Here is a 55,569-nt window from a genome sequence, read left to right on the forward strand (position 1 = left end):
AGGGGGGGGGGGGTGGGGGGGGTGGGGGGGGGGGAGGGGGGGGGGGAGGGGGGGGGGGGAGGGGGGGGGGGGGGGGGGGGGGGGGGGGCCCCCCCCCCCCCGCCACCTTGCTAACGCACCGTCAACTTCTGGTAGTCGGCGGCGTGCGGCCGGTAGGTCGGGTTGCCGGAGTAGGCGACGTGGACCGTGTAGTTCCCGCGCCGCAGATCGGCGGTCCGCAGTGTGACGACGGCCTTGCCGTCCACCAGTGGCACGACCTGCACGGTGCCGCCGAAGGTGACGGCAACCTCGCCGGTCGGGGTCGGAGCGTTGTGCTTCGGCCCGCGCGCCGGCTTGACGGTCACGTTCAGCGTGAACGTGCCCCCGCGGACGACCGACGCCGGCGCGGCTTTCGCCTGGACCTTGACGGCGTTGGGACCGGAGGGCACCTCGAACGACGCCGTACCCTCCGACGCCTTCAGGTGGTCGAAGCCGAGGTACTCGGCCTTGACCGTCCGGGTACCCGCGGGCAGACCCGCCGGCAGCGTGACCATGGCCGCGCCGTCGTCCAGGTAGGCGAGCTTCGACCACGAGCCGATGCTGAACCGCACCTGTCCGCCGGTCTCGAAGCCGTCGGCCGCCTCGACCGTGGCGGTGGCCGTGGTCGTCTCGGCCCCGCTCGCGTACGGCTCGACGGCCACCTCGGTGGTGGTCGTGACGTCGCTGTTCGGGATGCCGCGGATGTCGTTCCACTCGCGGAGGGTGATCGGGATCACGGTGCCGTGACGCGGACGGACGACGCCCGCGTTGGTCATCGTGAGCGCCTTGGCGTTCCAGGTCGGCGCCTCGATGTTCTCGTGGCACGCGGCCTGGTATCCACCACCGTTCGTGTACCGGTCACCCCAGAGGTAGAACTGGCCGGGGCAGGAGGTGTCGCCGGGGTTGGCCTTGAAGATGACCGGCCCCTCGTACCCCTGGTTGGCGACCCACGTCGTGCGCCCCAGAGCCGGAGCGAGCAACGTCCAGTTGCCGAGGTCGCTGTCCAGGAAGTCGGTGTGCTTCTCCGAGAAGATGTCCGAGCCCTGGTTGCCGGCCTCGTTCTTGGTCACGCGGTAGTAGTGGTCACCGACCCGGATCGCGGTCGTGTCGATCCGCGACAGCGGGGCCGGGTTCTGCCACACCTTGGGACCGGAGAACGTCTGGAAGTCGCGCGTCGTGGCGTACCACATCTGCGCGTTCCCCTGACCGGTGCGGTTCACGGGGTCGTTCCACAGCGACTGCGCCCAGAACACGGCGTAGGCGCCGATCTCCTCGACCCACAGCGACTCGGGTGCGAAGGCGTTGCCCGCGTTGTCGGGCGCGACCTTCACGTGCCGCTGAGGCGTCCAGTGCACGAGGTCGTGCGACTCGAACACCTCGATGTACTGGGTGTCGTTGATGGCGTATCCGCCCTGGTCGTACCAGTTCAGGTCGGTCGCGATCATGTAGAACGTGTCGCCGTCGGGTGAGCGGACGATGTGCGGGTCGCGAAGGCCCTGGTCGCCCAACTGTGAGATGAGCGAAGGCCGGCCTCCGGTCAGCCCGGTCCAGTCCAGAGCGGTGTTCCCGTTGGACGTCGCGAACATGATCTGCTCGCCGTCGGCGATCCCCTCGCCCTTGAAGTAACCCATGAAGTACCGCTCGTACTCCTCGGACCGGGGCTTGGCGGTGACGGTCACCGGGAACGACTTCGTCTTCGAGGCCGAACCCTTGGTGATGGTGGCCGTCAGGGTGGCGGTGACATCCGGACGGCCGAAGGCCGGGCGGGTGACCTCACCCATCGGGGTGACGAGGTCGGTGGTCGACTTCCAGGTGATCGTGGATCCGAACTCGCCGCCGGCGGGAAGGTCGATGTTTCCGCGCACGTCGTGGGTGGCGTACAGGGTCAGGTCGAACGTGTCACGGTCGACCGCCTGCGCGTCGTCGAACTCGGCCTTCACCACGATGGGGATCTCCCGTGTGGTGACCTCTTGGGCGCCCTTGCGGACGGTCGCCGTGAGCGTGGCCGTAGCGTCGGGCCGCCCCTGCGCGGGCCGGGTGATCTTGCCGACCACCGCGACCTTGCGTGCGCTGGCGAGGGCCGGTGGGGTGCGGACCTCGACGACCGACGGGTCCGAACTCGTCCACGTGATGGCCGAGCCCGCCACGGAGCCCATCTTGGGCAGCACGATGTCGTGGACGATCGCGCTGGTCAGGCCGAGGTCGATGGCGGCGGCGTCGGCGCGGACGCCATCGGAGACGGTCTTCTTCGCCAGGGCGAGCGTCTCGTCAAGGCTCACCGCCCGGTCGTAGACCCGGAAGTCCCGCATCGTTCCGCGGAACGAGTAGTGGCCCGACGTCTGGGAGCGAGCGAGGAAGTTGCAGTTGGTCCCCGCGGCGTTCACCGACGGCGCCGTGGTCAGGTTCGTCGACGTCGCGTGCAGGACGCCGTCGAGGTAGAGCCTGCCGGTCCAGCTCGTACCGTTCTCGTTCAGTGACTGGGTGTAGGTGACATGCGTCCACGCTCCCTCGAGCACGCGGACCCGGTTCTGCTGGAGGTTCACCGAACCCACCGCGACGCGGAACCGCTGGGTGTTCGACGCGAAGATGGAGCCCTGGGCGCCGGTGTCGACGTCGCACGAGCCGGACTTCGCGCCGAAGCCCCACATCTGGTGCTCGCCGACGTTCGCCGGGTCGATCCACACGTCATAGTCGACGGTGAGGTTCGACATGCCGGCGGTGATGTCGTTCGGCAGCTTCACGTACGCACCATCGAGGGCGCTCTCGTAGGAAGCGGGGTTGAACCGCACTCCATCGCCGGTCAGGGTGGCCTTCTCCGGATTCACGAGCGTGGCGTTCGCCGCCGAGCCCGCGCTACCCGAGTTGATCAGCGTCGTCCCACTGGTCTCGTCGAGGGCGAAGTGGTGCACCAGACCCTCGTTGAGCTCCTCCTCGGCGGCCTGCGAGGGCGTCGCCGCCAACGAGACCGAGAGAAGCGCGCCCAGTGCCAGGCCCGCGACGCCTCTCCCCTTCCGGATCAGCATGTGGCGCGACCTTCGCCGTCGCACGTGATCCTCCTCGATCCGATCGCTGTAGACGCGCGGGGTACGGCCCCGTCCGGGGCGGGGCCGGTCAGCGTGCCGGCGAGGCCCGGCGTGATCAGGCGTGGTTGCGTGTTCCGGCAAGACGAGGGCAGCACAGACAAAGGTTCACCTCGCTGTGAGATGTGGGGGGTGGGGGTGAACTGGGAGGGCCGTGGCTATTTGTCACAGATGTCCGGGTCTTGATCCAGACACTAACCTCCGGTCCCAGCGAAAGAAAGCCTCACTTGACGCCGAACTTCTCAGTGAACCGGCGAAAGTACGCGAGACTTGGGTAAATGGCGCCCCCGTGCTGTTCCGGGCCCGCGAACAGCGGATGCCGCCGAAACACGGCAGATCAAGGCGTCCCTGTGCCCGACGCGCCCAGTGTGGCGGCGGCCCGGCACATCCGCGACGTCACCGGCCTGCCGGTCGGCGCCTCGTCGGGCACCGCACTGTGGGCGGCGCTGGAGCTGGTCGAGCGCATGCGGGGCAGAGGCGAGACCGGCACGGTGATGTCGCTGATCGGCGACGCGTCCGACCGACACCTGGCGACCTGCCACAACGACGACTGGGCCACCAGGAAAAGACTGAACGTCGGACAGCACACGGGCACTCTGCGGCAACGCACCGGCGCGTAGCCCGTACCAACGTACGTGGCGGCCGGAAGGCATGGAACGCCGAACGCACTACGACCTACGCCCCCTCGACGCCGCCACTTGACACCCCTGAGTCCCTGTCCCATCAATAGGTGAAATAGCGATCAAGCAGTGTCCCGCGTGGCGACCCGCCACCCAGGCCACCGGGACGGGCAGAGCCGACGATGGTGACAGCACGAGAGGCAACGCCAATGTCCAGCACGCCGTTGTACGACACCATCGGAGCCGCCTACACCGTGACGCGGCGCACCGAACCGCGCATCGCCGCGCAGATCTGGGCCGCCCTCGGCGATGCCCGGACCATCCTGAACGTCGGGGCGGGCACCGGGTCCTACGAGCCCTCCGACCGCCAGGTCCTCGCGGTGGAACCGTCGGCGCTCATGCGTTCGCAGCGCCCCACGGACGCGGCGCCGTGCCTGATCGGGTCCGCTGAGAGCCTGCCGTTCGACGACCGCTCCTTCGACGCCGCGATGGCCGTCGCCTCCGTTCACCACTGGCAGGACCCGATCGCCGGCCTGCGCGAGCTGCGGCGAGTCGCTCGCCGCGTGGTGGTGTTCACCCACGACACCAGCGGCGCGGCTTGGCTGCACCGGTTCTGGCTCACCCGCGACTACCTGCCCGAGGTCGCGAACCTCCTCATCGGCCGGCCTTCGGTGACCGAGCTGGCCGATGCGATCGGAGCCCGGACGGAACCGGTGCCCATTCCCTGGGACTGCGCCGACGGCTTCCTCGAGGCCTACTGGCGCCGACCCGAGGCGTACCTGGACGAGAACGTCCGCCGCGGGATCTCGGTCTGGGCCAGAGTCGGGCCCGACGCCGAACAACGCGCGGTGCGCACCCTCCGCGCCGACCTCACGTCCGGCCGCTGGGCCGAACGCAACCGGGACCTCCTCAACCGCGACACAGCAGAACTAGGCCTCCGCCTACTGATCGCCTGAACCCCCACTGCGGCCGGGCGCCAATCTCAGACGACTTCTGTCCACGGCTTGCCGAGTCCTGCCCTCCAGCAGGACCCTCGCTCACGCTGGGTCGCGTTCCCCTACCGCCGTACCCTGGCTCGTCGGCGCGAGCACTCTGGTCAAGCTTCGGCCGTCTGGCGAGCGAGCCACCGCTCTCGAGTGATCGCATACTCGACCTCACCGAGATCGCTGCCGGGGATCGGCTCGTCCCACTCCATGTGGAACGTACGGACATGCTCCATCCCGAGTGCGGTCATGGTCGCCCGGGAGGCGGTGTTGACCACCATGGTCTCGGCGAAGATGCGGAGCAGCCGGAGCTCTTCGAACCCGTGTCGGATGAGCTCGCGGGCTCCCTCGCTGGCCAATCCCCGACGCCAGTAGCGACGCAGGAGCCGGTAGCCAAGCTCGGCCTGCCCTTCGACCGGTCCTTGATCGACGCGCTCCGGCGGCTGCAGGATCCACCAGCCGACGAACTGCCCGTCGACGAACCCGGCCCAGAAACCCAGTCCCGCGACGCGGTCCGCGACCGCGAGCCGCCGCCCATGGAGAACCTCGACCTCCGCACGGCTACGAGCACGGCCGTTGCCGAGGTATCGCATGACCTCGGGGTCGGCGTCGAGCACGATCTCGTGTTCGAGGTGTTCGTCGGACAGGGGAACAAGCTCGATGCGGTCGGTGCGCAGTTTCGCCTGGGACATGCGCCGCATTCTCGCGCACGAGCCACTTGCCGGTCATCCGAGTATCGACCAGCGCCGCACAGCCTCAGACGGTCTTCCAAAGGACGACATCCTGGACGACCACCTCGCACGGACAGAGAAGATGAGAGAGGAACTCCTCGCCGATCGCCCCACAGACGAACAGCCCTGAGGCCGTCGAGGTTCGGTGTGGGCGATCAGTCCAGCAGTCCTCGCGGTGCTCAACCGGTAGGCCAGGAGATCGTGACGAGACCGTCGGTCTTGCCGAGGACGGCCGTGCCGCCGGGCACGTGACCGATGGCGATACCGGTCGGCCAGTACGCCGTGCTCATCTCGCTTGGTCACCACCGGGCCGTCGACCTGGTACGTGCTTCTTTCCCCTCGCTCAGACCGGCAGGTCCCAGCTCGGCCCGTCGGGCTCGCCCAGCCAGACGTACTGACGTTCGCCCGTGACGGTGAGCCCGTACGCGGACTGGTGTGGGGAGCCCGCGTTCTGCCAGACCAGGACGGCGTGCTCGACCGCGTCCCACAGTCGCAGCGGCCCGCGCTGGCGGACCGTCCACCCACCTGCCGGCTCGGGCCGGGTGACGGCCTGCGAACCAGTGGCCACATCCCACAGGATGACCTCCTCACCACCACCCAGCCGAATCGCCGACGGCGCGGCCAACTGTGCCACGAACAGCCCGGCCGGATCGTCCAGGACTCGCGGATCCACCCGGCTCTCCCTCATCTCCCCGCCCGCGAGGTAGGGAGAGGCCACCGGCGGCGGGCCGTGGGGGCGCGCGGTCATGAAGTAGACGTCCTCCTTGAGGAACCGCCCGCTCGCCGTACCGTCGTCGCCCAGCGTGAGATGCGCGAACGCGGCTCCGCGCATCCACCCGGTCAGCGGAGCGGTGATTGTCCCGCCATCGCGGACCTGCCACATCCACGGCATCGGAACGTAGCGCACCGAGCAGGTGGCGATCAGCCGGTCATACTCGGCGTTCTTGTCATAACCCGCGAGACCGTCACCGCTCACGAGCGTGGGCGAGCACCCGGCGGCGGTGAGCGCGTCACGAGCCCGGCCGGCCACGTCGGGGTCGTACTCGATCGAGGTGACGGCCCTGTCGCCCAGCCGGTGGCACATCAGCGCGGTGGAGTAGCCGGTGCCGGTGCCGACCTCCAGCACTTTGTCCCCGTCGCAGATCTGTGCCGCCTCCAGCATCAGCACCACCAGGCCGGGCGACGTCGAGGAGGACGTCGGCGCTCCCTGAACGGTGCCACGCGCGGTCTCGACCGAATGTCCGTCGATCTGCGTCACCCAGGTCTGGTCGCGGTACACCAGCTCCAGCCATTCGTCCTCGGTGACCTCCTCGCGGTGGACCACCTTCCACCGGTCGCCGTACTCGGTGGCCTCGGCGATCGCCGACCCGAGAAAGCGTTCCCGGGCCACGGACTCGACCGCATCCCGCCAGCCGGGGTCGTGCAGCGACCCGGCCCGGACCAGCCGGTCGGCGAGCGCACGACGAAGCCGCATCCCCTCATGAACGGTCACGTCGGCTCCTCCAAGAGCAGGTCGGCGATGGCGGCGGCGATGGGTGCCCCGGTGGCATCTTCCAGCCAGGCCCACTGGCCGTTGGGATTGCACTCCAGGAATACCGGAACACCGTCCCTGGTGAGCGCGAAATCAAAGGCACCGAAGCGCAGGCCCAGCGCGTCGAGGTAGGCGAGGCAGCCCTCGGCAAGGCCGGCCGGAGGCTCGACCACCGTATACGAGACGCGGTCGTAGTCCTGCCGCCAGTCGAGCAGATCGGAGTCGAGCCGGACGCAGAACACCCGTTCCCCCACAACGGTCACCCGAAGGTCGGCTGCCTTGTCGACCCGGGCCTGGAACAGATGCGCCGCACCACCGATGCTGTCGTCCAGGTCACCCGGCTGAACCTGAGTTGTCCAGATGGTGGCGAGCTCCCCATCGGGACCTGCGTACGGGGTGGCTCGCAGTGGCTTGTAGACGATGGGACCATGCTCGGCCGCGAACGCGCGGGCATCGTCCACTCGGTTGGTGATCAGAGTGGCAGGAACCTCGAGTCCGATCCGGCGCGCGGTCGCGAGCTGCAGGGGCTTGTGCTCGGCCGCGTTGATCGCCCAGGGGTGGCTGACGAACGGACGCGGCAGGGCCGCCAGGAGTCCACCGAGCCCGAACCGTGATTGCGTCCCGACGAACCGCTCGACCTGCGAGGGGCATTCGGACAGGTAAGGGGTGGGCCGCCGGTAGTAGACGGCCCGCACCTGCTCCAGGACGATCCTCCGTGACCGTGTGGTCAGGACACCACGTGGGAGGAGCTCTCCGCACCATGCCGACAGCTCAACGTCGGCGGGGAAGTCAGCGCCGGGGTCGAGCCGGGCAACATGCGCGTCACGCTCATTGAGGTGCTTGATGACCATGTCCGCTGTCGGATCGTCCAGGCAGGTGAGCACCAGGACCACGGGCGCGGTCATCAGTCGTTGTCGTAGTCGGTGACCGTGGTCTGGTCGGAGGGCTGAGGGTCCCGACCATCGCCACTGCCGCCTGTCTGCTGCGTCTTGCTGGTCTGCTTGTTGGTGCCGTGCTTGCCCGCCTCGACGAACCGGCCGGTCGTGGCGTCGCGATAGACCGCGGTTTGGGTGGCCGGGTCGAACTCGACCCTGTACGGCGGGGCCGTCGGGGACGCGAACGGGGTCGAGCGGGTGAGGCCCCATGGCGGCCTGGGCAGGTTGTTCATGATTGCGTCCTTTCTCCGATGCGTCGAAGTTGCGGGTTTCACATTCGCCCGAACCGCGCGCTCCACCGATCCCGTCGTCACTGAGCCCGTTGTCCTGGCGGTCGAGAGGTGCGTTACGGACAGTGAACTGCAAAACGTCCGGACAGGCAGCAGGACAGAAGGGCTTGCGCTGACGCTAGAAACGCCTTCACCTGCACATCAACGAGTTTGAGCGTCTTTGCGGGAAGAGCCTTCACGGCTGGCGGCGGCTTCGGTAGGCCGCGCAAACTCTCGCAAACTCCTTGAGGCGGTAACGCAGAGCGCACAAACTCGGTGGCGTAGTCATCCGCTCTCGATCGGAGGAGAGGTCCCCATGGCGCTACGTTTCCTCGGCAAGGACACCATCGACGGAGGTTCGCCAACGCTGTTCGACGATGGCGACAGATACGTACTCCAAGGCTGGATCGTCACCGAGCCGGCCGTGCTCAGCGACGTCACCCTCGCTGAGCACGAGACCCTCGTCGAGGTGCCGAAGAAGCTGATGACGTTCCTGCCGCAGGGCGCGGCCGTCCCGCCGGGATGGCCCCTGGTGGTCGATCGCGGCGAGACCTACGTGTTCCGAGGGCCGCGCATCACCGACCCGGGCGTGCTCGCTCAACTGGACATGCCCAGCCATGAGACAGTGATCGAGATCCCGAAGACCGCGCCGGAGGTGACCAGTGGCCTGGAGCGCCGGAGCGCCGACGTTTGACCAGTGGACCGCGCTGTTCCGCTCGTGTGAGCGGTCGGCCGTGCACCTGGAGATGCGTGACCTGTACGCCGTATCCGCCGAGGACCCGATGTTCTCGGCATGGAAGGCGGGCCGTCGCTACGACCCGGCTGACGAGCAGTCGTGGTGGCGGCCATGGCTCAGCCTGATGAGGGAGACGACCTGCAGAGGTGTGGAGGTCAGGCGGGCCCGCATCGTGTCAGAACCGGTGACCGAGTACATCCGCTTCGAGTACGACGTCTCCTTCACCAACCTGCTGGCGGGCGAACAGGGACGATGGCTTCCTCGGCGCCTCGCGTCCGGCATCGCCTTGCCCGGCAACGACTTCTGGTTGTTCGACGGAGACCGGGTGCAGTTCAACCACTTCACCGGAGAGGGCGACTGGGCTGGAGTGGAGTGGTGCGAAGATCCCGACGTGGTGAAATTGTGCACGGCGGCGTTCGACGCGGTGTGGGCGGCGGGGATCGACCACGGCGACTACACGCCCGTCTGATCCCTCGCCTCTGTCCGCGCACCAGGTAAGCAGCACCATGCCATCGCCATCACACGCCATCGCGCAGGCCAAACAGGCCCTTGGTGTCCGCCTGCGCGAAATCCGTCTCGTCGCGGGGCTCACCGGCCGAGAACTCGGCGAGCTGACAGGATGGCACTCCTCGAAGGTGTCGAGGATCGAGCACGGCCGGCAGACGCCGTCGGGCAATGACATCAGAACTTGGTGCCGGCACTGCGAAGCCGATGACCAGGCCGGCGACCTGGTCGCATCGCTACGCACGATCGACGAGATGTACGTCGAATGGCGACGAATGCAGCGCACCGGCCTGCAGCGACTCCAGCAGGCCGCGGTTCCGCTGTACGAACGGACCACGAGCTTCCGCATCTACGAACCGTCGCTGATCCCCGGGCTGTTCCAGACGGCCGAGTACGCGCTTGCTCTCATGCGCGCCGTCGTGGCGTTCCGGGAGATCCCCGACGACACCGCCCGAGCGGTCGAGGCCCGGCTACAGCGACAGAAGGTCCTTGACTCCAGTGGCCGCCGCTGTGTGGTCCTCCTGGAGGAAGCGGCGTTACGGAACCGCATAGGAGGCGCCGAGGTGATGGCCGGTCAACTCGGTCGCCTGCTCACCGTGGCGTTCCGCCCTAACATCAGCTTAGGGATCATCCCGATCGGTGACCGTGCCATGTGGCCTACCAACGGATTCTGGATCTTCGACGAGGAACGGGTCCTTGTGGAGACCCTGTCCGCAGAGCTCACCGTGACCCAGCCCCGCGAGGTCGCCCTGTACGCCAAGGCGTTCACCGAACTCGCCGACCTGGCTTCGTACGGCGCGGCCGCACGGACCCTGATCGCCTCAGCCATCACCGCCTTGGACAGGTGAGAGCTCGGGGCCGGACGCCAAGCAGCGCGCAAGCCTCCTGATGACCTCGCATCCGGCCGGGCGGAACGCGACCGATGCCGGCTTCGGGGCATGGGCAGACCTTTCTGCCCGCGATCTGCACGTCGCTGTGAGAGGGCTCTGCACGCGGCTGTGCGAGCATTCCCGGCGTGCGGAGATAAGTGATGATCGCCGTGTTGGCGGCGCTGGCGGGGGGTTGCGGCTCGGGACCGAAGACCACTCCTGAGATCGCCGGATATGTCGAGACGTATCTGCAGGGGCACCCGGACGTCAAGCGGGTGGCGAAGAAGGGGATCCAGAGCGCCACCGTGGTCATCAAGGGGCAGGACCAGGACGTCTCCGCCGACCTGGGCAAGGGCTCGCGCGGACGGCTCATTCGGACGGGCGGTACCGCATACATGCAGACGCTTGGGGAGGAGGTGGCGCCGGGCAAGCCCTGGGACAGAATCACCAAAGAGCACGGGCCGTACAACCTGTTCGGCATCGGCTTGATCACAAGCCAGGCTATGACCTTGGTGAACAGCCACCGGGTGCACGCACTGCTGGCGGCGAGAGGACGAGTGAGCGGCCCGGCATCAGATGGCGGACTCGACAACTACACGGTCGCCATCGACATGCGGAAGGCACTCGACGAATTGGATCTCGGTGCGTTCCTCACGGTGTACGACCCGCTGCCGCTGGGGCAGGACACCGAGAACGAGTACGCCAAAGTCCGGGCCGGCGACAAGGCGGCACAGACGCGGCTTCGCGAACAGTTGCTCAAGGAGTTCGGCGCGCGCGCCACGTACGAGCTCTGGCTCGATGGCCAGGGGCGGCCGGTGCGGCAACGACTGACCGCGAAGACCCCGATGGAGATCACCTTCTCCGATTGGGGTGATACGACCGTGGCCGCTCCTCCGGCCGACCAGGTCCGGGTGCTGACCTGATCGGATGGCACTCCTCGGAGGTGTCGAGGGTCGAGCACGGCCGGCAGACGTCGCCAGGCGATAACGTCAGAACTCGGTGCCAGCACTGCGGAGCCGATGACCAGGCCGGCGACCTGGTCGCATCGCTAAGCAAGCCCCTCACCGCCCGTCGGCGACACGTCCACCGGCGTCATCCTCTGGAGGCCAGATCCGGGCGTCACGCACCCTGGCGTCTCCTCGGCGTTGCTCCTCGAAGCCGAGGATCATCGCCAGCGCCGCGTGGGCGTTCATCCTGATCAGGACGCTCGCGTCTCCAGCCGGGTCGATGAACGGTGAGACGACCGGGGAAGCGGGAATCCCCCGGCGGCCGAGCCACTCCTGCATGCGCCTGCGCAGCTCGGCGGCCAGGCGCAGCGCCTGGCGGTCGCGATCGGTGAGGTGACACATCCGGCCGCCTCCGCTCAACTCTCGCCGACGAGCAGCAGGTCCACCCACGTCTCGGGCAGCTTCTCGTCCACGTCGAACCACACGGCCATACCGTCGCCACGCCTCCGGGTGATGCCCCACTGCTTGGCCAGCGCGTCCACCAGGCGCATACCCCGGCCGCTCTCAGCGCCCTGATCATCGCGCAGCAACCGCGGCAGGCCGTTGTTCCCTTCGTCCATGACCTTGATGTGCAGGTCCTCGGTGAACGTCCGGACGATGGCCAGGGTGAAGAAGGACGACCCGCTGTACCGGACGGAGTTCGAGGTCAGCTCGGACACCAGCAGGACTGCGATCTCCGCGGCCGGGTGGTCGAGCAGCGTCTGCTGCGTGACCTGCCGAGCGCAGGACACCTGGTCCCCGGTGGCCCGGAACGTCTCCCGCCGAAAGGTACGCACCCGCAGCGCCTCACCCGCCACAGCCGGATTCGGCACCAGACTCCACCCACTCGGCGCCCCGCTCAACTCCCCCACCGCGACGTGCCCTTCCACGGCCCCCGCCTGGTCCATGGTCATCGCCCAGTCACCTCCAGATGCTCCGATTCCCTGCGCTCACAGCAGACCCAATGGCAAGCTCTACCGAGAGTGACTTGTTGACTACTAATCTGCAAGCGAAATCGAAAACATCTAGAAAATTGCAATAGATCTTGATGCTGGATTGCACGTCAAGCAAGTGGGCCGCCAGCAAGCTTCGCCCGATTCATCCCGCCCAGCATCGAGTACCCACACAGACAAGAAGGGACAAAACCCGGAGATGGCTCCATCAAGCCCCACTATCCGCCAACGTCGACTCGCCGCAGAATTGCAGCGCCTCAGAGAGGCGGCCGGCTTCACTCGAGAGGATGTCGCAGCGCGCCTCGAGTGGCACGCCACGAAGGTGTGGCGGATGGAGAACGCCCGGTCCAGCGTCACGACGGCCGATCTACGCCACCTTCTCGATCTCTACGAGGCGGACGAGCCGCATCGCGAAGCTCTCATCGCGTTCGCCCGGCAGGCCAGGCAGAAGGGCTGGTGGAGCGAGTACCGCGACGTCCTGACCGGCTCCTACAACGACCTCGAAGCACAGGCTTCGATGCTCAGAAACTTCGAACCGCTGCTGATCCCGGGTCTCCTCCAGACAGAGGCGTACGCACGAACGGTCATCCGCGCCGCACCTGTCATCGACCCTAGGGAGGTCAAACGCCGTACGGACGCTCGCATGGCCCGCCAGCAACTCCTCATTCACCAAGACGAAGGCCCGCAACTATGGGTCGTCATCGACGAGGCGGCGATCCGGCGCCCCGTGGGCGGCACCGACGTCATGTGTGAACAACTCGAACGGCTGGCGCAGCTCAGCGACGAGCCCCGCATCACGATCCAGATCATCCTGAACTCGGCCGGCGCGCATCCGGGCCTGACCGGACCCTTCGTGATCCTCGACTTCCCGAACCCGGCCTTCTTCGCCCCGGTCGTCTACCTGGAACTCGCGCCAGACGGCATGTACTTGGAGGAGACGGAGCAAATCATGCGATATACGCTGATGTTCGACCACCTCCGAGCAATCGCTCTCGGACCAGCCGAGTCGATCAAGTTCATCAAAGCCACCATGGACGGACTCGGCCATGACGAGTGAATCGAGGCGAGAGATGAACAAGACCCACGGCCCAGACCTGTCACACGCCACCTGGCAAAAGAGCAGCTACAGCCAGGGCCAGGGCAACAACTGCGTCGAGATCGCCAAGGCCGCGACGCTCGTCGCAGTGCGCGACTCCAAGGTTCCCGACAACGCTCCCCTACTCCTGACCCAAGGGCAGTGGAACGACTTCCTCGCTGCGATCAAGTCACCATGACCCCCTCGACCTCTGCCGTGAACTGCGCAGTCCCTTCAGGCCGAGTCGGACGAGAACGGCCACTTCGGCGGGTCTCGTTGATCCGATAGGTCGCTGCCTGGCGGGGCTTCGTACCGTGCAGTGACGTTTGGGGCTTCAGCACTGGACAGCGGCCTTCAGGCGGAGCCAAAATGCCCGTATAGGGATTTCATGGCATGATCAGACCACGCGGCCCACTTGCTCACTCTGATGCGCTACCGTCGCACGTGTGTTCGGAGTGAGGATCCAAGGCATCGACGACCAACTTCACAGCCGTCGGCAGGGATTCATGCTCCCACAGCCGCACGACATGCCAACCAGCAGCTGTCAGGGCCTCATCTGCTTGCCGGTCACGCTCCATGTTCCTGCGCAGCTTAGGCGCCCAGTACCACTCGTTCACGCTCGGTTGGCGTCCGTGCTCGGGGCAGACATGCCAGAAGCATCCGTCTACGAAGACAGCGATCTTCCGAGCCGTGAAGACGATGTCGGGCCGAACCTTCACACCACCGAGGTCCAACCGGAAGTCCTTGCGGTAGCGGTAGCCCAGAGCATGCAGCGCCCGGCGAAGAGCTACCTCCGGCTTGGTGTCCGCACGCCGGTTCGCCTGCATATTCCTCGAACGGCCCTCGTTCAGCGGAGCTGGATACACGCCCGACGCATGTGCTCGCAACCGGGCTTGACGCCGCCCGATCTCCGTCACAGACTCACCAGACACATCACTGTCCACCGTCATCTTCCCGACGATACCGCTATAGGCAAGCACACGCCGTGCCCAGATCCCAGAAGGAGTGCCCCACATGGCTCTTGAAGTCATCGAGATCTGTGCCGGTGCCGGCGGCCAAGTACTAGGTCTGCATTTGGCCGGCTTCACTCATCGGCTCGCATTCGAGCTAGATACACACGCATGCAACACCTTGCGCGCCAACGCCAAGGAAGGCAGGATCACCGTTACCGATCCTCGTCAAGCCGAGGACGGCACGTGGGTTATTCAGGGCGACGTGGCAGATCCCCGGCACTGGAAGCCGCAAGACTACCAAGGAGTAGATCTTTTGGCGGGAGGGGTTCCCTGCCCCCCATTCACTATTGCTGGAAAGCAGCTGGGAGCAACCGACGAACGCGACCTGTTCGCTTGGGCTGTCGAGCAAGTTGAAATAATTCAGCCACGAGCGTTGCTGCTGGAAAATGTCCGAGGAATGAGCCTGCCGCGATTTGCCGCCTACCGGCAGCATGTACTTGACAAGTTGCGCGACTTCGGATACATGGCAGATTGGCGCATTCTGAACGCCTGCGACTTCGGAGTTCCACAGCTCCGTCCCCGTTTTGTTCTCATAGCTATGAAGCCTGACGATTTCGCCTACTTCCACTGGCCCGAGAAGTCAGAAAAACCAGCACCGACCGTGGGTGAGACTCTACTAGACCTCATGCAGGAAAACGGCTGGGAGGGCGCCGAAGAATGGGCGGCCAAAGCGAATGACATCGCACCCACGATTGTGGGCGGATCAAAGAAGCACGGCGGCGCGGATCTTGGACCCAGCCGAGCAAAGCAAGCGTGGGCGGAGCTAGGCGTGGATGCGCTTGGCGTGCATGATCACGCACCCCCATACCCCCCGAAGAGGCCTATGACTGCGCTAGGTCCAAAGCTCACCTGCGAGATGGTTGCCCGCCTGCAGGGATGGGACGACGGCGAGTTTAAATGGACGTTCACCGGCGCAAAGACCTCGAGATACCGTCAGATCGGCAACGCTTTCCCTCCTCCGGTTGCCAAAGCTCTGGGTGTAGCCATCGCCAACGCACTAAATCGTGTTACTGTCCCTCACGATGTCGACCGGACCCGGGAACATGACCCCGTCTATCGCGCGCTTCGCGACACCGGCGAACTCATGACGGCACTCCAGATTGCTCAGCACGTTGCGCAGCACATTGGGCTGGAAATCGATGATCCGGAGATTGATCGACGAATCAGTCTGCTCAGCCGCGATTTCGAGGTTCTCAAGGAAGAAAAGAGCGCCGGGCTTGCCTACAAGCTTGGCGAATTCAAGGCGTTCACCGGACAGTCCGACCATTCACGGCACGCATATCTGCAAACGCACGTTTCCAAGGTTAGCTAACAGCAAGGAATATGTGGCCGATGCAACGGAGACATAGCCTTCTCACCCCTTAGGCGCGAGCCTGTACACGCAAGCACGAGTGCGGTTTGCTGGTGTCGCACCCGCATAGGATGCGACACCAGCGATGAGGGCTATCGGACTGTCGCAGCATCGATGTGTCGAAGCAGTGCCTGGATGTCACCTATATCCATTCCTCCAGCAACAGTCGGCTCCTCCTGCAAATCAGCCAACTGTCGAACCTCCGGGTCGTCTAGAATTCGTCCCATAAATTCGAGCTTCTGTTCGAGCCGGAGAGCAACCACCTCATCTATGGTACTCCGGGCGGCAAGAATGGTCACTCGTGTCTCCGCATCAGGAGACAAGCCCAGGCGATGGATGCGATCAAGACTTTGCAGAAAGCGCCCAGCCATGAAGTCGCGGTCTACATAAATAGCATCATGGCAGACTTGATGCAGGCTGATACCCTCGCCAAGTGTGGCCGGATTTGATATCAGCACCATGCAGCCCGGATCTTCTCTGAACCTCCGGAGCTGATCCTCGCGATCAGCCGTACCCCCGTGCACGGCCGCCGGATTATATGGATTTAGCATATGCTGGAGAGTGGTAACACTTCTAACAAAGGTCGACCAGACCAGCGTCTTGCGTCCCGCCGACGCATTCTCCGCAATGATAGCGAGCACTTCTTTATACTTTGGGGAGAATTCGTAACTAGGCAGGCTCCGGAGCAGATCATAAAGCGAGTCACCAGGTTGAGCCTCAAGCGGTGGCACTTGGTAGATGAGCGGCTCATGGCGCGTGGACCCCTCCACGAGGAGGGCAGGAGTGGTGGCCGCCATCAGCAACCGCAGCAGAGCACGACCGAGGACGTCAAAGTCATCTCTGGAGGCCTCAGCACGAGCCGAGTATGTCCCAACCAGCGCGTTATAGATCTCCTGATGCAGGGGAGGGAGATCAACGTAGCGAATCTTTGGCTCAAAAGGAGGAAGGCCCAACTCCTGCTTAGTCGTCCGTGTGAATAGTGGGCGTAGGACCAAACTCGCGTATGCGAGGTCTCCACCGCGAACCGCCTCGGTCACCACCCGACGGCCATGGCCTGGCCAAACAAAGGAAAGCAAGCTTTCCAAATCGCGTGCGCCGTTAGGAGCGGGAGTACCGGTCAAGATGAGCCGTCGTTTGGCGATAGGACCCAATGCGAGACATGCCGAACCATAGGCGCCTCGCGCCCCTAGCTTCATCCGGTGCGCCTCATCGAGCAGGATCATCGCAGGGGCTGCACGCAGCCACGAGGCCAAACTCGCTAGCGACTTATCCAACCGCTCGTAATTGACGATCAGCACCTCAGCGCTTGGATCGGGAGTCTTCTCCATAACCGTCACCCGGAGCGGCCGCTCAAAGCAGATGACGCTTTCGTTTTGCCAGGACTCGTAGGCCGACTTTGGGCTAACTACCAACAAGCGCCGAACTTCGCCGCGCTTTCGCAGCACTGCATAAACTGCCAGAGCCACCCGCGTCTTCCCTGCACCAGGCACACTAAAGTTCGCACCGTGCCGCAATGACAGCAGACGTGTGATATCGCGTCGCTGGAATGGCGTAAGATCGGCCTTCCAGTCTGGCCCAAGATAGTCGAGCACATTACTCTCTGCTATCTTGTACTCGCCCTCGACGGCATCATCATTGATGCGCCGCTCGGCTGCTTCTGCATCATCAAGGACGCTGTTGACTAGTTCTACGAGCTCGCCTTCCCAGTCGACACTATCCGGAGCAGGCCATGTAGCCAGCTCGCTGATGCCCACAAGGAAGTCCTCTAGTTCTATCTCCGCTGTCAGCGGCCCGCGCTGGCTGCCGACCGCTAGACGAGCAGCCATCTTCGCCAGGTCAGACTGACATTCCGGTACCGTACGCAGGACGACCTTCGTCCGTGTGATGTCGAATCCGATCGTCAGCGAGGGGCGGCCAAGTTGGCTCACTACGCCTCCACACCCGTCATCTCGGCCAGCCAGGCCACTCCGTCACCTCTTACTTGGATACTGCGGACTGACTCAACGGCCAGCTTCCCCAGTACAGCCCGCAACCGTACAACTGCCTCCTCATACGCCTCCTGATCAAGACTGTTAGATGCCCGAGCCATCACAAGATCCGTGATGCATTGTTCAATGTCGTCACAGGCGTCGTTGATTCGGTCAGGAGCCGCCTGCCGACGCTTACGGAGCCGCGCATCCTTGCCGGCAGTGCTCATGGCCTGATTAAAGGATTCCTTGGCTTCCGTGATCTTCTGTGACGCCTCGCTCAGCAATGACGCGTCTACGCGATCCCCTGCCGTTACGACTGCCTTGGCTCTTAGTAGTAGATCGGTGAGCGCTCTTGCCTCGGCTACTTCCGCGCCTACCGACTTGATCGTCCGGTTCAGCCCTGGGATAACCGAAACTGTTGGCGCGTCCGTTACCGCTACCTTGAGCGTCTCTGGCAGTCGGCGCTCTAGATACCTGGCCCTGAAGTCTGGCTCAACAAGCCGGACATCAGTCTTGGAGAAATCCAGAACAATCGCCGCCAAGCGACTCTCCTTGAGGAGATCAGCTTTGTCCCTATTCACCGCAGCTTCGCCTACATAGCGCCTGTGCAGCTCCCGGAGCTTCTCCTGATGATTCTCGAAATCCATAAGCCGGAGCTGCAGACTACTCTCCCTACTTCGGTCAATGAGGTCTCGCAGCACACCGAGAATCCATATGTCCTGCTCGCACGTAGCAACCCTTATCCTGAAGTCCCGGGCGATCTCCTGGACCGGACGGCCGAGCGTAAGCTGTTCATCAATGGCCAGCAGGCGATTGATGTATGAGTACTCACGCCGGTGATCTTTTCTTAGCTGCAGGGACAGCTCTACGGCGCTTACGTCTGCCCACGTGCACGACTCGGGCAAGACACCCACTCTGATGTGGGCGAACCCGATCTCCTTGAGACCGGCACAGCGGGTGTTGCCGTTCACAAGGACGCCCTCGCGCGTTATAAGTCCAGGCTCATTCTGCCGGAACTCGCGCAAGCTCTCCTTTAGCACATCGAAGTCAGGATCACGCTTTGCCGGATCAGCCGGGTCCGACTTGAGCAGATATTCGAGATAATCTTGGCTGTTTATGCTCCACGGATCCCTATCCAGCTCTGCGTCCCGCAATGGGTCGAAGCTGCGCTGAGCACGGATTCTATGCGTCCCTGGATTGTAATAGAGCTGAGCAACCGGCATATCGATAACTTCGACATGCAGCGGCTGACCTCGGAACTCTACTGTGAGAGTTTCCCGTACCCCCCCACCTTGCTGCGCCTCCTTAAGGCGCTGCTCGATGAGCACGCGGCTTTCTTCAGCTCGCGGTGGGGTCCCGAACGAGGTTGACATATCGATCTCCGATCACATGTGGGCTTCGAGCCGGCGCTGCGGAGATGCGTATCTGCCGCAGCGCCACCACCCTTCTACACCAGCGCTAGCTCAGTGCTCCCCGGAGCTCAGCTCTCGCCTCCGCCGGCAGAGTACGGTACGCAGCCCAGAGGCTTTCCAGCTCGCTGAACTCCCGCCTGTCCGCGGTGACCCAGCCTCCCAGAATCTGACGCTCGAATGCCGACAGCCGACGGATGCGAGACAGGAGCCCCGCAAGGTCCACCGTGACGTCCCGCCCACCGACGCGGCAACGATTGCACTCGATGACGAGTTGCACCTTGGTTACCCCCGCCTGGTTGATCTCGCGCCTCGCGACGTCGAGTTGAGCCGTCTCGTAGCTACCGTCGTACGTCTGTCCGCCGGCGATGCCACACGAACGGCACATGTGACCGTCCCGCGCCAGCAGCTCACGGCGTTGCACCGCCGTGAGCGAAGTCGACGACTTCTTCGTTGCTCTGCCGGGCAGCCACACCGGTTCCCCTATGGCGGTGAATCGCTGCTCGTTCGCCTCGAGCGTGAGGTCCTCCCGGTTCGTGTCGATCTTCCAGTCGAAGTCTCGAAGGTCTCGCATCCGACGATCGATCTGCGCGACTCCGGGAAAGGCGTCACGCAACTGCTCCTTGGTGAAGCTGTTGCCCTCTCCGATCACCTGGACCAGCCAAAGGGCGGCGCGCTTCATCGTTCCCAGACGCTCGTCTTCCCAAGACGGTAGCTGTTGCATGTACCGGCTCCTCTCTGCATGGCTCTGCGACGGCCCCCCACTTGCCCAGGCCGATCCGATGCAGCCCGCATCGGCAGCCCCGAGAGCCGTTCCTATTCCACTCTGAGGACCTTCATCGGGGAAGCGGTTTTGTATGTTCGCAGCAGAATTGTCAATACCGAACCCTTCGTAGATCGTGATCTGATACGCCAGACTTGCAAGTGACCATCACTCACGCTCCCTATGTACGAGGAGTCGGAGTTGCCCCCACGCGGACAGGTATCTCACAACTTCCATCGCGGAAGCTCAACGGCGCAGCGTGAACTCGCGGCAATGCTGCGCGAGCTGCGAGAATTGCTTGCCGACACGACTCAAAGTGCTCTCGCCAAGGAGCTATACCTAGGTGGAGCTTCCTCCCTCTCCGGGTACCTCCATGCACGTTCTCTGCCAACTCCCGAGTGCTTGAAGCGCTTCTACGAGCTGGCGCAGATCGCCGCGAGCCAGGCGGGCCGCGACATGCCGTTCAGCATGGAGAGCTTGGAGTCCGCGTACACAGCAGCCAAGGGCAGGAGGCTCTGCCGTCACTGCCCTGCTCTCCTGTCTCCAAAGCCTGCGGCTCCTGCCACTGAAACTCCAGCTTCCACCTGCGAGCCGGCTGTCGAGGCTGTCCGTCAGTCCTCTCCGGCTCCCAACGTCCCTAGTCCTCCTGGCGCTACTGCCGACTCTGCCGCATCCATGCACACGTTGCCGGTCCCCACTAGCGAGGGGGACCGGCAACCGGAGTCAGCAGTTGAATCGGCTGTCGCCGCCGAAATCGTTCTTCACTTCGAAGACGGGAGAGCCGACGATGCCCGCGTCGCGTTGCTCCATGCCGGCAGGGATCTACCAGCCGCCGATATCCCTCCCGTTGTCGACACCTTTCATGCGGCTGGGCTGAACGTCGCCGCAGACACCTTCCTGCACTACGTCGGACTGCGACCGGCAGATAGGATCCTCAAAGCACTTCGCGTCTTGATGGATGCAGAGCGCTACGAGGATGTGAAGACGATTCTTCAGTCGGCAGCCCCTGTCTGACACCCGCGCCGTTCGACTCCGCGCCTGGGTACCGTGGATGCGGTGAGCCAGGCCTATCTGCCGCCCACTGCCTGGTATGCCAGCCTGCCGACAGTTCACATTTCGGCGTGCATGCTGCTCACTGACAACGCTGATCGCGTTTTGCTGGTCAAGCCCAATTGCCGCAGCTACTGGGCGGTGCCCGGCGGGATGGTGGAGGACGGTGAGCCGCCCCAGGTGTGCGCTGCGCACGAGGTGGGCGAGGAACTGGGCCTGGAGGTACGGTCCGGCGCGTCGTTTGTGGTCGACTGGGTGTCGGCGATGGGCGATCGGCGGCGGCCGATGATGAACCCTCATCTTCGATGGCGGCACTGTCGCTGATCCTGCCCGGATCCGGCTGCAGGCCGACGAGCTCGACGCCGCCCGGTTCTGGTCGTGGGAGGAGGCGGCCACCAAGCTGCCTGCTGTGACCGCCGTTCGCATCCCGGCGGCCCGTACCGCTCGAAAGAACCAGGAGACGATCTTCCTGCCGGCCGAGCGCGACGGGTCGATGAGGGCCGCAGGCAGGCCGTCGCGGAAGACGACGTTGCCGGGGCAGTGGTCGCGGTGGCCCACCACCAGCGGCTCGCCGTCCGGGGTTGAGTCGCCGGCCCGCATTCCGGGGATCTCGCCCCACGCGGCGTCCTCGGGCGGGACCCAGGCCTCGGCGTCGTGCAGCCGCCGGATGAGCTGTGCCAGTGCGACCAGCACATCGTCCCTCGCCGTCTCCGGTGGGAGCGGGTCACGGGGGACGTCACCAGGGACGAAGGACAACACCTCGCGGCCCTGCTCGTCGAACCCGAGCGGGACCGGCGCCCCGGAGAAGCCCCAGGTGTGCCAGGTACGCCTGGATTGTCAGCGTGAAGGGCCGGACCGGGCGGCGCACGGTCTCCCCGACCCGCACGATGCCTTGGGTAACGCCATCACCGACCAGCGGTTCCTCCTCGGACTGGTCGAGGCCACGACTCGGATGGGTCACAGGGTCTCCAGGAGTGTTGGTTCCACGGCATCCGGTTCGATGGACGGATCATGCTCTGGCGATCGGCTCGCCGCATCAGTCACCCATGTCTGTGCTGCCGTATGCGGATGCGCGGAAAAGGAAGGACGCCCAGGAGCGGTATGGCCGCCAGGCGTCGGCCACCTTGCGGTACGCGGCCGGGGACGCGTCCTCTGGCAGGCCGTAGGCCTCGCGCAGGATCGCGAACAGGCGCGGTTCGTCGCCCGGGAACGCGTCCGGCGCGCCCGCGCCGCGGATCAGGATCAACCCGGCGGAGAACGGCCCCACGCCCGGCAGGGCGCGCAGCTCGGCCAGGGCCTCCTGCTGGGCGAGCCCGCGCAGGTGCTCGGTGGTGAGCGTCCCGTCGAGTGCGGCGCGGGCCAGGCCGCGCAGCCACTCTTCCTTCTGTGCCGGCAGGCCGAGCCCACCGGCGTCCAGCAGCGTCACGGGCGGCGGGAAGGCGGCGTACGAGCGCCCGTCCACGTCAACTCGCGCGCCGTACCGCTCGGCGATGCGCTGCTTGAGCCGGGCGGCGATCAGCATGGACGAGCGCTGCACGATGACGGCCCAGCACGCCGCCTCCCATGGGGTCCAGAAGCACACCGGCCGCAGTCCTGGGCTGCGCCGCTGAAGCTCGCCGAGCACCGGATCGGCCTCGCCGACCTTGGCGAAGCCGCCGCCGTCCACGTCGAGGGAGAGGATGCGCGCGATCTCCCCTCGAATGGCGGGACCGGCGGGGCGTGTCGTGGCGACGGCGACCCCGCCCGGCGCGGCTGTCACGGTCACGCCGATCGGCAGCCAGTCGGACTCCGCGCAGTAGGCGAACCGCAGCGCCCGCCCGTCGGACGGCAACGCACTGGTGGCCGGCCAGCCCTCGACGAACCGCAGCGCGGAGCCGAAGTCGAACGGCCCCTTCGAGGTGATCGTGAATCGGTGTGTGGCCATGAGGCGTAGGTTACGCATCCGCACCGACAGCCGAAGCCTGCGAGCAGAGGATGCGCGTCCGCCGTACCGAGCCAGGGCGAACAGTGCGGGATGGCGAGGAGCAGGACACCGCGAGGAGGCCGAGAAGGAGGTGCTTCCTCCTCGAAACGCGGCTCGTCGTCGGGGGTCGTAGGGCCTGGAGTCCCATGACGGGACGAGGAACGCGCCGGGTGGCGTCCTCCGGTCCGACGAGTCGGCCGCGGCCTACGACGGCGGCGCGGGGAAGTCCGGCCGGAGACTACTCCCCGCCGTCATCGCCGTCGTCGTTGCCTGCATCGGCATTGGTCCTGACAGGCGTTCTGCGGGGGAAGCTCAAGGTGAGCAATCCGCTGGTTTTCTGCATATCTTTCGATACAGCCGCTACCGTCCCGGTGCCCCGGATCTGGTCGCGTATTTGGCGGATGCTGCGGGCCAGCCCCAGTTCGTTGTTCAGCCCTGCTGCGTCTACGAGGTCCCGCAGGAGCAGCGACTGCTCATCCGTAGGGACCTCTGCGCTGTTGACGGCCCGGAGCCAGTCGATCAGCATGTTGCGCGGGGCGGCGTCCGGATAGTGACGTTGCTCATGTTCTGGGCGAAAGCCGGGACTGTAGAACAGCAGGCCACGTTCGATCATTGCCTCCCGGTGCAGGAGGAACGCTCGGTCGCCGCGCAGCCGAAGCCACTCATGCAGGAGTATCGGCCCGCTCGGGGATGCTGTCCGGGCCGGGCCCGCGGCCATGTGGCCTTCATGAGCCGAGAGACGGCCCAGCTCTGCGAGAAGGTCATCGGCCCAGCCAAGGCCGGTGGGAGTGAGGTCCAGCACGTGGATCTCGGCAGTGGTGAAGAAGCACTTGATCCCCAAGAAGTCGATCATCCAATGAGGGACGAGCCGGAGTCTGCGACGCAACGCCAGTTCGCCGAGTTCCGCAGCCGCGCAACCGACCACGCCCCGGTCGTGGTCATGGACATTCCCCTGCCGGCTGTGAGACAGGAGGAGGAACTCCTCCGGCAGGGACATCCGCGGGGCGGATACGGCCACCGTCCTGTGCGACGGTGGCGTCTCATGCCTGTCGGTCCGCGTCCCGGCATCGTTATCGAAGTTCCAGAAACCGCGCAGCGGGCGCCAGCAGTACCATCCGAACCATCCGGCCACCAGGAAACGAAAAGCGGCTCCCGGAACGTTGCCCTGGAAGAGCGAACTCATCCCGGTAAAAAATGCGATCAGTATCGTTGGAATTAGGATGCAAAGGACGAGCACGACCATGACGCGAGCCATGACGACCAGGGCGCTCTTGGTGGCCTTCCCCGCCTCCTGCATGACATCGAGATAGTCCGGTCGCACAGCGGGCGGGGGCGTGCCGGTGTCGAGCGGCTTCTGGCCCGGAGAGACGACAAGGGAGGAAAGGGCATCAGGCTGGCCCGGTGACCTCGGCGAATCCGTCGGTGCCAGAGGCATGTCGGGCCCAGTGGGCGGAAGTGACTGCGGAGCGGTCCGCGAGGGCTTGATCCTGCCCGCGAAAGCCGCGAGAGCCTTCCAGACGAGTACCGCCGCCGCGAACCACGACCCGAGCCATGTGATCAGTGCGTTCGCGCTCGGTTCCCAGGCTATCCAGACGACGATCCCGGCCAGCGCGAGGAGAACAAGACCCAGGGAGATCCGGAATTTCCGCATATCCACCTCTCGCGCCATCAGGAACCTCAGCGGTGACGAGTAGAGGCTGCCCCCTGGCCGTGGAACTGCAACGACAGGCGTCCGGCCCCACTTCGATTCTGCCGAACGACAGCGCGGTGAGGGTTCAGCGAACGCTTCGCATCTCCGGACGGTGAGCCGACGATCGCGGCACGCCGCAGGTACCCCTGCGGAGGGTGCCACGCCCAAGCTCGGCGCGAAGCTCCTGCGCCGAGCGCCATCAGCACTGGCTCGCTGTCCAGGGGGTTCTCGCCGTCGAACAGGGTTGCCCGCACCGGGTCCTCCAATCCGAGCGGGGCCAGCATCATGCTGCCCGTCCGGCCGACCCGACGGCAGGCGAATCGACGACTCGATTTGGTAACCATGCGACTACGCCACGTGACAGTGAGGGAAGCTCGGCGGGAGAACCGCGTAGGCCCCCGAGTGTGGAGTGGTGTATGGAGCGAACTGTCCTGGCCGTTGTCGCGGAGCGGTTTGATGCTGATACGGCGCTTGCTGAGCAGCTTCGGCGGGTGTGCGGGGCGATGGGCGAGCTGGGGTTTCAGGTGCGATGGACTCATCGGGCCGAGGACGCGCTGGCGGTGGTCGGGTCGGACGCGTCGCTGACGGCGGTGCTGGCGGCGTGGGACGCGCCGGGGGCCGAGGAGTTCCTCGGAGCGGTCGCCAAGCGGTTCCGGGGGCTGCCGGTCTTCCTCATGACGGCGGAGCAGGAGCTTCCGCTGTGGGTGTACGAGGTGATCCACGGCTACGTCTTCCCGCTGGAGGACACTCCGCGCTTCATCGCCGGGCGCATCGCCCACGCGGCCGACCAGTACGCCGAGAAGATCCTGCCGCCGTTCTTCGGCGCGCTGCGCCGCCTGGAGGACAACCATCGCTACTCCTGGCACACTCCCGCGCACGCCGGTGGCGTGGCGTTCCTGAAGTCACCGGTCGGGCGGGCGTTCTTCGACTTCTATGGTGAGCGGCTGCTGCGCACCGACCTGTCCATATCGGTCACCGAGCTGGGCTCGCCCCTGGAGCACACCGGCCCGATCGGAGACGCCGAGCGCAACGCCGCCCGCGTGTTCGGCGCCGACCGCACGTTCTTCGTGGTCAACGGCAACTCCACCGCGAACCGCATCGTGGGGCACCACGCGATCGCCCACGACGATACGGTGCTGGTCGACCGCAACTGTCACAAGTCGATCCAGCACGCGCTCACCATCAGCGGCGCCCGTCCGGTCTATCTGGTGCCCGAGCGCAACGGGCTCGGGCTGGCCGGGCCGATCCCGCCGGCCGCCCTGGAAGCGGAGGCGGTACGCGAGCGCCTGGCCGACCACCCTCTCGCCATCGGAGAGCCCGCCTATGCGGTGATCACCAATTCCACCTATGACGGGCTGTGCTACGACACGGTGCGGGTCGGCGAGCTGCTGAGCGGCAGCGTCCCCCGGCTGCACTTCGACGAGGCGTGGTTCGCCTACGGCCGGTTCCATCCGCTCTACGCCCGCCGGTACGGCATGGCGGTGGACGAGCGGACGCTGCCGGGCCCGGACCGTCCGACGGTGTTCGCCACCCAGTCCACCCACAAGCTTCTGGCGGCGCTCTCACAGTCGGCGATGCTGCACGTCCGCCCCGCCGAACGGGCGCCGGTGGACTACGACCGGTTCAACGAGACCTACCTTATGCACGCCTCCACCTCGCCGCTCTACCCGATGATCGCCTCGCTGGACGTGGCGGCGGCCATGATGGACGGCCCGTCCGGGCGGTTCCTGACCGAGGAGGCGATCGTCGAGGCGGTCCGCTTCCGGCAGGCGATGGTGCGGCTTGCGGCCCGCGTCCGCGACGACGGCCGGCGGCCGGAGTGGTTCTTCGGCGTCTGGCAGCCCCCGTCGGTCACCGACCCGCGCACCGGTCAGACCGTCCCGTTCGCCCAGGCTGACCCGGCCCTGCTGTGCGCCGAGCCCGCGTGCTGGACGCTGGAGCCCGGTGCCGCCTGGCACGGGTTCGACGGGCTCGCCGAGGGTTACTGCTTCCTGGACCCGGTGAAGGTGACGATCACCTGCCCAGGCGCGGACGCCACCGGCGGCACCCTCGAGTGGGGCATTCCGGCCCGCATCGTGGCCGCCTACCTGGAGCGGCGCGGCATCGTGGTCGAGAAGACCGGCGACCACACCTTGCTGGTGCTGTTCTCGATGGGCATCACCAAGGGCAAGTGGGGCACTCTGCTCGACGCGCTCACCGACTTCAAGAACGCCTACGACGACGACCTGCCCCTCGCCGAGGTGCTGCCCGGCTTCGGCCCGCCCGCGACCTCGCTGCGGCGGTTCTGCGCTCAAGCCCACGACAAGCTGCGCGACTCCGGGGTCGGCAAGCTGCTCGACCAGGTCTTCACCGCCCTTCCCGAGCCGGTCCTGACCCCGGCCGACTGCTACCAGGCGCTGATCCGATCGCGCACCGAACGCGTCCCGCTTGTCGACCTGCCGGACCGGATCGCCGCCGCCACGGTCGTGGTCACGCCGCCCGGGATCCCGATGCTGATGCCAGGCGAGGCGACCGGGCCCGCCGACGGTCCCCTGATGACGTACTTGCGAGCGCTGGAGGACTTCGACCGGGCGTTCCCCGACCTTGCCACCGACATTCACGGGGCCCATCGCGACCACACCGGCCGCTACTGGATAGAGGTCATATCGGACTGATGGTGCACGCCCCTTGCGGCCCGCCCGCCCGTGCGCTCCGGGAAGACGCCGGGCGATCCGAGCGCCGAGGGCGGGCACGGCGCGCGGCCATGGCGATCGCTGTGCCCGGTCACGGGCTGGGGACGGTGATCTCGCCATCGGCGATCTGGCGTTCTATCTCGTCCAGGCGGGCCGCGATGTCGTCGATGTGGTGGCCGGTCGTGGTGTAGGCGAAGCCGTGGGTCTTGAGGCCGTAGACGGTGCGGCCGGGTTTGGTGGAGCCGGTGGAGAAGTCTTTGAGGTAGTCGAAGACGACCATGTCGACGCGCTTGATGATCGAGGTGAGGACGACATCGCGCATCGTGTCGTCCGCGGTGTGGGCCTCGTCACCCTCGGCGCCGATGACGTGCCCGCCGGCCGCCTCGGCGGCTCGCATGACCCCGAGGTTGGAGTCGCCCGCCGCCTGGAAGAGCACGTCAGCATGCGCGCGGAACAGGCCGGCCGCGACGGTCTCGCCCTGGTCGGGGTCGTTGTAGCCGCCGAAGTCCGGGTAGCGGGTCACGTACTTCACGTCTATTTCGATGTCCGGTTTGACCGACCGGGCGCCCGCGACGAAGCCTGCGGCGGCCCGTTCGATCGGCCCCCCGTCATTGACCGCTCCGACGAAGCCCACGTGCTTGTTCTTCGACTTCAGGGCCGCCGTCACGCCCGCGAGGAAGCCGCCTTCCTGCTCGGCGAAGACCAGGTTGGAGATGTTGCCCCCCTTCGCCTCCTCGCTGTCGACGATCGCGAACGTGGTGTCAGGGAACTCGGTCGCGACGGCTCTGATCACCTCGGAGTAGGCGTAGCCGATCGCGATGATCGGATTGTGCCCGCTCTTGGCGAGTCCTCTCAGTCGCTGCGCCTTCTGCTCCTCCGTCTCACCGGCCTTCGCCGCCAGTTCCTTGACCTCGCCCGCGCCGAGTTCCCGCTTGGCGCGTTCGATGCCCTGGACGGCCGAGTCGTTGAACCACATGTCACCCCGGCCGCCGATGTCCAGGGCGATGCCGACCTTGTCCAGCTTGCCGGCGACGGCGGCGATGGCGGAGGAGGAGGCGGTGGCCCGGCGGGAGGTAGCGGGAGTGGTGGAGAGGCCGGCGGAGTCGACGGGGTGATCGCCGGGCGATGTCCACAGCCAGATGCCGGCCGTGACCGCGAGGGCGAGCAGCACACTCAGCAAGGGGACCATCGCGCGCGGCCTGACGCGGCGGGAGCGTCTGGCCCGGCGTCGACCGACCCTGGTCCCCGCCGTGGCTACCGTCGCCTGCGACGAAGGCGGCGAAACCGGTGATGCGGCGGCGGTGGAGGGCGAGACGCCGGCTGTGACGCCCGGCGGCGGAGGCGCGTCGTGGCCCACCAACTGAAGCATGATCTCGGCCGCCGTGGGCCTGGCCTGCGGGTCCTTGGCGAGGCATCGGCCGAGGAGCGGACGCAGCGACTCGGGCAGCTCGGTGAGGTCGGGTTCGGCGGTGAGGACGGCGTGCAGGACGGCCGGCACGCTCGTGCCGCCGAAGGCGCGGCGGCCGGTGGCCGCGAAGACCATGGTCACCGCCCAGGCGAACACGTCGGCCGGGGGGCCGACCTGCTCGCCGGCGATCTGCTCCGGCGCCATGTACGCCGGGGTGCCTGCGACGCCGCTGGCGGTGACCGTGACCGAGTCCAGGGCGCGGGCGATGCCGAAGTCGATGACGCGCGGCCCGTCGGGGCCGAGCAGCACGTTGCTCGGCTTGAAGTCGCGGTGCACGACCCCCGCCTGATGGATCGCGGCCAGCGCGCCGGCCGTGCCCAGCGCCAGCCGTACCAGCTCGTCGCCGGTGAGCGGTCCACGTTGCCGGAGCCGCTGCTCCAGTGAGACGCCCTCGACGTACTCGCTGACGATGTAGAGCTGGTGGTTCGCCGTGCCGACCTCGATGACGCGGGCGGTGGAGAAGGTCGCCACGCGCCGCGCGGTGGCGACCTCGCGCAGGAACATGCGCTCGGCGTTCTCGTCCATCGCCTGGTGCGCGTGCAGCGCCTTGATGGCGACCCGGTCCCCCGCAGGCGACTCGGCCAGGTACACCGTTCCCTGCCCGCCGTGACCGATGCGGCCGAGCACTCTGTAGTCACCGAAATGGCTCGGCTCACCAGAGCGTAACGGGAGAAGGTCGGACATCTACGCCTCCAGCGTGTCGGTCCGACGATAGGGGATCGCGCGATTCCCGCGCGGGGAATCGCCTACGCGCCGGGAGTTCAGCGCGAGCGGCTTCATCGGTGCTCAGGAGCGGCCTTCGGGCACGATGAAACCGGCCGCGAGTGGCTCTTCGCCATCGGCGAGTGCAAATGGCACGACGTCATGGGCCTGGGACACCTGCGCCGGCTCGAACAGGTACGCGACCTGCTCCGCGCCCGCGAAGGGATCGACGCCGAGCGCACCCGACTGCTCCTGTTCAGCGGCACCGGCTTCAGCGACGACCTCCATGCCGTGGCCCGGCACGACCCCGCCATCCAACTTGTCGACATGAGCCGCCTCTACACCGGCGCATGAACGCGCACGAGGCGACCACGACCACTCGTAGCGGAATCGAGGACCGAGGATCGAGGTGAGTGGCGAGGTCAGCGCTTGATGGCTCGTAGGAGGACGAATTTGGGGTCGCTGGCGGCGACTTCGCAGTTGCCGAACAGGCGGCGGAGTTTCGCGTGGTAGCCGAGATGGCGGTTGCCGACCACCCACAGCTCGCCGCCGCGGCGCAGTGCGGCGCGTGAGCCGTTGAACATGCGCCAGGCCGTCTCGTCGGTGGTGGCGCGGTGGGCGTGGAACGGCGGGTTGTTCAGCACCAGGTCGACCGTGCCCGCGGGCATGCCGGACATGCCGTCGGCCGCCAGGAACTCGGCGGCGGCGCCCGCGTCCGCGTTCGCGTGGAACGTGGCCTTCGCCGACGCCAGCGCTTGGTAGGACTCGTCGATGAACGTCACCCGCGCCTCGCTGTTGTCGAGTGCCGCGGCGAGTCCGATCACCCCGTTGCCGCAGCCCAGGTCCACGACGTGTTCGCGTCCGCGGCGCGGCGGCAGGTTCCGCAGGAGGAAACGGGTGCCGACGTCCAGACGGTCGGCGCAGAAGATGCCCGCGTGGTTGGTGACGGTCAGGCCCGAGACGGCTCCGGCGCCGGTGGGCAGCGCGTAGGTTCGCGGCCACGGGTCGGCGCCTCGCGGCAGCTCGGGGTCGGGCGAGCAGAGGATGAGCCGCGCCTTCTTCACCGCCAGCGACGTCCTGGTCGGTCCCATGATCCGTTCGAACAGCTTCAGCGTCGAGGTGTGGATCTCGGTGACCATGCCGGCGCCGATGACCACGGTGCCGGGGTGCACGTGGGGTGCGAGGCGGTGCAGCTGGTCCTCAAGGAGCGCGAGGCTCTTCGGCACTCGGATGAGCAGCGCGTCGATGCGGCCGGGAGGCGGGTCCTGAGTGGTGCAGAGCCGGACCGCGTCCGCCGCGACCCCGTTGCGCTGCAGGTTCGCCCGGGTCGCCTGCTGGGTGAGGAAGGAGTCGGTGATCTGCACGGGACGGTGCCCGGCGAGCGCGGTGACCAGAGCACCCCACCGGTCGCCCAGCACCACCACGGTGCCCGTCAGGTCCGTCGGTTCGCCGTCGATTCCTTCGAGTTGCCGCAGCAGATATTCGTCGGCGGCGTCCCAGGCGCGAAACGGGTCACGGGGATTCTCGGGGAAGCGGGTGAGGTCGAACTCACCTCTCGACGTCGTCAAACGGTTCATCGCCGCCAAGGCTAGCGACTCACGCCGCATGCCGGTCACACCCCCGCCTCCCCCGAGTCTTTCGTCCCGCCAACCACACCGCCAGCCGCGCCACCCGTCCGGGTGGCCGCGTCGCCCCTGGAACCGCCAGGAAACTCGAAGAAAGTTCTGGACGAGCGGGTTATGGAGCAGTTGCTCTGTTACTGTGGCGGGGTGGCTCGGCCTCGGATTCATGATCTTGATCGGTTGCTGGATGTCGCCGAGCGGCTGGTGGCCGATGGTGGGCCGGAGCGGCTCACGGTGCGGGGGCTCGCGGCCGCCTCCGGGGTGTCCAATGGTGCGATCTACCACGCGTTCGGGTCGCTGCCGGTGCTGCTCGGGCGGGTGTGGCTGAGGGCGGCGAGCGACTTCCTGGATCTGCAGGTGGAGCTGGTCGACGCCGCCCTGAGGGACGGGCGCGAGACGGCTGAGGCGGTGGTCGCGGCGGCGGGGGCGCCTGCGGTGTTCGCTGACAGGCGGCCCGCGGCGGCGCGGATGCTCATGGAGACGCGCCGAGATCGGCTGCTCGGCCCCCAGGTGCCGCAGGAGCCGGCCGAGGCGATGTTCGCGCTGGACAAGCGCCTGGTGGCGCTGCTCGTACGGCTGGCGCGCACGCTGTGGGGGCGGGGCGACGGGGCGAGCGTCGAGGTGATGACGCTGTGCGTGGTCGACCTTCCGACGGCCGTGTTCCGCAGGGCGCTGACCGCGCCGTCCCCGGACGGCCACGTCGTGATCGACGCCGACAGCCGAGAACGTCTGGAGGCCGCGGTCCGCGCGGTCCTCGCCCTTCCGCCGCCGGCCCCGCGCGGCGGGCGGTCCGTTACTTCTGGAGAGGATTGACCATGCCCGAGCTGCGTCAGGACGGCAGTGTTCTCGTGCTGGATCTCGGCGACGGGGAGAACCGCTTCTCGCCCGACTGGGTGAAGGGCGTTCACTCGCTGCTCGACACCGTCGTCGACCACCCTGAACCTGCCGCGCTGGTCACCACCGGGCGCGGCAAGTTCTTCTCCAACGGGCTCGACCTGGACTGGCTCGCCGGCCACGGCGACCAGCTCGTCCCCTACGTCGCGGACGTGCAGGATCTGCTGGCCAGGATGCTCACGCTGCCGGTCCCGACGATCGCCGCCGTCAACGGGCACGCGTTCGGCGCCGGGGCGATGCTCGCGCTGGCCCATGACTTCCGCATCATGCGGGCCGACCGCGGCTACTTCTGCTTTCCCGAGATCGACATCCCGCTTCCGTTCTCCGCCGGCATGGCGGCGCTCGTCCAGGGGAAGACGACCCCCGCCGCCGCGGTCGCGTCGATGACGACGGGGAAGCGCTTCGGCGGCGTGGAGGCCCGTGACCTCGGCCTGGTCGACGGGGTCGCCGACGAGGCCGAACTGGTCGTGGCCGCGGCCGAACGGGTCCGGTCGCTGGCGGGCAAGGACCGCGCCACCCTCGGTGCGATCAAGGCGACCATGTACGCGACCGTCGTGACCGCGCTCACCAAGCGTTGACGGCGCCGCCCGCGATCACTCAGGAGTGAGAGCGAGACCGGGAGCGGAAGCCGGAACGGAAGCGAGAGCGGGAACGAGAGCGGGGGCGGGAACGGGAGCGGGGGTGCCGGGTCCGTGCCGGGGTCAGGACAGGGCGGGGGTGCTGTAGGTGAGCAGGGTCGACTGACCGTCGTCCGGGACGGCGACCAGCTGCAGCGAGCCGCCGTTCGCCTGGAGCCAGGTCGGGTTGCGGGTGATCGAGTTCCCGGCCGCGCTGAGCGCGGTCACCGGCACGGTGTTGATCGCGGTGAGCGTGTCCAGGTCGAGCAGGGAGACCGCGCCGAGCTGGAACGACTGACCGTTGACGCCGAGGCTCGCGACGCCGGTGCAGACGGCCTTGCCCTCGGCGAGGTAGTCGCAGTCCTGGAAGTCGGTGAACTGCTCGGGGTTCTTCGCCGTCCGCTTCAGCTTGCCTTCCAGGTTCCAGGTGTAGAAGGTGCGCGAGCCCCAGCTCACGCCGACCAGGCGGTTGTTCTTCAGGTCGTGGACGACGCCGCCGATGTGGTCGTTCACCCGCATCACCTCGGTGGCGCGGAAGGAGGCGACATCGACCTTGTAGACGATCGCCTTGCTGTTCGGACGGTACTCGGCGACCGGAACCCACAGGTAGCGGCCGTCGAAGTCGATGCCGCCGGGGTGGTAGGCGTCGCCGTCCTTCAGCTTGAGGTCGCGCAGCAGGTTCCCCGCGAGGTCGAACTCGAACAGGTGCCCGACGCCCTCACCGGGGGTGCGGTCGTAGCCGCCGCAGGCGGGGTTGCAAGGGGTGGTCGCCTTGATGATCTCGACGGAGGACATGTAGTAGCGGTCGCCCAGCCGGAGCATGCCCTGCGGGTGGTAGGTGTCGAACTTCAGGTTCACCGGCGCGGCGCTCTGCGTCCAGGAGGTGCCGCGCGCCACCTTGGTCAGCAGCTGGGCGGTCGCGCTGTCACGCGAGGGACGTTCCCCAGGCTGCCCGTTGTCGGCGGCGGCGGCGAGAGCCGAGGTGCCGGCGAGGACGGCGACGACAACGGAGAGCGACAGCGCCAGCCGTCGCGGCATGCGTGGACGCATGATCCACCCTTTCTACATTCAACCCGTTAAGACGCCGGCAAGTACAGCAGCCACGAATGACTGCCTAACGACCCACAACTGAACACATGCATTCACATAGTTCATTTAGTGGCTATATGCGGCATGAAACGGGCGACAGCCCCTTCTTGGGTTCGCTTACCGGGCGTCGGTGGCGGGGACGTGGAGGGGGCGTTCGAAGAAGGTCTCCAGGGCGACGATGGTCTGGGTGCTGCTGACGCCGTCGACGTCGAAGATCTTGCGCAGGACGGCCTGGAGGTCCTGGGTGGTGGCGGCCCGCACCTTGAGGAGGATGGAGGCGGGGCCCGCGATGACGTGGGCCTCCTCGACCTCGGGGATGGCACTGAGGGCCTGACGGGTGTCGCCCATCCAGGTGCCGCCGTCGACCATGACATAGGCCAGCACGCCCCGGCCGACGGCGACCGGATCGACGTCCACGGTGGTGCGCCGGATGACGCCGCGCTCGCGCAGCTTGCGGACCCGCTCGTGCGCGGCCCCGCTCGACAGGCCCACGGCGGCGCCGAGCGCGGCGTAGGACTGGGTGGCGTCCTGCTGGAGGAGGCCGATCAGCGCCCGGTCTATGTCGTCCATGAGGGGAAGATATCAGCCATCGGGCGTCTCACCCTTGACAGTGTTCAGCGTCAGCGTCTCTATGGTGAACTTCATACTGGTAGTCATATGTTTGACGGGATACCGTTCGGTGGGGTTTGCTTGGGGTGTGACGGAGACCATTGCCACTGAGCTGGAGGAGCTGGACGAGCGGTTCGCCCTGGTCGGGGGTGACGAGCGAGTCGAGCGCATCTACCAGGGCTGCCGGTGGGCCGAGGGGCCGGTGTACGTGCCGGCGGGGCGCTACCTGCTGTGGAGCGACATCCCCAACGACCGCATGCTGCGGTGGGATGAGCTGACGGGCACCGTGGGGCCGTTCCGGTCGCCGGCCGGGTACACGAACGGGCACACGCTGGACGCCCAGGGCCGGCTCATCTCCTGCGAGCAGGGCAACCGCCGGGTGACCCGCACCGAGCACGACGGGTCGATCACCACGATCGCCGACTTCTGGCAGGGCAGGCGGTTCAACAGCCCCAACGACGTGGTGGTGAAGTCGGACAACTCGATCTGGTTCACCGATCCGTCCTACGGCATCACCAGCGACTACGAAGGCCACCGGGCCGAGAGCGAGATCGGGGCCGACCAGGTGTACCGCGCCGACCCGGTCACGGGCGAGGTGCGGATGGTGGCGGGCGACTTCGAACGGCCGAACGGGCTGGCGTTCTCGCTGGACGAGCGGCTGTTGTACGTCGTGGACACCCGGCGACGGCACCTGAGGCGGTTCGACGTGCACGACGACGGCACGCTGTCCGGCGGCGAGGTGATCGCCGAGTGCACGGCGGGCTCGTTCGACGGCATCCGGCTCGACGACACCGGTCGCATCTGGGCGGCCACCCACGAGGGAGTGCACTGCTTCGCGCCCGACGGCACGCTGATCGGCAAACTCCGGCTTCCGGAGAAGACGTCCAACCTGGTCTTCGGCGGCCTCAAGCGCAACTGGCTGTTCATGACCGCCTCGACATCGGTGTACGCCATCATGCTGAACGTCCGCGGCGCGCTCCCCGCCTACGCCCGCTGACCGACGGCCCGGCCGGTCCCGGACCGGGCCGCCGGACTGTCAGTGGGTGAGTACGCGCTGGTGGAGGTCGGTGACGGTCTTGCGGGCCGATTCCAGGGCGCCGGCCTGCCAGGCGATCATGTAGCTGAGCCAGTCGCCGGCGAAGTGGACGTGACCGGCCGGTCTGTTGAGGAGTTGGTAGGCGCCGGTGCGGGACGGCCAGCCGACCCAGGCGCCCTCGATGTGCGGCTGGAGCTTCCACGAGACCGACACCGAGGTGACGAACTCGTCGCGGTACTTCGCGCCGTGGATCTTCACGCCCTGCTCGATGGCGCGCCTCTCCCGCTCGGGATGCGTCAGCGCGGCGTAGGCGTCCTGGCCGGCGCCGGTGTTGTAGTAGCCGATGACCAGGCCGCGCCGCTTGCCGTACCCGTAGGACGGATACCAGACGACCGACAGGTCGAGGTCGGTGTTGGTGATGCCGCCGTAGATGTTCTCGTCGGTCTCCCACCAGCGGCGGCGGTACTCCAGGCCGATCTTGCCGGACGAGGTGACGGTGGGCGTGGCCAGGGCGGCCTGGACGTCGGGACCGAGGTTGTGCGGGGTCCTGGCGAGGATGTGCGGCGGCATGGCCGCGACGCAGAAGTCGCCCTTGATGGTGCGGGTCTTGCCGTGCTTGTCCTGGTACTCGACCTCGACGCCGCCGGGCAGGTCGGTGATCCTGGTGACCTTGGACCGCAGCAGGATCTTGTGCTTGCCGATGGCCTCGGCGAACGCCTTGGGGATGGCGTCCATGCCGCCGACCGGCTGGAACATCAGCATCGCCTGGTCGTATCCCAGCTCGAACGAGAACCGCTGGCCGACGCCGCTGGCGAGCACCTCCGACAGCGACGGTACGGGGCCGAGCGGGGTGCCGGGCTGCTCCCCCGCACCCGGGTCGACGCTGTGACCACGGCGTTCGCCGCCGGTGTAGGCGTAGCCGCTCGCCTTGCCGCCGATGGCGCCGAAGGAGCGCAGGAAGGAGAGGAGCCGTTCCTTGTCCTGCGCGGTGAGCTTGGCGTCGAGCGCGCCGCTGTCGGTCGCGGTGCTCAGCAGTTCGGAGATGTAGCCGTAGACGTCCGCCTTGGCGGTGCGCCAGGTGACCGGCGCCGTCATTCCCGCGGAGGCGTTGAAGATGTAGGTCTGCGCGTTGGAGTTGGTGAAGACCTCCAGGTCGACGCCCAGTTCGCGGGCGTAGTCCATGGTGACCATCCACTGCGCGAGGCGGGCGGGGCCGGCGTTCATGTAGATGCCGTCCGAGAAGCGGGCGATCTGCGTGGAACCGTCCAGCTCGGTGACCCGGTCACCTCCCCTGATGGTCCAGTTGCGGCCGCCGACCCGGTCGAGCGCTTCCAGGACGGTGCAGTCGTATCCGGCTTTGCCCAGTTCGTAGGCGGTGGCGAGGCCGGCCACGCCGGCGCCGAGGATGATCACCTTCTTCGCGGCGCGGCCGGTGAGGGTGAAGTCGGACGGCTGGGGCGGGTCGAAGCGGGTGCGGGCGGCCGCCTCCGCCGTGGGCGCGAGGCCGAGGGCGCCCATCGTGGCGAAGAGTGCGCCGGCGCCACCAGACGCGCCGACGGCCGTGAGGAATCCACGCCTGCTGTAATCCACAGACACCTCCAAGATCTCTTGAAGGAAGTCTGAGCGTGATCTATTGCTCCCATCCGACGATCACGTTTCGTCCGTATTTCTAGATATATGCGGGGTTGTAGCCCGGCGGCGTGCGGTCAGATGGTGGCCGAGGCGAGGAGCGCGGCGGCGGGGAGGCAGGCCAGGCCGTCCTTAGTGAGGTAGGGCGCGAGGATCGCGTGGTAGGCGTCCTTGACGCGTTCGATGGTGGCCGGATTCTGGCGGGCGATCACGGCGGCCGTGCGCGCGGTTCCGGTGAGGATGGCCGTCCACCATGCCGACGGATCGACTTCGTGCTCCCATTCCAGCACCTGGGCGCGGACCTCGGTGCAGCCGGCGTCCTCCAGCAGCCCGGCGAACGACTCCGGCGTGCCGTACGCCTGGAACGGGGCCTTCGCCGGGACGTCGGCCGGGCGCGGCACCCCGACCGCGGCGACGGCCTCGTCGAAGACGACGGTGGCACGCATTCGCGGGTAGTACCAGGAGGTCAGCGCCAACCGGCCGCCCGGGCGGACGACCCGCCGCAGTTCCCGCACGGCGGCGGGCGGGTCGCCGACGTGGTTGATGACGAGGTTGCCGACGGCCGCGTCGAACTCGTCATCCTGGAACGGCAGGACCGGCAGGGTGGCCTGCTGGACCCGCGCCTCCGGCAGGCGCCGCGCGGTCGCCGCGACCATCTCGGGTTCGGCGTCGGCGGCGGTCACGTCCGCGCCGCGCGACAGGGCGGCCGCGCTCACCCCACCGGGTCCGCAGCCGACGTCCAGGACCCGGCCGCCGGCGCCGACCCGCGCCGCGTCCAGGAGTGGTCCGATGAGGTGGGCGGTGAGCGTGGCCACGCCTCGGCTGTACGCCTCGCTGCGGCCACGCCAGCCGGCCCGCTCGAACGCGTCGAACTCCCCGGCCAGGCCCTCGTGTCCCATGCCGCCAGTATCACCCGGATGAGAAGCAGCGGCTTCCGCCAGCATGCGCATCACCCCGCGCGAACCACCGCCCGCCGGCGACGCACCGTTCTCCCGCGCCGCCGACGGCCTCGCCCACCACTCGGCCCGGGCCTTGACGGGGGACGAACACGGCGCGTATAAAACCATCAGGTTATAGAACCGAGAGGTAATGAGCATGGCCGCCGATGTTCTCGACGCGACGTTCGCCGCGCTGGCCGATCCGACCCGCCGGGCGATCCTCGCCCGGCTGGCGGAGGGCGAGGCCACGGTGACCGAGCTGGCCGCGCCGTTCGCGATGAGCCAGCCCGGGGTCTCCAAGCACCTGCGGGTGCTGGAGCGCGCCGGTCTCATCACCCGCGGGCGCGACGCGCAGCGCAGGCCCTGCCGGCTGCAGGCAGGCCCTCTGAAGGAAGCCATGGAGTGGCTTGCCACGTACCGGCAGTACTGGGAAGAGAGCTACCAGCGGCTGGACGACCTGCTCGTCGAACTGCAGGCCGCCAGATCGAGACCGCCGAGCGCTTCCGAGGCTTTCGGCACTTCCGACGGTTCCGGCGCTGCCGAGGGTTTCGGCGGGCTCGGCGGCGGGGCGGGTGGTGTCGAGGGGGCGGCTCCGTGATGCCAGCGTGCTGCGCACCCCCATGGAACGCGGCGTGAGCGAGGCGTACGACCGCCTCGCCGAGTTGCTCGACGAGATGACGACGAAATGAAGAATGAAGGTGGGACACGATGATCGAAACCGATGACGCGCAGCCGGGCTCTTCTGAGACCCAGAGCACCGCGGCCGGTGGCACCGCGGTCGAGGGGGTCACGCTCCCTGTGCGGCCGGGCGCGCTGCTGCTCGAACTGGTGCCGGTGCCCGTCTCCGACATCGACCGGGCGAAGGCGTTCTACTCCGAGGGCGTGGGCTTCAACGTGGACGTCGACGTCCGGCCGGCGGACGGAGTGCGGGTCGTCCAGCTCACCCCGCCGGGCTCCGCCTGCTCGATCGCCCTGACCGAGGGCATTCCGCAGGCCGACATGCCGACCGGCGCGATGCGCGGCCTGCATCTGGTGGTGAGCGACATCGAGGCGGCGCGCGCGGCGCTCATCGCGCGCGGCACGCAGGTGGGTCCCGTCGAGGACATGGGCGGCGTCTACTACGCCTACTTCGCCGACCCGGACGGCAACACCTGGACCCTCCAGCACATGCCCTGGCGCGACTGACGCCCGGAGTCATGGGTTCCGCGTCCGTCAAGATCTTCGCCGTCGCGGGTCATTTCTCATCCAGCAGCCAGTGATCAGCGCAAACGTACGACGATATCCGGCGTGGCCGGTTGATCGGCGGGCGGGCGGATCCTCATAGTCGCCTGGTGGCCGTACGGATCGTCACGGCCGCGCCTCAGCTCGCCGGCGACATGGAGTGTGACCATGCGTGAACAGGGTCGCGTGCGGTGGAAGCGCTTCGGCTTGATCCTCATACCCGCGACGGCCGCGGCCACGGTGCTGGTCGGCGCCACGGTGCAGGGCGCCATCGGCGCGTCCTTCGTCGTCGCCGGCACGCGGATCAAGGCGTCGGCCGACCTGGTGAGGGCGTTCGGCGACGAGGAGTTCGGCGGGATGGTGGAGACCAAGGACGGCCGGCAGATCCCCGTGTACATCATCGCGAACCGCCGCGCCGAGACCTTCAACCTCTGCCAGAGCTACGTGCTGCACACCCCCATCGGGCCCGTGACCATCAAGACCACCGCCGGGACGAACGGGCGCCCGGTGGTGGCCACGCGGCAGGTCATCAAGACGGAGATGCTCTCCGGCGACCTGCGCTACACCGACTTCGAACTCGGCCGTGACGCCAGCACCATGGACCAGGTCCCGGGCTTCTCGGGGCCGCCCGGGACGCCGGGCATCCAGGCGTCCAAGGTGGTGTCGCGCAACAGCAAGCAGATCTTCCTCGCGCTGAGCGCCGCGTCGCTCGAACTGCCGGATTCGACACTTCGCGTCCTTCTTGGAAATCACGAGTGCTTCTGACCACCGATGATCCTCAACCACGGCCCGGTCCCGACGCCCGTGAGGGGTACGACGGCCGCGACGTGCCGCGGGCGTCCGTCGTCGCCGGCGTGCCCGACGCGCGCGCCGGACGGGCGCGTGGACGGGCGCGTGGACGCGGAACCATGAAGGCGTGGCGGCGTTCGCGGCCGTTCTGGGGCGGCCTGCTCACCCTGGTGGCGGGGATGGAACTTCTCAGCATCCCCTTCTCGGTGGACGCGCTGCCGCTGATCATCCACTCGGTCGAGGCGGGACTGGCCTACCTGCTCTCCATCACGATGATCGTCCTCGGCATGCTGATCCTGTTCCAGCCGGCGCAGCGCGTCTTCCTCGGCGTCGTCGCGATCCTGCTGTCCATCACCTCGATCGTCTATGCCAACGTCGGCGGCTTCCTGCTCGGGATGATCCTCGGCCTGCTCGGCGGCGCGCTGACCGCCGCCTGGACGCCCGTCCCGGAGGCCGGGGGCACGTCCGCGGAGACCGAGAAGCAGACCTGCGGCACGGATCAGGCCATGCCGCCGGCGGAGCGCGGCCACTGAACGGCAAGCTGAACGGCAACGCGAAGGTGCGTCATCACCCAAGTCCGGGTACTAAACGGCAATGTCGGCTGACAAGCTGGATACCTACCGGAGCAAGCGCGACGCCGCCCGCACCCCCGAGCCGGTGCCCGAACCGGGACCGCTTCCCGCCGGGCACGACGACACGTTCGTCATCCAGGAGCACCACGCGCGCCGCCTGCACTGGGATCTCCGGCTCGAACGCGACGGCGTGCTCGTGTCCTGGGCGATCCCGAAGTGCCTGCCGCTCGACCGCAAGACCAACCACCTCGCCGTGCACACCGAGGACCACCCTCTGGAGTACGCGACGTTCGAGGGCGAGATCGCCCAGGGCGAGTACGGCGGCGGCCTGATGCTGATCTGGGACCGGGGCACCTACGAGACCGAGAAGTGGACCGACCGCGAGGTCAAGTTCGTGCTGCACGGCTCACGGGCGTCCGGCAGGTACGTGCTGTTCCCGACCGACGGCAAGAACTGGATGATCCACCGGATGGACCCGCCGCCGGAGGACATGCCGCCGCCCGCCGCCGACCTGCGTCCCATGCTGGCGGAGGACCGCAAACGGCTGCCGCGCGACCAGGAGGCGTACGGCTTCGAGTTCGACCTCGGCGGGACGCGCGCCCTGGCGATCCTCGGCGACGGCAAGGCGCGTTTCATCGGCGCGGACGGCGTGCCGCTCACGCCGGAGTCCACCCCGGGCCTGGACGAGCTGGCCGGTCTCGGCAAGGCCGTGTGGGGCCTGCCCGCCGTGCTCGACGGCCGCATCGCCGACATCGGCGGCGCCGCCACCTACATGATCTTCGACGTGCTGCGACTGAACACCGGCGACCTGCTCGGCAGGCCGTACCGGGACCGGCGCCGCACGCTCGACCACCTGTCGCTGCGCGACCGCCGCTGGCAGCCGACCCCGTGGTTCCCCGGCGACGGCAAGGCCGTGCTGAAGGTGGCGAAGGACCAGGGCATCCCCGCCGTCCTCGCCAAACGCCTCGACAGCGCCTACCTCCCCGGCGCCCGCTCCCCGTACTGGCTCCGCCTCCCCCTGCACCTCGCCTGAGCCCGCCGCCCCGATCGGACGGGCGGCGCGGGTCAGGGACGGCCGGCCGGGTCCCAGGCGGAGCGGGGGCGGCGGCGGGCGCGGGAGACGTCGTCCCGGCTGCGGTAGACGATGTACGGGCGGGTGAGGTAGCCGACCGGCGCGGTCAGCATGTGCACCAGGCGGGTGAACGGCCAGACCGCGAACAGCAGCATCGCGCTGATCGCGTGCAGCTGGAACAGCACCGGGGCCTGCGCCATCGGCCCCGCCTCGGGGTGGAGGGCGAAGATCGAACGGAACCAGGGCGAGATGGTGGTCCGGTAGTCGTAGCCGCCGCCCAGGATGTTGGCGGCGACCGTGGCGGCCAGCCCGAGCACGATCGTGAGCGTCAGCATGGCGTACATCAGCTTGTCGTTGCGGGTGGTCGCGGAGAAGACCGGTCCGACGGTGCGGCGGCGGTAGACGAGGATCACCAGGCCCGCGAGCGTGCAGAAGCCCGCCACCGTGCCGAGCGCGACGGCCGCCAGGTGGTAGGCCTCCTCGCTGACGCCCGCCGCCTCGGTCCATGACTTGGGGATCACCAGGCCGCCGATGTGGCCGAGCAGGACCACCAGGATGCCGAAGTGGAACAGCGGACTGCCCACGCGCAGGAGCCGCGACTCGTACATCTGGGACGAGCGGGTGGTCCAGCCGAACTTGTCGTAGCGGTAGCGCCAGAGGTGCCCGAGCGCGAAGACGGTGAGGGCCAGGTAGGGCGCCACCACCCACAGCAGCGTGTCCAGGGCGTTCACCGTCGTCCTCCCGGCAGGCGCCCTCCGGTCATGTCAGGACCACGGAGAGGTCCGCGGGTCCCGTGCGCGGCGTCCCCGCGTGCTGCGTCCCCGCTCGCGGCGTTCCCGTGCGCGGCGTCCCGGCCGGGGACGGGGCTCGCGAGCCGGGGGTCGGCGGGGGCGCCGAAGGGTTCGAGGCCGACCTCCTCCTCGGGCGGGCCCTCGGCGGCCAGCCGGGCCGCGGCGGCGCGCTCCCGGGCGGTGGGCTCGGGAAGCGTGGCGAGGACCGCGGCGACCACGTGGACGTACGGCGAACCCTCGTCCCGCAACGCCTCCTTGAGCACCTCCAGCCCGGCGCGGTGCTCGCGCAGCAGCCGCGTGGCCTGGACGGTGCCGCCGCGTCCGGACAGCTCGCAGACCACGGCCAGGTGGTCGGGCAGCTCGTCGCCGGCCGGCTCGAACCCGGCGCCGCGGTAGGCGTGCTTGAAACGCAGCAGCGCCGGACCCCGCTTGCGGGTGTCGCCGCAGGCGTAGTAGGTGAGGTAGAGGCAGCAGCGCCGCTTCAGGTCGAACGTGGCCACGTAGTGCGCGGCCAGCTCGGCGAGCGGGGTGGCCGCCGCGTGGTCGAGGAAGGCGGCCAGATGGGTGGCGGCCTCTCCCCGGGGCAGGTCCGCCACCGTGGCGGCCAGCACCGGCAGCGCCTCGGCCAGCCGCTCGCCGGGATAGTCGAGCAGAATGGACGCGGCCATGTGCACGGTCCGCGCCCGCGGGTCGTTCATGATCGCCCCTCGCGCTTGGGGAACATGCCGTCGGGCACGCCCTTGCCGTCCCAGTTGAGCAGGTTGACCCGGCCGCGCAGCTCGTCCGCCTGCTCCAGCCCGTCGCTGGTCTGGCGTTCCCTGAGAGCGTGGAAGGTCTCCACGGCGACGGGCGCGGGCGTGCCGGACGCCTCGCCGAACGGACCGGCCATGCCAGGGCCGCCCTCGTAGTCGAGGCTGCACCCGGTCGCCGACTCCTCCAGCCGCTCGGCCTGCTCGGCGTGCGCCTTGGGAATGACGTACCGCTCGTCGTAGGCGGCGATGGCGAGCAGCCGGTACATCTCCTCGACCCGGGCGCCGGTCATGCCGACGGCGGCGGCGATGGACTCGTCCGGCCGCCTGCCGAGGTTGACGTCCCGCATGTAGGAGCGCATCGCGGCCAGGCGGCGCAGCACCGCCCGGACCGGCTCGGGGTCGCCCGCGGTGAACAGCTCGGCCAGGTACTCGATCGGGATGCGCAGAGCGTCGATGGCGCCGAACAGGTTGCCGGCCCGCTCGCCGTCGTGCCCGGTCTCGGCGAGCGCGTCGACGACCGGGGACAGCGGCGGGATGTACCAGACCATGGGCATGGTGCGGTACTCCGGATGCAGCGGCAGCGCCAGGCCGTAGTCGAAGATCAGCTTGTGCACCGGGGAGCGCCGGGCGGCCTCCAGCCAGTCCTCCGGGATGCCGGACGCGCGGGCGGCGGCGATCACCTCGGGGTCGTGCGGGTCGAGCATGACGCTCTTCTGCGCCTCGTACAGCGCGGTCTCGTCGGGCACGGACGCGGCCTCGGCCACCCGGTCGGCGTCGTACAGGATCAGGCCGAGGTAGCGGAGCCGGCCGACGCAGGTCTCCGAGCACACGGTGGGGATGCCGACCTCGACCCGCGGGTAGCAGAAGGTGCACTTCTCGGCCTTGCCGGTGCGGTGGTTGAAGTACACCTTCTTGTACGGGCAGCCGGTGACGCACATGCGCCAGCCGCGGCAGCGGTCCTGGTCGACCAGGACGATGCCGTCCTCCGAACGCTTGTACATGGCGCCCGACGGGCACGACGCGACGCACGACGGGTTGAGGCAGTGTTCGCAGATGCGCGGGAGGTAGAACATGAAGGCCCGCTCGAAGTCCAGCTTGACCTGGCCCGACAGCTTGCCCAGCACCGGGTCGGCGGCGGTGAGGCGCGGCGCTCCGGCGAGGTCGTCGTCCCAGTTCGCGCTCCAGGTGATCTTCGTGGGCTCGCCGGTGATGAGCGATCTCGGGCGGGCGACGGGCGTGTCGGCCTGGGCGGGGGCGGAGAAGAGCCGGTCGTAGTCGTAGGTCCAGGGCTCGTAGTAGTCGCCGATGGACGGCATCAGCGGGTTGGCGAAGATGGTGACCAGCTTGCGCAGCCGCCCGCCGGCCTTGAGCCGCAGCCGGCCGCGCCGGTTCAGCTCCCAGCCGCCGCGCCACTTCTCCTGGTCCTGGTAGGTGCGCGGGTACCCCTGCCCGGGGCGGGTCTCGACGTTGTTGAACCAGACGTACTCGACGCCGGCCCGGTTGGTCCACGCCTGCTTGCAGGTCACCGAGCAGGTGTGGCAGCCGATGCACTTGTCGAGGTTCATCACCATGGCGAGCTGGGCCATCACGCGCATCAGTAGTCCACCTCCTGCGAGCGGCGGCGGATCACGGTGATCTCGTCGCGCTGGTTGCCCGTCGGCCCGAGGTAGTTGAAGGCGAACGAGAGCTGGGCGTACCCGCCGATGAGGTGCGTCGGTTTCATCAACAGGCGGGTGAGCGAGTTGTGGATGCCGCCGCGCCGCCCGGAGGTCTCGCTGATCGGCACGTCCACCACCCGCTCCTGCGCGTGGTACATGTACACGGTCCCTTCGGGCATGCGGTGGGAGACCACGGCCCGCGCGACGACCACGCCGTTGCGGTTGACCGCCTCCACCCAGTCGTTGTCGGCGACGGCGGCCCGGGCTGCGTCGGCCGGGCTCATCCAGATGGTGGGCCCGCCCCGCGACAGGCTGAGCATCAGCAGGTTGTCCTGGTATTCGGAGTGGATGGACCATTTGGAATGCGGGGTCAGGTACCGCACCGTGATGCCCTGTTCCTCCCCGCCCTCGCCGATCGCGGGCTCGCCGAACATCGCGGTCATGTTCAGCGGCGGCCGGTAGAGCGGCAGCGCCTCCCCCGCCTCGTGGATCCAGTCGTGGTCGAGGTAGAAGTGCTGGCGGCCGGTCAGGGTGTGCCAGGGCTTGGCGTGCTCGACGTTGATGGTGAAGGCCGAGTACCGCCGCCCGCCGGTCTCGCTGCCCGACCACTCCGGCGAGGTGATCACCGGCACCGGGCGGGCCTGGGTGTCGGCGAAGGTGACGCGGCGGTGCTCGTCGGCGAGACCGTCGAACGAGGTGCCGGTGCGACGGCCGAGGGTGGCGAACCCCTGGGCCGCCAGCCGGCCGTTGGTGGTGCCCGACAGGGCGAGGATGGCCTCGCACATGTCGGTGTCGCGGGCCAGGGACGGGCGGCCGGCGGCGACGCCGTCCCGTACGGCGCCGTTGGTGCGGCGCAGCAGGTCGGCCTCGGGCGCGACGTCGAAGGTGACGCCCTTGGTGGTGGCGCCGAGCCGGTCGGCCAGCGGGCCGAGCGCGGCCATCTTCTCGGCGATCGCCCCGTAGTCCCGTTCCACCACGGCGATCTTTGGGAAGTTCCGGCCGGGCACCGGGGTCTCGCCCGTCTCGCGCCAGTCGCGCACCCGGCCGTGCGGGTTGGCGAGCTCGTCGGGGGTGTCGTGCAGCAGAGGCACGGCGACCACGTCCCGGCGGACGCCGAGGTGGGTGCGGGCGAGCGCGCTGAACTCGCGGGCGATGGCGTGGAAGGCGGCGAAGTCGGTGCGGGTCTGCCAGGGCGGGTCGATGGCCGGGCTGAAGGCGTGGACGAACGGGTGCATGTCGGTGGAGGACAGGTCGTGCTTCTCGTACCAGGTGGCGGCCGGGAGCACGATGTCGGAGAACAGCGTCGTGGAGGTCATCCGGAAGTCCAGCGACAGCAGCAGGTCCAGCTTGCCCTCGGGCGCCTCCTCCCGCCACCGCACCCCGTCCGGGCGGTGCTCGGGCCCCGCCTCGCGGGCGCGCAGCGAGGAGTCGGCGCCGAGCAGGTGCCGCAGGAAGTACTCGTCGCCCTTCGCGGAGGAGCCGAGCAGGTTGGCCCGCCAGACGGTGAGCACCCTCGGCCAGTTGCGCGGGTCGTCGGGGTCCTCGCAGGCGAAGCCGAGCGTGCCCGCGGCGACCCGCGCGGCGATGTACGCCCCCGCGTCCGGCTCCCGGCCCGCCGCGTCCTCTCCCGGCCGCGTGCCCGCCGTCGCGTTTCGTGGCCGTGCGCCCGTCTCCCGTCCGGTGTCCGGGACCGCGGCCCGGATCTCGTCGGCCAGGTCGAGCGGGTTGCGGTCGAAGGTGGGGTAGGACGGCATCCAGCCCATCCGCGCCGACTGGGAGAGCAGGTCCGCGGTGCTCTTTCCCGCGAACGCGCCGGCGCCGAGGGGCGAGGACACCACGTCGGCGCGGTAGGTGTCGTAGCGCCACTGGTCGGTGTGCAGGTACCAGTAGGCGGTGCCGATCATCTGACGGGGTGGCCGCGACCAGTCGAGGCCGGAGGCGAGGTGCGCCCAGCCGGTGACCGGGCGGCACTTCTCCTGGCCGACGTAGTGCGCCCAGCCGCCGCCGTTGACCCCCTGGCAGCCGGTGAGGGTGACCAGGGCGAGGAACGCCCGGTACATGGTGTCGGAGTGGAACCAGTGGTTGGTCCCCGCGCCGAGGATGATCATCGATCGGCCCCCGGACTCCTCGGCGTTGCGGGCGAACTCCTGGGCGATCCTGATCGCCCGGGCCGCCGGCACGCCGGTGATCTCCTCCTGCCAGGCGGGGGTGTACGGCTCGGCGGCGTCGTCGTAGCCGGTCGGCCAAGCGCCGGGCAGGCCGTCGCGGGCCACGCCGTAGTGGGCGAGCATCAGGTCGAAGACCGTGGTGACCAGGTGGCCGCCCACGCGGCGGGCGGGCACGCCGCGGCGCAGCACCCCGCCGCCCTGGTCGAACCGGGGCAGCGCGACGGGCACCGCCTCCGCCGGTCCAAGAGCCGCCCCATCCCCGCCGGCCCTGCCGTCCCCGCCGGCCACGCCGAGGCCGGGGGCCGCCGGCCCGTCCGGCGCGGTCCCGGCCCGCTCGCCGCGCAGCGTCAGGGCGGGGTCGGTCTCGCCCAGGTCCAGGTTCCACCGCCCCTCGCCCGCCGCGGCGTAGCGGAAGCCGAGGGAGCCGTTCGGCACCACCGGCTCGCCGGTCCGCCGGTCCAGCAGCACCGTCTTGAACGCCGCCTCCTCGCCGCCGTCGCCGAGGTCGGCGGCGGTGAGGAACTTGCCGGGCACGTACGACCCGTCGTCGCGCTCGTCGAGCCTGACCAGGAACGGCAGGTCGGTGAAGCGCCGGACGTAGTCCACGAAGGCGGGCACCGGACGGTCGAGGAAGAACTCCTTGAGGATCACCTGTCCCATGGCCATCGCCAGCGCCCCGTCGGTGCCGGGGTGCGGCGCCAGCCACTCGTCGGCGAACTTCGCCGCGTCGTTGTAGTCGGGGGCGACGACCACGACCTTCTGGCCCCGGTAGCGGGCCTCGGCCATCCAGTGGGCGTCCGGCGTGCGGGTCACCGGCACGTTCGAGCCCCACAGCACCAGGTAGGCGGCGTCCCACCAGTCGGCGGACTCCGGCACGTCGGTCTGGTCGCCGAACACCTGCGGCGAGGCCACCGGCAGGTCGGCGTACCAGTCGTAGAACGACAGCATGGAGCCGCCGACGAGCGAGACGAACCGGGCGCCGGCGGCATGCGAGACCATCGACATGGCCGGGATCGGCGAGAAACCGGCCACCCGGTCGGGGCCATAGGTCCTGATGGTGTGCACGTGGGCGGCCGCGATGATCTCGGTGGCCTCCTCCCAGGTGATCCGCACCAGGCCGCCCTTGCCGCGGGCGGACTGGTAGCGGCGCCGTCTGGCCGGATCGGAGATGATCTCCGCCCAGGCCGCGACGGCGTCCCCGAGCCGGGCCTTCGCCTCGCGGTACATCTCGACCAGCACGCCTCTGGCGTACGGGTAGCGCACCCGGGTCGGCGAGTAGGTGTACCAGGAGAACGCCGCGCCTCGCGGGCAGCCGCGCGGCTCGTACTCCGGCCGGTCGCCGCCCGCGCTCGGGTAGTCGGTCTGCTGGGCCTCCCAGGTGATGACGCCGTCCTTGACGTACACCTTCCAGGAACAGGAGCCGGTGCAGTTCACCCCGTGCGTGGAGCGGACCACCTTGTCGTGGCTCCAGCGGTCCCGGTAGAAGACGTCACCCTGCCGGCCGCCGATCTGGTGCAGCGTCCGCAGGTCCTGCGACACCGTTCCCGGCCGCAGATGACGCCCGAACCGCACAAGAGCGTCCTCGAACGGCCCGTCCGTTGCCGACATGAAAGCCTCTTTCTCGTCTTCCCGATGCCGGGATTTTGGGCACGTCGCGAAAAGATGGGACTTACCCGCGGGGGCGAAGGATGAAGCAGCAGTATCCGAGCGCGCAGAGGGCCACCAGGGCCAGCAGCATGAGCCCGATGACGTAGGAATCGGTGACCTGGTAGATCAGGCCCATCACGATCGGCGGCAGGAAGCCGCCGAGCCCGCCCGCGGCGCCCACCACACCGGCGGCGCTGCCCACCGCCCGCGCGGGGACGGCGCGCGCCAGGATGGCGAACACCGCGCCGGCGCCGAGCCCGAGCGCCGCGGCCATCACGAGGAACGCGACCGTGGCCAGGGGCATGGCCGGGGCGAAGGACACGATGGCCGCGCACACCGCGACGGAGCCGAGCGCGCCGCCGAGCACGGGCGTGCCGCCCATGCGGTCGGCCAGCCAGCCGCCGGCCGGGCGGGCGAGGACCGCCACCACGGTGAACCCGGCGGACCGGGCCGCCGCGTCGGCGACGGTCAGCCCGTAGACGGACCGCAGGTACAGCGGCAGGTAGACGCCGAAGGCGACGAAACCGCCGAAGGTCAGCGCGTACATGCCGGCGAGCTCCTGGACGATCCGCTGCCGCGCGGCGGCCAGGAAGCGGGTGAGGAACGGCTCGGCCGCCGGCTCGGCCCCGGGGGCGTCCCGGCCCGCCAGCAGGAAGGTGAGGCCGACCAGCGCGAGGGCGACGGCCACCACGACGAACGGGGCGGGACGCCCGTACAGATGAGCCAGCCAGGGGGTGACGAACCCGGAGATCGCGGTGCCGACGGTGCCCATGCCGAACAGGCCGAGCGCCAGCCCCCGGCGCTCTGGCGGGAACCAGGCGTTGACGTAGGGCACCCCGATGGCGAAGGTGGCGCCGGTCATGCCGAGCACGAAACCGCCCACGAGGAGCGCCGGGAAGCTCTCCGCGAAGGCCAGGAAGACGACGGGGACCACCCCGGCGAGGCTGGCGACGCCGAACATCAGCCGGCCGCCGTACCGGTCGGTGAGCGCGCCCAGCACCGTGCGGCCCAGCGACCCGACGATCACCGGCACCGCGACCAGGGTGGACACGGCCAGCGGGCTGAGGCCGAGCAGATCTTTGTAGATGGGTCCCAGCGGGCTGAGCAGCGCCCAGGCCCAGAAGTTGACCGCGAACGCGACCGTCGCCAGGACCAGCGCTCTCGTCCGCCCGGCCGCGGTCACGGGCAGCACGGCGGAGGAAGCCGTCGTCATCTCGGGCCCACCCTTCCAGGAGGCTTCACTGCTGAGAAAGCATGCTGTGCGGACATGCCGGAAATCAGGGCCCTTAGTCCCAAAATTTGGCCCCGAAGCCCCGCCGGCCCCGGCCGACGTCGCCGTCGGGAGTCTCCGCGATTCACCGGCCGGGTCATCGCGGCCCTGTACGCCTCGGCTCCGGCGGGCCGAGTTCGACGCGCGGTTCCCCGGCCTGCCGGCGCTGGTCCTCGCCGAAAATGTCCCTTCCGCCGACCCGAACGGCTGAGCCGAGTCTCGCGATCAGCGGGCTGACCAGCGGCGACGTGTGAGCAACGCCACTGCGGTTCGTGCACCATTTCACATGGCGTTCATAAACGGGCAACAGCTCGGAAACGGCTTATTGGAAATCTCGGCGTTGCGGACACGTATGGGGTCTGCCTCGCTGAGCGGACACCTGTGGGGTCTGCCTTCGCCGAAGGGATCATCGTGACCTACAAGGCCGAGTACATCTGGATCGACGGCACCGAGCCGACCGCGCGGCTCAGGTCCAAGACCAGGATTCTTGCCGATGGAGCCGAGCTGCCGATCTGGGGCTTCGACGGTTCGAGCACCAACCAGGCGCCGGGCAAGGCGTCCGACTGCGTGCTCAAGCCGGTGTTCTCCTGCCCGGACCCGATCCGCGGCGGCGACAACGTGCTCGTCCTGTCCGAGGTCCTGCTCACCGACATGACCCCGCACCCGACCAACATGCGGGCGCAGCTCACCCCCATCGCCGAGCGCTTCGCCGCCCAGGACTCCTGGTTCGGCATCGAGCAGGAGTACACCTTCTTCAAGGACGGCCGCCCGCTCGGCTTCCCCGTCGGCGGCTTCCCCGCCCCGCAGGGCTTCTACTACTGCGGCGTGGGCGCGGACGAGGTGTACGGCCGCGAGATCGTCGAGGCCCACCTCGACGCCTGTCTCGCCGCCGGCCTGGCGATCTCCGGCATCAACGCCGAGGTCATGCCCGGCCAGTGGGAGTTCCAGGTCGGCCCGGCCGGTCCGTTGGAGGTGGCCGACCACCTCTGGGTCGCCCGCTGGCTGCTCTACCGCATCGCCGAGAACTACGGCGTGTCCGCCACGCTCGACCCCAAGCCGGTCAAGGGCGACTGGAACGGCGCCGGCGCGCACACCAACTTCTCCACCAAGGCGATGCGCGAGGGCTACGACGCCATCATCACCGCCTGCGAGGCGCTCGGCGCCAAGGCCGAGGAGCACATCAAGGGCTACGGCGCCGACATCGAGCACCGGCTCACCGGCATGCACGAGACCGCCCCGTGGAGCGAGTACAGCTACGGCGTCTCGAACCGCGGCGCGTCGGTGCGCATCCCGTGGCAGGTCGAGCTGGACAAGCACGGCTACATCGAGGACCGCCGCCCCAACGCCAACATCGACCCGTACGTGGTCACCCGGCTCATCGTGAACACCTGCTGCGAGGCCCTGGAGAAGGCCGGCCAGGTCTGACACCGGCACCACCAAGAACGACACGGCGAACGGCGTCGCTCGCGGGTTCTCCCCCGCAGGCGGCGCCGTTCGGCGTCCAAGCCGCCCCAAGCCGCCTCGAACCGCCGCGGCGCCGCGCCCGGGAGGGCCGCGACGCGGACGCGGGTGCGGCTCCGCGGCCGGGACGGTGGTCAGCGCGCCAGGGCAGGGGTGCGCTTGCGGTTGGCGAAGACGTCGTCCACCAGGCCGTACGCCCTGGCCTCCTCCGCGGTGAGGATCTTGTCGCGCTCGATGTCGGCGCGCACGGTCTCGGGCGTGCGCCCCGAGTGACGGCCGATGAGCTCCTCCAGCAGGGCGCGGGTGCGGATGATCTCGCGGGCCTGGATCTCCATGTCGCTGGACGGCCCGAAGCTGCCCTCCATGGAGGGCTGGTGGAGCAGGACGCGCGACCGCGGCAGCGCCGCCCGCTTGCCCGGCGTGCCGGCCGCCAGCAGGATCGCCGCGGCGGAGGCCGCCTGGCCGATGCAGACGGTCTGGATGTCGGGACGGACGAACTGCATGGTGTCGTAGATCGCCGTCATGGCCGTGAACGACCCGCCCGGCGAGTTGATGTAGATGCTGATGTCGCGGTCGGGGTCGAGCGACTCCAGCGTCAGCAGCTGGGCCATCACGTCGTTGGCCGAGGTGTCGTCGATCTGCACGCCGAGGAAGATGATGCGGTCTTCGAACAGCTTGTTGTACGGGCTCATCTCCTTGACGCCGTAGGTGGTGCGCTCGGTGAAGGACGGTACGACGTACCGGGCGCTGATCGGGGCCACGCCGGCGGGGAGGCCGGGTCGGCGTTCGAGCATGGTGGTCTCCTTCCTCGTCTGCGGTCAGGACACCGGGCCGGCGGAGGACACCAGCGCGGCGTTGCCCACCACCTGGTCGACGAAGCCGTACTCGCGGGCCTCGTCGGCCGTGAACCACCGGTCGTGGTCGGAGTCGCGTTCGATCTGCTCCACGGACCGGCCGGTGTGGAAGGCGATGCGCTCGGCCAGGAGCTTCTTGGTGTAGAGCATCTGCTCGGCCTGGATCTTGATGTCGGAGGCCGTGCCGCCGATGCCGCCCAAGGGCTGGTGCATCAGGATGCGCGTGTGCGGCAGCGCGTAGCGCTTGCCCGCCGTTCCGGCGCAGAGGAGGAACTGCCCCATCGAGGCGGCGAGCCCCATCGCCACGGTCGAGATGTCATTTGGGACATATTGCATGATGTCGTAAATGGCCATGCCGGCTGATACCGAGCCGCCGGGCGAGTTGATGTAAAGGAATATGTCGCGCTCGGCATCCTCGGCGGACAGCAGAAGCAGCTCACCGCAGATCTTGTTGGCTATCTCGTCGTCGACCTCCTTTCCGAGGAAGATGATGCGCTCGCGCAGCAGCCGCTGCCCTATGGGGTCGAACAGGGCCGACGGGGGCGCCTCGACGGGCTGGGAAGCGCGAACACGGGCCGAGGAAGAGGGCGCGAAAGGGTTGACGGGGGAAAGGCTGGAGGACAATGTCGTCACCTGCTCCGGGTAATCGGACGGCTTGCCCGCCGCGGTTTTCCGCGACGGATTCACGCCTTCAACGGTGCCAGCGACCGAGCCCCTCCGGACACCCTTTTCACTGTCGGCGTCACCATGGCCGATTTTTCCGCTCACAGCGAATTACGCCGCCAGAATTCCGCTCAGAACGAATTTCCCACCCGGTTCGGGTCGCCGAGGTCGCCTGGGTCGCCGGGGTTGTCGTAGGCGACGGTGAGGTCGCCGCCGGCGGCGTCGACGCGGATGAGGGCGCCGTCCCGCACATCGCCGGCGACGAGCGCCCGCGCGATGCGCGTCTCGACCTCGCGGGCGATGAACCGGCGCAGCGGCCGGGCGCCGTAGACCGGGTCGAAGCCCTGCTCGGCGATGAAGCGCAGCGCCGCCTCCGTGACCTCCAGGGTCATGAGCCGGTCGGCCAGCCGCGTCCTGATGTCGTCGAACATCAGCGAGACGATCCGCTCGATCTCCGGCTCGGTCAGCGGCTTGAACAGCACGGTGTCGTCCACCCGGTTGAGGAACTCGGGGCGGAAGTACGCGCGCAGCTCGGCCATGACCAGGTCGCGCGCCGGCGGCTCGATCTCACCCTCGGCGGTGACCCCGTCCATCAGGAACTGCGACCCGATGTTGGACGTCATGATGATCACGGTGTTGCGGAAGTCCACCGTGCGTCCCTGGGCGTCGGTCAGCCGCCCGTCGTCGAGCACCTGGAGCAGGGTGTTGAACACGTCCGCGTGCGCCTTCTCCATCTCGTCGAACAGCACGACCGAGTACGGCTTGCGCCGCACCGCCTCGGTGAGCTGGCCGCCCTCCTCGTAGCCGACGTATCCGGGAGGGGCGCCGACCAGCCGGCTGACGGTGTGCCGCTCCTGGTACTCGCTCATGTCGACGCGGACCATGTTCTCCTCGGTGTCGAACAGGGCCCGCGCCAGCGTCTTGGCCAGCTCGGTCTTCCCGACGCCGGTCGGTCCGAGGAAGATGAACGAGCCGATCGGCCGGCGCGGGTCCTTGATGCCCGAGCGGGCCCGGATGATCGCGTCGGCCACCGCCCGCACCGCCTGGTCCTGGCCGATGACGCGCTCGTGCAGGATCTCGTCCAGGCGCAGCAGCTTCTCCCGCTCGCCCTCCTTCAGCCGGCGCACCGGGATGCCGGTCCACCGGGACACGATGCCGGCGATCTCGTCCTCGGTCACCACCTCGCGCAGCAGCCGGTGGCCGCCCTGTTTGGCCTCCAGTTGCTCCTCGGCCGCGCGGAGCCTCCTTTCCAGGTCCGGCAGCCTGCCGTGCGTCAGTTCCGCGGCCCGGTCGAGGTCGTACCTGCGCTCGGCGTCCTCGGTCTCGCGCCGCACCGCCTCGATCTCCTGGCGGAGCTGCTGCACCTTCTTCAGCGCGTGCCGCTCGGCCTCCCACTGCGCGCGCATGGCGTCGCTCTCGGCCCGCAGGTCGGCCAGTTCCCTGCGCAGGACGAAGACCCGCTGGGCGCTCGCCGGGTCGCCCTCCTCCTTGGCCAGCGCGGCCTCCTCGATCTCCAGCCGCATCACCCGGCGCGTCAGCTCGTCCAACTCGGCCGGCATCGAGTCGATCTCGGTGCGCAGCATCGCGCACGCCTCGTCCACCAGGTCGATCGCCTTGTCGGGCAGGAACCGGTCGGAGATGTAGCGGTGGCTGAGGACGACCGCCGCCACCAGCGCGCCGTCCTGGATCTTGACGCCGTGGAACACCTCCAGGCGCTCGCGCAGGCCGCGCAGGATCGACACGGCGTCCTCGACGGACGGCTCGTCCACGAACACCGGCTGGAACCTGCGCTCCAGCGCGGCGTCCTTCTCGATGTGCTTTCGGTACTCGACGGTCGTGGTCGCGCCGATCAGGTGCAGCTCGCCGCGGGCGAGCATCGGCTTGAGCATGTTGCCGGCGTCCATGGCGCCCTCGGCGGCCCCGGCGCCCACGACGTTGTGCAGCTCGTCGATGAACAGCAGGATGCGCCCCTCGGACGCCTTGACCTCGGTGAGCACGGCCTTCAGCCGTTCCTCGAACTCGCCGCGGTACTTGGCGCCCGCGATGAGCGACCCCATGTCCAGACTGAAGATCGTCTTGTCCTTGAGCCCTTCGGGGACGTCTCCCCGGGTGATGCGCTGGGCGAGCCCTTCGACGATCGCCGTCTTGCCGACGCCCGGGTCGCCGATGAGCACCGGGTTGTTCTTGGTCTTGCGCGAGAGGATCTGCACGACCCGGCGGATCTCGGCGTCCCGCCCGACGACCGGGTCGAGCTTGCCCGCGCGGGCCGCCGCGACCAGGTCCATGCCGTACTTCTCCAGCGCCTCGTAGGCCACCTCGGGGTGGGCCGAGGTCACCCGCTGGTTGCCGCGGATCCGCGTCAGCACCTCCAGCAGGCGGTCGCGGGTCATGCCGTGGCCCTGCAGCAGGCGCCCGGCGGCGGTCTCCGCCCCCTCCTCCAGCAGGGCGAGCAGCAGGTGCTCGACCGAGACGTACTCGTCCTTGAGCCGCCTGGTCTCCTGGTCCGCCTGGTCGAACAGCCGCGAGAGGCGGCGCGTGACGTACACCTCGCCGGGCGCGGCGCCCGGCCCGCCGACCCGGGGACGCCGCTGCAGCTCCGCCTCCAGTTCCAGCGTCAGCTTGTCGGGGTCGCCGCCGGCCGCCGACAGCAGCCGCGGCACCAGCCCGTCGTGCTGCCCGAGCAGGGCGAGCAGCAGGTGCTCGCCGTCGACCTCGGTGTGCCCGTGGCGGATCGCCTTGGTCTGCGCGTCGTGCAGGGCTTCCTGTGATCTCTGGGTCAGTCGGTTCGGGTCCACGATGACGCTCCCGTCGGTGGCTCGTGGCGGCGCAGAGCCGATTCCAGCTCCGCGATGCGGTCGAGCAGGTCCAGCACCACG

The 55,569-nt window shown here is 68.3% G+C and carries 50 protein-coding genes (1 of these 50 cut by a window edge); 22 read left to right on the forward strand and 28 right to left on the reverse strand.

Annotated elements, in window-relative coordinates:
* Positions 1 to 110 precede the first annotated feature (110 nt).
* A complete protein-coding gene (locus ACZ6QO_RS23345; RefSeq protein WP_465853701.1) occupies positions 111 to 3,041 on the reverse strand; it encodes an immunoglobulin-like domain-containing protein in 2,931 nt (976 codons plus the stop codon).
* A 407-nt stretch (positions 3,042 to 3,448) separates the two neighbouring features.
* Between ACZ6QO_RS23345 and ACZ6QO_RS23350 the strand changes: the two genes are divergently transcribed.
* Positions 3,449 to 3,718 carry a hypothetical protein gene (locus tag ACZ6QO_RS23350; protein ID WP_465853702.1) on the forward strand — a complete coding sequence of 90 codons (270 nt, stop codon included), beginning with the start codon at positions 3,449 to 3,451 and terminating at the stop codon, positions 3,716 to 3,718.
* A gap of 209 nt (positions 3,719 to 3,927) precedes the next feature.
* Positions 3,928 to 4,674 (forward strand): class I SAM-dependent methyltransferase, encoded by a 747-nt coding sequence (locus tag ACZ6QO_RS23355; RefSeq protein WP_465853703.1) that lies wholly within the window; start codon positions 3,928 to 3,930, stop codon positions 4,672 to 4,674.
* 140 nt (positions 4,675 to 4,814) lie between these two features.
* Here ACZ6QO_RS23355 and ACZ6QO_RS23360 read toward each other — a convergent pair whose 3' ends face one another.
* The 4 genes from ACZ6QO_RS23360 to tgmA all read right to left on the reverse strand — a co-directional run bounded on the left by ACZ6QO_RS23360 (position 4,815) and on the right by tgmA (position 8,131).
* On the reverse strand, positions 4,815 to 5,393 hold the full coding sequence (locus tag ACZ6QO_RS23360; protein ID WP_465853704.1) for a GNAT family N-acetyltransferase: 579 nt from the start codon (positions 5,391 to 5,393) through the stop codon (positions 4,815 to 4,817).
* 382 nt (positions 5,394 to 5,775) lie between these two features.
* Positions 5,776 to 6,924, reverse strand: a complete 1,149-nt coding sequence (gene tgmC / locus ACZ6QO_RS23365; RefSeq protein ID WP_465853705.1) for an ATP-grasp peptide maturase system methyltransferase — start codon at positions 6,922 to 6,924, stop codon at positions 5,776 to 5,778.
* On the reverse strand, positions 6,921 to 7,868 hold the full coding sequence (gene tgmB, locus ACZ6QO_RS23370; RefSeq protein WP_465853706.1) for an ATP-grasp ribosomal peptide maturase: 948 nt from the start codon (positions 7,866 to 7,868) through the stop codon (positions 6,921 to 6,923). The genes tgmC and tgmB overlap by 4 nt, the downstream gene beginning before the upstream one ends.
* On the reverse strand, positions 7,868 to 8,131 hold the full coding sequence (gene tgmA / locus ACZ6QO_RS23375; protein ID WP_465853707.1) for a putative ATP-grasp-modified RiPP: 264 nt from the start codon (positions 8,129 to 8,131) through the stop codon (positions 7,868 to 7,870). Before tgmA ends, tgmB begins: the two co-directional genes overlap by 1 nt.
* A 352-nt stretch (positions 8,132 to 8,483) precedes the next feature.
* Between tgmA and ACZ6QO_RS23380 the strand changes: the two genes are divergently transcribed.
* The 4 genes from ACZ6QO_RS23380 to ACZ6QO_RS23395 all read left to right on the forward strand — a co-directional run bounded on the left by ACZ6QO_RS23380 (position 8,484) and on the right by ACZ6QO_RS23395 (position 11,199).
* Positions 8,484 to 8,861: a hypothetical protein gene (locus tag ACZ6QO_RS23380; RefSeq protein ID WP_465853708.1), complete on the forward strand. Its 378-nt coding sequence runs from the start codon at positions 8,484 to 8,486 to the stop codon at positions 8,859 to 8,861.
* Positions 8,830 to 9,372, forward strand: coding sequence for a DUF6879 family protein (locus ACZ6QO_RS23385; protein ID WP_465853709.1), 543 nt, complete (start codon positions 8,830 to 8,832; stop codon positions 9,370 to 9,372). The genes ACZ6QO_RS23380 and ACZ6QO_RS23385 overlap by 32 nt, the downstream gene beginning before the upstream one ends.
* Positions 9,373 to 9,409: 37 nt before the next feature.
* Positions 9,410 to 10,255, forward strand: coding sequence for a helix-turn-helix domain-containing protein (locus tag ACZ6QO_RS23390; RefSeq protein WP_465853710.1), 846 nt, complete (start codon positions 9,410 to 9,412; stop codon positions 10,253 to 10,255).
* 182 nt (positions 10,256 to 10,437) lie between these two features.
* On the forward strand, positions 10,438 to 11,199 hold the full coding sequence (locus ACZ6QO_RS23395) for a hypothetical protein (RefSeq protein WP_465853711.1): 762 nt from the start codon (positions 10,438 to 10,440) through the stop codon (positions 11,197 to 11,199).
* Positions 11,200 to 11,337: 138 nt separating this feature from the next.
* Here ACZ6QO_RS23395 and ACZ6QO_RS23400 read toward each other — a convergent pair whose 3' ends face one another.
* Both ACZ6QO_RS23400 and ACZ6QO_RS23405 read right to left on the reverse strand, forming a co-directional pair.
* Positions 11,338 to 11,625, reverse strand: coding sequence for a hypothetical protein (locus tag ACZ6QO_RS23400; protein ID WP_465853712.1), 288 nt, complete (start codon positions 11,623 to 11,625; stop codon positions 11,338 to 11,340).
* Between the two features lie 14 nt (positions 11,626 to 11,639).
* Positions 11,640 to 12,176 (reverse strand): ATP-binding protein, encoded by a 537-nt coding sequence (locus tag ACZ6QO_RS23405; RefSeq protein WP_465853713.1) that lies wholly within the window; start codon positions 12,174 to 12,176, stop codon positions 11,640 to 11,642.
* A 238-nt stretch (positions 12,177 to 12,414) separates the two neighbouring features.
* Here ACZ6QO_RS23405 and ACZ6QO_RS23410 point away from each other — a divergent pair, with 238 nt between their 5' ends.
* Positions 12,415 to 13,272, forward strand: a complete 858-nt coding sequence (locus ACZ6QO_RS23410; protein WP_465853714.1) for a helix-turn-helix domain-containing protein — start codon at positions 12,415 to 12,417, stop codon at positions 13,270 to 13,272.
* Positions 13,273 to 13,285: 13 nt separating this feature from the next.
* Positions 13,286 to 13,489, forward strand: a complete 204-nt coding sequence (locus tag ACZ6QO_RS23415; RefSeq protein WP_465853715.1) for a DUF397 domain-containing protein — start codon at positions 13,286 to 13,288, stop codon at positions 13,487 to 13,489.
* A gap of 220 nt (positions 13,490 to 13,709) precedes the next feature.
* On the opposite strand, the gene ACZ6QO_RS23420 is transcribed toward ACZ6QO_RS23415, so the two are convergent.
* Positions 13,710 to 14,240 (reverse strand): very short patch repair endonuclease, encoded by a 531-nt coding sequence (locus tag ACZ6QO_RS23420; protein WP_465853716.1) that lies wholly within the window; start codon positions 14,238 to 14,240, stop codon positions 13,710 to 13,712.
* A gap of 64 nt (positions 14,241 to 14,304) precedes the next feature.
* On the opposite strand from ACZ6QO_RS23420, the gene ACZ6QO_RS23425 reads away from it, so the two are divergent.
* Positions 14,305 to 15,615, forward strand: a complete 1,311-nt coding sequence (locus ACZ6QO_RS23425; RefSeq protein WP_465853717.1) for a DNA cytosine methyltransferase — start codon at positions 14,305 to 14,307, stop codon at positions 15,613 to 15,615.
* Positions 15,616 to 15,746: 131 nt separating this feature from the next.
* Here the strand turns inward: ACZ6QO_RS23425 and ACZ6QO_RS23430 are convergent, their stop codons facing one another.
* The 3 genes from ACZ6QO_RS23430 to ACZ6QO_RS23440 form a co-directional block, all read right to left on the reverse strand.
* On the reverse strand, positions 15,747 to 17,480 hold the full coding sequence (locus tag ACZ6QO_RS23430) for a DEAD/DEAH box helicase (protein ID WP_465853718.1): 1,734 nt from the start codon (positions 17,478 to 17,480) through the stop codon (positions 15,747 to 15,749).
* A 101-nt stretch (positions 17,481 to 17,581) separates the two neighbouring features.
* On the reverse strand, positions 17,582 to 18,952 hold the full coding sequence (locus ACZ6QO_RS23435; protein WP_465853719.1) for a ParB N-terminal domain-containing protein: 1,371 nt from the start codon (positions 18,950 to 18,952) through the stop codon (positions 17,582 to 17,584).
* A gap of 130 nt (positions 18,953 to 19,082) precedes the next feature.
* On the reverse strand, positions 19,083 to 19,757 hold the full coding sequence (locus ACZ6QO_RS23440) for a hypothetical protein (protein ID WP_465853720.1): 675 nt from the start codon (positions 19,755 to 19,757) through the stop codon (positions 19,083 to 19,085).
* A gap of 714 nt (positions 19,758 to 20,471) precedes the next feature.
* On the opposite strand from ACZ6QO_RS23440, the gene ACZ6QO_RS23445 reads away from it, so the two are divergent.
* Together ACZ6QO_RS23445 and ACZ6QO_RS23450 are read left to right on the forward strand one after the other, a co-directional pair.
* Positions 20,472 to 20,810, forward strand: a complete 339-nt coding sequence (locus tag ACZ6QO_RS23445; RefSeq protein ID WP_465853721.1) for a hypothetical protein — start codon at positions 20,472 to 20,474, stop codon at positions 20,808 to 20,810.
* A gap of 42 nt (positions 20,811 to 20,852) precedes the next feature.
* Positions 20,853 to 21,170: an NUDIX domain-containing protein gene (locus tag ACZ6QO_RS23450; protein ID WP_465853722.1), complete on the forward strand. Its 318-nt coding sequence runs from the start codon at positions 20,853 to 20,855 to the stop codon at positions 21,168 to 21,170.
* A gap of 712 nt (positions 21,171 to 21,882) precedes the next feature.
* Here the strand turns inward: ACZ6QO_RS23450 and ACZ6QO_RS23455 are convergent.
* Both ACZ6QO_RS23455 and ACZ6QO_RS23460 read right to left on the reverse strand, forming a co-directional pair.
* Entirely contained in the window at positions 21,883 to 22,770 is an 888-nt protein-coding gene (locus tag ACZ6QO_RS23455; protein WP_465853723.1) for a DNA-3-methyladenine glycosylase family protein, read from the reverse strand.
* Positions 22,771 to 23,047: 277 nt separating this feature from the next.
* Positions 23,048 to 24,478, reverse strand: coding sequence for a GPP34 family phosphoprotein (locus ACZ6QO_RS23460; RefSeq protein WP_465853724.1), 1,431 nt, complete (start codon positions 24,476 to 24,478; stop codon positions 23,048 to 23,050).
* A 437-nt stretch (positions 24,479 to 24,915) separates the two neighbouring features.
* Between ACZ6QO_RS23460 and ACZ6QO_RS23465 the strand changes: the two genes are divergently transcribed.
* Entirely contained in the window at positions 24,916 to 27,153 is a 2,238-nt protein-coding gene (locus ACZ6QO_RS23465; protein WP_465853725.1) for an Orn/Lys/Arg family decarboxylase, read from the forward strand.
* Between the two features lie 109 nt (positions 27,154 to 27,262).
* Here the strand turns inward: ACZ6QO_RS23465 and ACZ6QO_RS23470 are convergent, their stop codons facing one another.
* Positions 27,263 to 29,323: a BMP family ABC transporter substrate-binding protein gene (locus ACZ6QO_RS23470; RefSeq protein WP_465853726.1), complete on the reverse strand. Its 2,061-nt coding sequence runs from the start codon at positions 29,321 to 29,323 to the stop codon at positions 27,263 to 27,265.
* Positions 29,324 to 29,503: 180 nt separating this feature from the next.
* Between ACZ6QO_RS23470 and ACZ6QO_RS23475 the strand changes: the two genes are divergently transcribed.
* Entirely contained in the window at positions 29,504 to 29,695 is a 192-nt protein-coding gene (locus ACZ6QO_RS23475) for a ubiquitin family protein (RefSeq protein WP_465853727.1), read from the forward strand.
* 68 nt (positions 29,696 to 29,763) lie between these two features.
* On the opposite strand, the gene ACZ6QO_RS23480 is transcribed toward ACZ6QO_RS23475, so the two are convergent.
* Positions 29,764 to 30,918: a methyltransferase gene (locus tag ACZ6QO_RS23480; protein WP_465853728.1), complete on the reverse strand. Its 1,155-nt coding sequence runs from the start codon at positions 30,916 to 30,918 to the stop codon at positions 29,764 to 29,766.
* 225 nt (positions 30,919 to 31,143) lie between these two features.
* On the opposite strand from ACZ6QO_RS23480, the gene ACZ6QO_RS23485 reads away from it, so the two are divergent.
* Complete coding sequence (locus ACZ6QO_RS23485) at positions 31,144 to 31,776, forward strand: TetR/AcrR family transcriptional regulator (protein WP_465853729.1); 633 nt, start codon at positions 31,144 to 31,146, stop codon at positions 31,774 to 31,776.
* Positions 31,777 to 31,778: 2 nt separating this feature from the next.
* Positions 31,779 to 32,435 carry an enoyl-CoA hydratase-related protein gene (locus ACZ6QO_RS23490; protein ID WP_465853730.1) on the forward strand — a complete coding sequence of 219 codons (657 nt, stop codon included), beginning with the start codon at positions 31,779 to 31,781 and terminating at the stop codon, positions 32,433 to 32,435.
* 123 nt (positions 32,436 to 32,558) lie between these two features.
* Here the strand turns inward: ACZ6QO_RS23490 and ACZ6QO_RS23495 are convergent, their stop codons facing one another.
* Positions 32,559 to 33,524 (reverse strand): DUF6454 family protein, encoded by a 966-nt coding sequence (locus ACZ6QO_RS23495; RefSeq protein WP_465853731.1) that lies wholly within the window; start codon positions 33,522 to 33,524, stop codon positions 32,559 to 32,561.
* 156 nt (positions 33,525 to 33,680) lie between these two features.
* Positions 33,681 to 34,133, reverse strand: coding sequence for an Lrp/AsnC family transcriptional regulator (locus tag ACZ6QO_RS23500; protein ID WP_465853732.1), 453 nt, complete (start codon positions 34,131 to 34,133; stop codon positions 33,681 to 33,683).
* A gap of 127 nt (positions 34,134 to 34,260) precedes the next feature.
* Between ACZ6QO_RS23500 and ACZ6QO_RS23505 the strand changes: the two genes are divergently transcribed.
* Positions 34,261 to 35,169: an SMP-30/gluconolactonase/LRE family protein gene (locus ACZ6QO_RS23505; RefSeq protein ID WP_465853733.1), complete on the forward strand. Its 909-nt coding sequence runs from the start codon at positions 34,261 to 34,263 to the stop codon at positions 35,167 to 35,169.
* Between the two features lie 39 nt (positions 35,170 to 35,208).
* Here ACZ6QO_RS23505 and ACZ6QO_RS23510 read toward each other — a convergent pair whose 3' ends face one another.
* Positions 35,209 to 36,798, reverse strand: coding sequence for a flavin monoamine oxidase family protein (locus ACZ6QO_RS23510; protein ID WP_465853734.1), 1,590 nt, complete (start codon positions 36,796 to 36,798; stop codon positions 35,209 to 35,211).
* A gap of 116 nt (positions 36,799 to 36,914) precedes the next feature.
* The gene (locus ACZ6QO_RS23515) at positions 36,915 to 37,736 is read right to left on the reverse strand and encodes a class I SAM-dependent methyltransferase (protein ID WP_465853735.1); all 822 of its coding nucleotides are present in this window, start codon (positions 37,734 to 37,736) and stop codon (positions 36,915 to 36,917) included.
* Positions 37,737 to 37,932: 196 nt separating this feature from the next.
* Between ACZ6QO_RS23515 and ACZ6QO_RS23520 the strand changes: the two genes are divergently transcribed.
* From ACZ6QO_RS23520 to ACZ6QO_RS23540, 5 genes are all read left to right on the forward strand, one after another.
* Positions 37,933 to 38,373 carry an ArsR/SmtB family transcription factor gene (locus ACZ6QO_RS23520; protein WP_465853736.1) on the forward strand — a complete coding sequence of 147 codons (441 nt, stop codon included), beginning with the start codon at positions 37,933 to 37,935 and terminating at the stop codon, positions 38,371 to 38,373.
* Positions 38,374 to 38,483: 110 nt separating this feature from the next.
* A complete protein-coding gene (locus ACZ6QO_RS23525) occupies positions 38,484 to 38,960 on the forward strand; it encodes a VOC family protein (RefSeq protein WP_465853737.1) in 477 nt (158 codons plus the stop codon).
* A 204-nt stretch (positions 38,961 to 39,164) separates the two neighbouring features.
* A complete protein-coding gene (locus ACZ6QO_RS23530) occupies positions 39,165 to 39,761 on the forward strand; it encodes a DUF6230 family protein (protein WP_465853738.1) in 597 nt (198 codons plus the stop codon).
* The gene (locus ACZ6QO_RS23535; RefSeq protein WP_465853739.1) at positions 39,752 to 40,318 is read left to right on the forward strand and encodes a DUF6114 domain-containing protein; all 567 of its coding nucleotides are present in this window, start codon (positions 39,752 to 39,754) and stop codon (positions 40,316 to 40,318) included. The genes ACZ6QO_RS23530 and ACZ6QO_RS23535 overlap by 10 nt, the downstream gene beginning before the upstream one ends.
* A 61-nt stretch (positions 40,319 to 40,379) precedes the next feature.
* Positions 40,380 to 41,390: a DNA polymerase ligase N-terminal domain-containing protein gene (locus ACZ6QO_RS23540; protein ID WP_465853740.1), complete on the forward strand. Its 1,011-nt coding sequence runs from the start codon at positions 40,380 to 40,382 to the stop codon at positions 41,388 to 41,390.
* A 32-nt stretch (positions 41,391 to 41,422) separates the two neighbouring features.
* Here the strand turns inward: ACZ6QO_RS23540 and narI are convergent, their stop codons facing one another.
* The 5 genes from narI to ACZ6QO_RS23565 all read right to left on the reverse strand — a co-directional run bounded on the left by narI (position 41,423) and on the right by ACZ6QO_RS23565 (position 49,658).
* On the reverse strand, positions 41,423 to 42,160 hold the full coding sequence (gene narI / locus ACZ6QO_RS23545) for a respiratory nitrate reductase subunit gamma (RefSeq protein ID WP_465853741.1): 738 nt from the start codon (positions 42,158 to 42,160) through the stop codon (positions 41,423 to 41,425).
* Positions 42,157 to 42,918: a nitrate reductase molybdenum cofactor assembly chaperone gene (gene narJ, locus ACZ6QO_RS23550; RefSeq protein ID WP_465853742.1), complete on the reverse strand. Its 762-nt coding sequence runs from the start codon at positions 42,916 to 42,918 to the stop codon at positions 42,157 to 42,159. Before narJ ends, narI begins: the two co-directional genes overlap by 4 nt.
* Complete coding sequence (gene narH, locus ACZ6QO_RS23555) at positions 42,915 to 44,567, reverse strand: nitrate reductase subunit beta (protein ID WP_465853743.1); 1,653 nt, start codon at positions 44,565 to 44,567, stop codon at positions 42,915 to 42,917. The genes narJ and narH overlap by 4 nt, the downstream gene beginning before the upstream one ends.
* Entirely contained in the window at positions 44,567 to 48,406 is a 3,840-nt protein-coding gene (locus tag ACZ6QO_RS23560; protein WP_465853744.1) for a nitrate reductase subunit alpha, read from the reverse strand. Before ACZ6QO_RS23560 ends, narH begins: the two co-directional genes overlap by 1 nt.
* Positions 48,407 to 48,467: 61 nt before the next feature.
* Positions 48,468 to 49,658: an MFS transporter gene (locus ACZ6QO_RS23565; RefSeq protein ID WP_465853745.1), complete on the reverse strand. Its 1,191-nt coding sequence runs from the start codon at positions 49,656 to 49,658 to the stop codon at positions 48,468 to 48,470.
* A 468-nt stretch (positions 49,659 to 50,126) separates the two neighbouring features.
* Here ACZ6QO_RS23565 and glnII point away from each other — a divergent pair, with 468 nt between their 5' ends.
* On the forward strand, positions 50,127 to 51,140 hold the full coding sequence (gene glnII, locus ACZ6QO_RS23570; RefSeq protein WP_465853746.1) for a glutamine synthetase: 1,014 nt from the start codon (positions 50,127 to 50,129) through the stop codon (positions 51,138 to 51,140).
* Between the two features lie 170 nt (positions 51,141 to 51,310).
* On the opposite strand, the gene ACZ6QO_RS23575 is transcribed toward glnII, so the two are convergent.
* From ACZ6QO_RS23575 to ACZ6QO_RS23590, 4 genes are all read right to left on the reverse strand, one after another.
* Positions 51,311 to 51,970, reverse strand: coding sequence for an ATP-dependent Clp protease proteolytic subunit (locus ACZ6QO_RS23575; protein ID WP_465853747.1), 660 nt, complete (start codon positions 51,968 to 51,970; stop codon positions 51,311 to 51,313).
* A gap of 24 nt (positions 51,971 to 51,994) precedes the next feature.
* Positions 51,995 to 52,561, reverse strand: coding sequence for an ATP-dependent Clp protease proteolytic subunit (locus ACZ6QO_RS23580; RefSeq protein ID WP_465853891.1), 567 nt, complete (start codon positions 52,559 to 52,561; stop codon positions 51,995 to 51,997).
* Positions 52,562 to 52,824: 263 nt separating this feature from the next.
* Positions 52,825 to 55,488, reverse strand: a complete 2,664-nt coding sequence (gene clpB / locus ACZ6QO_RS23585; RefSeq protein ID WP_465853748.1) for an ATP-dependent chaperone ClpB — start codon at positions 55,486 to 55,488, stop codon at positions 52,825 to 52,827.
* Positions 55,470 to 55,569: the 3' end of a chaperone modulator CbpM gene (locus ACZ6QO_RS23590; protein ID WP_465853749.1), read on the reverse strand. The gene runs 248 nt beyond the window's last position; 100 of the gene's 348 nt are visible here — the last part of the coding sequence; its start codon lies off the right edge, out of view — the gene reads right to left on this strand; the stop codon is at positions 55,470 to 55,472. Before ACZ6QO_RS23590 ends, clpB begins: the two co-directional genes overlap by 19 nt.

It is taken from the genome of Sphaerisporangium sp. NPDC049457 (assembly GCF_055586705.1).

What these genes read in the sequence shown, in the direction of transcription:
- ACZ6QO_RS23560 (WP_465853744.1), bottom strand. Translation starts at nt 48,406, where the DNA reads ATGTCGGCAACGGACGGGCCGTTCGAGGACGCTCTTGTGCGGTTCGGG.
- ACZ6QO_RS23475 (WP_465853727.1), top strand. Translation starts at nt 29,504, where the DNA reads ATGGGCCTGGGACACCTGCGCCGGCTCGAACAGGTACGCGACCTGCTC.
- ACZ6QO_RS23500 (WP_465853732.1), bottom strand. Translation starts at nt 34,133, where the DNA reads ATGGACGACATAGACCGGGCGCTGATCGGCCTCCTCCAGCAGGACGCC.
- ACZ6QO_RS23390 (WP_465853710.1), top strand. Translation starts at nt 9,410, where the DNA reads ATGCCATCGCCATCACACGCCATCGCGCAGGCCAAACAGGCCCTTGGT.
- ACZ6QO_RS23480 (WP_465853728.1), bottom strand. Translation starts at nt 30,918, where the DNA reads ATGAACCGTTTGACGACGTCGAGAGGTGAGTTCGACCTCACCCGCTTC.
- ACZ6QO_RS23455 (WP_465853723.1), bottom strand. Translation starts at nt 22,770, where the DNA reads ATGGCCACACACCGATTCACGATCACCTCGAAGGGGCCGTTCGACTTC.
- ACZ6QO_RS23525 (WP_465853737.1), top strand. Translation starts at nt 38,484, where the DNA reads ATGATCGAAACCGATGACGCGCAGCCGGGCTCTTCTGAGACCCAGAGC.
- ACZ6QO_RS23360 (WP_465853704.1), bottom strand. Translation starts at nt 5,393, where the DNA reads ATGTCCCAGGCGAAACTGCGCACCGACCGCATCGAGCTTGTTCCCCTG.
- narH (WP_465853743.1), bottom strand. Translation starts at nt 44,567, where the DNA reads ATGCGCGTGATGGCCCAGCTCGCCATGGTGATGAACCTCGACAAGTGC.
- ACZ6QO_RS23415 (WP_465853715.1), top strand. Translation starts at nt 13,286, where the DNA reads ATGAACAAGACCCACGGCCCAGACCTGTCACACGCCACCTGGCAAAAG.
- ACZ6QO_RS23540 (WP_465853740.1), top strand. Translation starts at nt 40,380, where the DNA reads ATGTCGGCTGACAAGCTGGATACCTACCGGAGCAAGCGCGACGCCGCC.
- ACZ6QO_RS23380 (WP_465853708.1), top strand. Translation starts at nt 8,484, where the DNA reads ATGGCGCTACGTTTCCTCGGCAAGGACACCATCGACGGAGGTTCGCCA.
- ACZ6QO_RS23445 (WP_465853721.1), top strand. Translation starts at nt 20,472, where the DNA reads ATGCACACGTTGCCGGTCCCCACTAGCGAGGGGGACCGGCAACCGGAG.
- ACZ6QO_RS23345 (WP_465853701.1), bottom strand. Translation starts at nt 3,041, where the DNA reads ATGCTGATCCGGAAGGGGAGAGGCGTCGCGGGCCTGGCACTGGGCGCG.
- ACZ6QO_RS23395 (WP_465853711.1), top strand. Translation starts at nt 10,438, where the DNA reads ATGATCGCCGTGTTGGCGGCGCTGGCGGGGGGTTGCGGCTCGGGACCG.
- ACZ6QO_RS23470 (WP_465853726.1), bottom strand. Translation starts at nt 29,323, where the DNA reads ATGTCCGACCTTCTCCCGTTACGCTCTGGTGAGCCGAGCCATTTCGGT.
- ACZ6QO_RS23530 (WP_465853738.1), top strand. Translation starts at nt 39,165, where the DNA reads ATGCGTGAACAGGGTCGCGTGCGGTGGAAGCGCTTCGGCTTGATCCTC.
- ACZ6QO_RS23425 (WP_465853717.1), top strand. Translation starts at nt 14,305, where the DNA reads ATGGCTCTTGAAGTCATCGAGATCTGTGCCGGTGCCGGCGGCCAAGTA.
- ACZ6QO_RS23515 (WP_465853735.1), bottom strand. Translation starts at nt 37,736, where the DNA reads ATGGGACACGAGGGCCTGGCCGGGGAGTTCGACGCGTTCGAGCGGGCC.
- tgmB (WP_465853706.1), bottom strand. Translation starts at nt 7,868, where the DNA reads ATGACCGCGCCCGTGGTCCTGGTGCTCACCTGCCTGGACGATCCGACA.
- ACZ6QO_RS23520 (WP_465853736.1), top strand. Translation starts at nt 37,933, where the DNA reads ATGGCCGCCGATGTTCTCGACGCGACGTTCGCCGCGCTGGCCGATCCG.
- ACZ6QO_RS23495 (WP_465853731.1), bottom strand. Translation starts at nt 33,524, where the DNA reads ATGCGTCCACGCATGCCGCGACGGCTGGCGCTGTCGCTCTCCGTTGTC.
- ACZ6QO_RS23355 (WP_465853703.1), top strand. Translation starts at nt 3,928, where the DNA reads ATGTCCAGCACGCCGTTGTACGACACCATCGGAGCCGCCTACACCGTG.
- ACZ6QO_RS23400 (WP_465853712.1), bottom strand. Translation starts at nt 11,625, where the DNA reads ATGTGTCACCTCACCGATCGCGACCGCCAGGCGCTGCGCCTGGCCGCC.
- ACZ6QO_RS23575 (WP_465853747.1), bottom strand. Translation starts at nt 51,970, where the DNA reads ATGCTCGAACGCCGACCCGGCCTCCCCGCCGGCGTGGCCCCGATCAGC.
- narJ (WP_465853742.1), bottom strand. Translation starts at nt 42,918, where the DNA reads ATGAACGACCCGCGGGCGCGGACCGTGCACATGGCCGCGTCCATTCTG.
- ACZ6QO_RS23430 (WP_465853718.1), bottom strand. Translation starts at nt 17,480, where the DNA reads ATGGCTGCTCGTCTAGCGGTCGGCAGCCAGCGCGGGCCGCTGACAGCG.
- ACZ6QO_RS23465 (WP_465853725.1), top strand. Translation starts at nt 24,916, where the DNA reads ATGGAGCGAACTGTCCTGGCCGTTGTCGCGGAGCGGTTTGATGCTGAT.
- ACZ6QO_RS23490 (WP_465853730.1), top strand. Translation starts at nt 31,779, where the DNA reads ATGCCCGAGCTGCGTCAGGACGGCAGTGTTCTCGTGCTGGATCTCGGC.
- ACZ6QO_RS23565 (WP_465853745.1), bottom strand. Translation starts at nt 49,658, where the DNA reads ATGACGACGGCTTCCTCCGCCGTGCTGCCCGTGACCGCGGCCGGGCGG.
- ACZ6QO_RS23420 (WP_465853716.1), bottom strand. Translation starts at nt 14,240, where the DNA reads ATGACGGTGGACAGTGATGTGTCTGGTGAGTCTGTGACGGAGATCGGG.
- ACZ6QO_RS23405 (WP_465853713.1), bottom strand. Translation starts at nt 12,176, where the DNA reads ATGACCATGGACCAGGCGGGGGCCGTGGAAGGGCACGTCGCGGTGGGG.
- ACZ6QO_RS23460 (WP_465853724.1), bottom strand. Translation starts at nt 24,478, where the DNA reads ATGGCGCGAGAGGTGGATATGCGGAAATTCCGGATCTCCCTGGGTCTT.
- ACZ6QO_RS23410 (WP_465853714.1), top strand. Translation starts at nt 12,415, where the DNA reads ATGGCTCCATCAAGCCCCACTATCCGCCAACGTCGACTCGCCGCAGAA.
- ACZ6QO_RS23440 (WP_465853720.1), bottom strand. Translation starts at nt 19,757, where the DNA reads ATGCAACAGCTACCGTCTTGGGAAGACGAGCGTCTGGGAACGATGAAG.
- tgmA (WP_465853707.1), bottom strand. Translation starts at nt 8,131, where the DNA reads ATGAACAACCTGCCCAGGCCGCCATGGGGCCTCACCCGCTCGACCCCG.